At 44.9% G+C, this 57,377-nt stretch carries 57 protein-coding genes and 1 tRNA gene (2 of these 58 cut by a window edge); 27 read left to right on the top strand and 31 right to left on the bottom strand.

Annotation, left to right across the window (positions count from 1 at the left end; all coding sequences use genetic code 11):
• A protein-coding gene (locus tag H9630_RS14340) for an NUDIX hydrolase (protein WP_191716175.1) crosses the window boundary here: on the top strand, positions 1-251 show its 3' portion. It extends 223 nt beyond the left edge of the window; only the last 251 of its 474 coding nucleotides appear in the window; its start codon lies off the left edge, out of view; it ends in the stop codon at positions 249-251.
• Between the two features lie 57 nt (positions 252-308).
• Here H9630_RS14340 and H9630_RS14335 read toward each other — a convergent pair whose 3' ends face one another.
• Positions 309-1,214: an oxidoreductase gene (locus H9630_RS14335; protein ID WP_191716174.1), complete on the bottom strand. Its 906-nt coding sequence runs from the start codon at positions 1,212-1,214 to the stop codon at positions 309-311.
• Between the two features lie 156 nt (positions 1,215-1,370).
• Here H9630_RS14335 and H9630_RS14330 point away from each other — a divergent pair, with 156 nt between their 5' ends.
• Both H9630_RS14330 and H9630_RS14325 read left to right on the top strand, forming a co-directional pair.
• Positions 1,371-2,117, top strand: coding sequence for a phosphatase PAP2 family protein (locus H9630_RS14330; RefSeq protein ID WP_191716173.1), 747 nt, complete (start codon positions 1,371-1,373; stop codon positions 2,115-2,117).
• A gap of 40 nt (positions 2,118-2,157) precedes the next feature.
• On the top strand, positions 2,158-3,057 hold the full coding sequence (locus H9630_RS14325; protein WP_191716172.1) for a 3-hydroxyacyl-CoA dehydrogenase: 900 nt from the start codon (positions 2,158-2,160) through the stop codon (positions 3,055-3,057).
• A 96-nt stretch (positions 3,058-3,153) separates the two neighbouring features.
• Here H9630_RS14325 and H9630_RS14320 read toward each other — a convergent pair whose 3' ends face one another.
• The 3 genes from H9630_RS14320 to H9630_RS14310 all read right to left on the bottom strand — a co-directional run bounded on the left by H9630_RS14320 (position 3,154) and on the right by H9630_RS14310 (position 6,329).
• A complete protein-coding gene (locus H9630_RS14320; RefSeq protein WP_191716171.1) occupies positions 3,154-3,699 on the bottom strand; it encodes a hypothetical protein in 546 nt (181 codons plus the stop codon).
• Positions 3,700-3,849: 150 nt separating this feature from the next.
• Positions 3,850-4,365 (bottom strand): TlpA family protein disulfide reductase, encoded by a 516-nt coding sequence (locus H9630_RS14315; protein WP_191716170.1) that lies wholly within the window; start codon positions 4,363-4,365, stop codon positions 3,850-3,852.
• Positions 4,366-4,502: 137 nt separating this feature from the next.
• A complete protein-coding gene (locus H9630_RS14310) occupies positions 4,503-6,329 on the bottom strand; it encodes an LTA synthase family protein (RefSeq protein ID WP_191716169.1) in 1,827 nt (608 codons plus the stop codon).
• Positions 6,330-6,628: 299 nt separating this feature from the next.
• Between H9630_RS14310 and H9630_RS14305 the strand changes: the two genes are divergently transcribed.
• Both H9630_RS14305 and nhaC read left to right on the top strand, forming a co-directional pair.
• The gene (locus H9630_RS14305) at positions 6,629-6,901 is read left to right on the top strand and encodes a hypothetical protein (RefSeq protein WP_318248002.1); all 273 of its coding nucleotides are present in this window, start codon (positions 6,629-6,631) and stop codon (positions 6,899-6,901) included.
• A gap of 184 nt (positions 6,902-7,085) precedes the next feature.
• Entirely contained in the window at positions 7,086-8,543 is a 1,458-nt protein-coding gene (gene nhaC, locus H9630_RS14300) for a Na+/H+ antiporter NhaC (protein ID WP_191716168.1), read from the top strand.
• Positions 8,544-8,650: 107 nt separating this feature from the next.
• On the opposite strand, the gene H9630_RS14295 is transcribed toward nhaC, so the two are convergent.
• Complete coding sequence (locus H9630_RS14295; RefSeq protein ID WP_191716167.1) at positions 8,651-9,514, bottom strand: GNAT family N-acetyltransferase; 864 nt, start codon at positions 9,512-9,514, stop codon at positions 8,651-8,653.
• 178 nt (positions 9,515-9,692) lie between these two features.
• On the opposite strand from H9630_RS14295, the gene H9630_RS14290 reads away from it, so the two are divergent.
• The 8 genes from H9630_RS14290 to H9630_RS14255 all read left to right on the top strand — a co-directional run bounded on the left by H9630_RS14290 (position 9,693) and on the right by H9630_RS14255 (position 17,276).
• On the top strand, positions 9,693-10,493 hold the full coding sequence (locus H9630_RS14290) for an SDR family NAD(P)-dependent oxidoreductase (RefSeq protein ID WP_191716166.1): 801 nt from the start codon (positions 9,693-9,695) through the stop codon (positions 10,491-10,493).
• 132 nt (positions 10,494-10,625) lie between these two features.
• Positions 10,626-11,192, top strand: a complete 567-nt coding sequence (locus H9630_RS14285) for an MEDS domain-containing protein (protein WP_191716165.1) — start codon at positions 10,626-10,628, stop codon at positions 11,190-11,192.
• A 189-nt stretch (positions 11,193-11,381) separates the two neighbouring features.
• Positions 11,382-12,836, top strand: a complete 1,455-nt coding sequence (locus H9630_RS14280) for an aldehyde dehydrogenase family protein (RefSeq protein WP_191716164.1) — start codon at positions 11,382-11,384, stop codon at positions 12,834-12,836.
• A gap of 34 nt (positions 12,837-12,870) precedes the next feature.
• A complete protein-coding gene (locus H9630_RS14275; RefSeq protein WP_191716163.1) occupies positions 12,871-13,995 on the top strand; it encodes a zinc-dependent alcohol dehydrogenase family protein in 1,125 nt (374 codons plus the stop codon).
• A 135-nt stretch (positions 13,996-14,130) separates the two neighbouring features.
• Positions 14,131-14,631, top strand: a complete 501-nt coding sequence (locus H9630_RS14270) for an SRPBCC domain-containing protein (RefSeq protein ID WP_191716162.1) — start codon at positions 14,131-14,133, stop codon at positions 14,629-14,631.
• Positions 14,632-14,659: 28 nt separating this feature from the next.
• Entirely contained in the window at positions 14,660-15,097 is a 438-nt protein-coding gene (locus H9630_RS14265; protein WP_191716161.1) for a VOC family protein, read from the top strand.
• A gap of 193 nt (positions 15,098-15,290) precedes the next feature.
• Positions 15,291-16,154, top strand: a complete 864-nt coding sequence (locus H9630_RS14260; protein WP_191716160.1) for a PPK2 family polyphosphate kinase — start codon at positions 15,291-15,293, stop codon at positions 16,152-16,154.
• A gap of 279 nt (positions 16,155-16,433) precedes the next feature.
• Positions 16,434-17,276 carry a YitT family protein gene (locus H9630_RS14255; RefSeq protein ID WP_191716159.1) on the top strand — a complete coding sequence of 281 codons (843 nt, stop codon included), beginning with the start codon at positions 16,434-16,436 and terminating at the stop codon, positions 17,274-17,276.
• A 77-nt stretch (positions 17,277-17,353) separates the two neighbouring features.
• Here H9630_RS14255 and H9630_RS14250 read toward each other — a convergent pair whose 3' ends face one another.
• The 3 genes from H9630_RS14250 to H9630_RS14240 all read right to left on the bottom strand — a co-directional run bounded on the left by H9630_RS14250 (position 17,354) and on the right by H9630_RS14240 (position 19,889).
• Positions 17,354-18,178: an STAS domain-containing protein gene (locus tag H9630_RS14250; RefSeq protein ID WP_191716158.1), complete on the bottom strand. Its 825-nt coding sequence runs from the start codon at positions 18,176-18,178 to the stop codon at positions 17,354-17,356.
• A gap of 69 nt (positions 18,179-18,247) precedes the next feature.
• The gene (locus H9630_RS14245; RefSeq protein WP_191716157.1) at positions 18,248-19,465 is read right to left on the bottom strand and encodes an EAL domain-containing protein; all 1,218 of its coding nucleotides are present in this window, start codon (positions 19,463-19,465) and stop codon (positions 18,248-18,250) included.
• Between the two features lie 46 nt (positions 19,466-19,511).
• Entirely contained in the window at positions 19,512-19,889 is a 378-nt protein-coding gene (locus tag H9630_RS14240; RefSeq protein ID WP_191716156.1) for a YidH family protein, read from the bottom strand.
• Between the two features lie 248 nt (positions 19,890-20,137).
• On the opposite strand from H9630_RS14240, the gene H9630_RS14235 reads away from it, so the two are divergent.
• From H9630_RS14235 to H9630_RS14225, 3 genes are read left to right on the top strand one after another with little or no spacing between them, the layout of a single operon-like run.
• A complete protein-coding gene (locus tag H9630_RS14235) occupies positions 20,138-20,908 on the top strand; it encodes an ABC transporter ATP-binding protein (RefSeq protein ID WP_225218574.1) in 771 nt (256 codons plus the stop codon).
• 15 nt (positions 20,909-20,923) lie between these two features.
• Entirely contained in the window at positions 20,924-21,883 is a 960-nt protein-coding gene (locus H9630_RS14230; protein ID WP_318248001.1) for an ABC transporter substrate-binding protein, read from the top strand.
• 6 nt (positions 21,884-21,889) lie between these two features.
• Complete coding sequence (locus H9630_RS14225) at positions 21,890-22,651, top strand: ABC transporter permease (protein ID WP_191716155.1); 762 nt, start codon at positions 21,890-21,892, stop codon at positions 22,649-22,651.
• 65 nt (positions 22,652-22,716) lie between these two features.
• On the opposite strand, the gene H9630_RS14220 is transcribed toward H9630_RS14225, so the two are convergent.
• Positions 22,717-23,166 (bottom strand): winged helix-turn-helix transcriptional regulator, encoded by a 450-nt coding sequence (locus H9630_RS14220; protein WP_191716154.1) that lies wholly within the window; start codon positions 23,164-23,166, stop codon positions 22,717-22,719.
• 132 nt (positions 23,167-23,298) lie between these two features.
• Between H9630_RS14220 and H9630_RS14215 the strand changes: the two genes are divergently transcribed.
• Complete coding sequence (locus tag H9630_RS14215) at positions 23,299-23,829, top strand: DUF4242 domain-containing protein (RefSeq protein ID WP_191716153.1); 531 nt, start codon at positions 23,299-23,301, stop codon at positions 23,827-23,829.
• A gap of 29 nt (positions 23,830-23,858) precedes the next feature.
• Positions 23,859-24,917: an acyl-CoA dehydrogenase family protein gene (locus H9630_RS14210; RefSeq protein WP_191716152.1), complete on the top strand. Its 1,059-nt coding sequence runs from the start codon at positions 23,859-23,861 to the stop codon at positions 24,915-24,917.
• Positions 24,918-25,019: 102 nt separating this feature from the next.
• On the opposite strand, the gene H9630_RS14205 is transcribed toward H9630_RS14210, so the two are convergent.
• Both H9630_RS14205 and H9630_RS14200 read right to left on the bottom strand, forming a co-directional pair.
• On the bottom strand, positions 25,020-25,862 hold the full coding sequence (locus tag H9630_RS14205) for a DUF4097 family beta strand repeat-containing protein (RefSeq protein WP_191716151.1): 843 nt from the start codon (positions 25,860-25,862) through the stop codon (positions 25,020-25,022).
• Between the two features lie 49 nt (positions 25,863-25,911).
• Positions 25,912-26,124, bottom strand: a complete 213-nt coding sequence (locus H9630_RS14200) for a helix-hairpin-helix domain-containing protein (RefSeq protein ID WP_191716455.1) — start codon at positions 26,122-26,124, stop codon at positions 25,912-25,914.
• Between the two features lie 315 nt (positions 26,125-26,439).
• Here H9630_RS14200 and H9630_RS14195 point away from each other — a divergent pair, with 315 nt between their 5' ends.
• On the top strand, positions 26,440-26,991 hold the full coding sequence (locus tag H9630_RS14195; protein ID WP_191716150.1) for an alpha/beta hydrolase: 552 nt from the start codon (positions 26,440-26,442) through the stop codon (positions 26,989-26,991).
• A 240-nt stretch (positions 26,992-27,231) separates the two neighbouring features.
• Here the strand turns inward: H9630_RS14195 and H9630_RS14190 are convergent, their stop codons facing one another.
• The 5 genes from H9630_RS14190 to H9630_RS14170 all read right to left on the bottom strand — a co-directional run bounded on the left by H9630_RS14190 (position 27,232) and on the right by H9630_RS14170 (position 32,339).
• The gene (locus H9630_RS14190; protein WP_191716149.1) at positions 27,232-28,377 is read right to left on the bottom strand and encodes a CapA family protein; all 1,146 of its coding nucleotides are present in this window, start codon (positions 28,375-28,377) and stop codon (positions 27,232-27,234) included.
• Between the two features lie 262 nt (positions 28,378-28,639).
• Positions 28,640-29,095, bottom strand: coding sequence for a GtrA family protein (locus H9630_RS14185; protein WP_191716148.1), 456 nt, complete (start codon positions 29,093-29,095; stop codon positions 28,640-28,642).
• A gap of 34 nt (positions 29,096-29,129) precedes the next feature.
• A complete protein-coding gene (locus H9630_RS14180; RefSeq protein ID WP_191716147.1) occupies positions 29,130-30,269 on the bottom strand; it encodes a glycosyltransferase family 4 protein in 1,140 nt (379 codons plus the stop codon).
• A 43-nt stretch (positions 30,270-30,312) separates the two neighbouring features.
• Positions 30,313-31,461 carry an NAD-dependent epimerase/dehydratase family protein gene (locus H9630_RS14175; RefSeq protein WP_191716146.1) on the bottom strand — a complete coding sequence of 383 codons (1,149 nt, stop codon included), beginning with the start codon at positions 31,459-31,461 and terminating at the stop codon, positions 30,313-30,315.
• 140 nt (positions 31,462-31,601) lie between these two features.
• A complete protein-coding gene (locus tag H9630_RS14170; protein ID WP_191716145.1) occupies positions 31,602-32,339 on the bottom strand; it encodes a hypothetical protein in 738 nt (245 codons plus the stop codon).
• A 212-nt stretch (positions 32,340-32,551) separates the two neighbouring features.
• Between H9630_RS14170 and H9630_RS14165 the strand changes: the two genes are divergently transcribed.
• Entirely contained in the window at positions 32,552-34,585 is a 2,034-nt protein-coding gene (locus H9630_RS14165; protein WP_191716144.1) for a Na+/H+ antiporter, read from the top strand.
• 147 nt (positions 34,586-34,732) lie between these two features.
• Positions 34,733-35,206 carry a DinB family protein gene (locus H9630_RS14160; protein ID WP_191716143.1) on the top strand — a complete coding sequence of 158 codons (474 nt, stop codon included), beginning with the start codon at positions 34,733-34,735 and terminating at the stop codon, positions 35,204-35,206.
• 48 nt (positions 35,207-35,254) lie between these two features.
• Here H9630_RS14160 and H9630_RS14155 read toward each other — a convergent pair whose 3' ends face one another.
• The 7 genes from H9630_RS14155 to H9630_RS14125 all read right to left on the bottom strand — a co-directional run bounded on the left by H9630_RS14155 (position 35,255) and on the right by H9630_RS14125 (position 40,897).
• Entirely contained in the window at positions 35,255-35,851 is a 597-nt protein-coding gene (locus H9630_RS14155; RefSeq protein ID WP_318248000.1) for a polysaccharide deacetylase family protein, read from the bottom strand.
• Between the two features lie 60 nt (positions 35,852-35,911).
• Positions 35,912-36,682 carry a phosphonate ABC transporter ATP-binding protein gene (phnC, locus tag H9630_RS14150; RefSeq protein WP_191716142.1) on the bottom strand — a complete coding sequence of 257 codons (771 nt, stop codon included), beginning with the start codon at positions 36,680-36,682 and terminating at the stop codon, positions 35,912-35,914.
• 12 nt (positions 36,683-36,694) lie between these two features.
• Entirely contained in the window at positions 36,695-37,450 is a 756-nt protein-coding gene (gene phnE / locus H9630_RS14145) for a phosphonate ABC transporter, permease protein PhnE (RefSeq protein ID WP_191716141.1), read from the bottom strand.
• A gap of 11 nt (positions 37,451-37,461) precedes the next feature.
• A complete protein-coding gene (gene phnD / locus H9630_RS14140) occupies positions 37,462-38,364 on the bottom strand; it encodes a phosphate/phosphite/phosphonate ABC transporter substrate-binding protein (protein WP_191716140.1) in 903 nt (300 codons plus the stop codon).
• A 116-nt stretch (positions 38,365-38,480) separates the two neighbouring features.
• Positions 38,481-39,530: a selenide, water dikinase SelD gene (selD, locus tag H9630_RS14135; RefSeq protein ID WP_191716139.1), complete on the bottom strand. Its 1,050-nt coding sequence runs from the start codon at positions 39,528-39,530 to the stop codon at positions 38,481-38,483.
• Between the two features lie 50 nt (positions 39,531-39,580).
• Positions 39,581-40,576, bottom strand: coding sequence for a glycosyltransferase (locus H9630_RS14130; protein ID WP_191716138.1), 996 nt, complete (start codon positions 40,574-40,576; stop codon positions 39,581-39,583).
• A 224-nt stretch (positions 40,577-40,800) separates the two neighbouring features.
• Positions 40,801-40,897: transfer RNA gene (locus H9630_RS14125), tRNA-Sec, on the bottom strand.
• A gap of 158 nt (positions 40,898-41,055) precedes the next feature.
• Between H9630_RS14125 and selB the strand changes: the two genes are divergently transcribed.
• Together selB and selA are read left to right on the top strand one after the other, a co-directional pair.
• Positions 41,056-42,957 carry a selenocysteine-specific translation elongation factor gene (selB, locus tag H9630_RS14120; protein WP_191716453.1) on the top strand — a complete coding sequence of 634 codons (1,902 nt, stop codon included), beginning with the start codon at positions 41,056-41,058 and terminating at the stop codon, positions 42,955-42,957.
• Complete coding sequence (selA, locus tag H9630_RS14115) at positions 42,957-44,360, top strand: L-seryl-tRNA(Sec) selenium transferase (RefSeq protein WP_191716137.1); 1,404 nt, start codon at positions 42,957-42,959, stop codon at positions 44,358-44,360. Before selB ends, selA begins: the two co-directional genes overlap by 1 nt.
• Positions 44,361-44,417: 57 nt before the next feature.
• Here the strand turns inward: selA and H9630_RS14110 are convergent, their stop codons facing one another.
• On the bottom strand, positions 44,418-44,951 hold the full coding sequence (locus H9630_RS14110; RefSeq protein WP_191716136.1) for a hypothetical protein: 534 nt from the start codon (positions 44,949-44,951) through the stop codon (positions 44,418-44,420).
• Positions 44,952-45,107: 156 nt separating this feature from the next.
• On the opposite strand from H9630_RS14110, the gene H9630_RS14105 reads away from it, so the two are divergent.
• Together H9630_RS14105 and H9630_RS14100 are read left to right on the top strand one after the other, a co-directional pair.
• The gene (locus H9630_RS14105; RefSeq protein ID WP_191716135.1) at positions 45,108-45,482 is read left to right on the top strand and encodes a hypothetical protein; all 375 of its coding nucleotides are present in this window, start codon (positions 45,108-45,110) and stop codon (positions 45,480-45,482) included.
• 177 nt (positions 45,483-45,659) lie between these two features.
• Positions 45,660-46,949 carry an MFS transporter gene (locus tag H9630_RS14100; RefSeq protein ID WP_191716134.1) on the top strand — a complete coding sequence of 430 codons (1,290 nt, stop codon included), beginning with the start codon at positions 45,660-45,662 and terminating at the stop codon, positions 46,947-46,949.
• 150 nt (positions 46,950-47,099) lie between these two features.
• On the opposite strand, the gene H9630_RS14095 is transcribed toward H9630_RS14100, so the two are convergent.
• From H9630_RS14095 to cysK, 5 genes are all read right to left on the bottom strand, one after another.
• On the bottom strand, positions 47,100-47,816 hold the full coding sequence (locus tag H9630_RS14095; protein ID WP_191716133.1) for a 3-ketoacyl-ACP reductase: 717 nt from the start codon (positions 47,814-47,816) through the stop codon (positions 47,100-47,102).
• A gap of 148 nt (positions 47,817-47,964) precedes the next feature.
• Positions 47,965-48,951, bottom strand: coding sequence for an ABC transporter substrate-binding protein (locus tag H9630_RS14090; RefSeq protein WP_191716132.1), 987 nt, complete (start codon positions 48,949-48,951; stop codon positions 47,965-47,967).
• Positions 48,952-49,065: 114 nt separating this feature from the next.
• On the bottom strand, positions 49,066-49,821 hold the full coding sequence (locus H9630_RS14085) for an ABC transporter permease (RefSeq protein ID WP_191716131.1): 756 nt from the start codon (positions 49,819-49,821) through the stop codon (positions 49,066-49,068).
• A complete protein-coding gene (locus H9630_RS14080) occupies positions 49,805-50,593 on the bottom strand; it encodes an ABC transporter ATP-binding protein (RefSeq protein ID WP_191716130.1) in 789 nt (262 codons plus the stop codon). Before H9630_RS14080 ends, H9630_RS14085 begins: the two co-directional genes overlap by 17 nt.
• A 259-nt stretch (positions 50,594-50,852) precedes the next feature.
• Positions 50,853-51,773: a cysteine synthase A gene (gene cysK, locus H9630_RS14075; protein ID WP_191716129.1), complete on the bottom strand. Its 921-nt coding sequence runs from the start codon at positions 51,771-51,773 to the stop codon at positions 50,853-50,855.
• 188 nt (positions 51,774-51,961) lie between these two features.
• Between cysK and H9630_RS14070 the strand changes: the two genes are divergently transcribed.
• A complete protein-coding gene (locus H9630_RS14070; RefSeq protein ID WP_191716128.1) occupies positions 51,962-52,855 on the top strand; it encodes a sulfurtransferase in 894 nt (297 codons plus the stop codon).
• Positions 52,856-52,919: 64 nt separating this feature from the next.
• Here H9630_RS14070 and ade read toward each other — a convergent pair whose 3' ends face one another.
• Positions 52,920-54,647: an adenine deaminase gene (gene ade / locus H9630_RS14065; RefSeq protein WP_191716127.1), complete on the bottom strand. Its 1,728-nt coding sequence runs from the start codon at positions 54,645-54,647 to the stop codon at positions 52,920-52,922.
• Positions 54,648-54,932: 285 nt separating this feature from the next.
• Here ade and H9630_RS14060 point away from each other — a divergent pair, with 285 nt between their 5' ends.
• Positions 54,933-55,991, top strand: a complete 1,059-nt coding sequence (locus H9630_RS14060) for an AbrB family transcriptional regulator (RefSeq protein WP_225218573.1) — start codon at positions 54,933-54,935, stop codon at positions 55,989-55,991.
• Positions 55,992-56,041: 50 nt separating this feature from the next.
• Here the strand turns inward: H9630_RS14060 and H9630_RS14055 are convergent, their stop codons facing one another.
• A protein-coding gene (locus H9630_RS14055) for a glycoside hydrolase family 43 protein (RefSeq protein ID WP_191716126.1) crosses the window boundary here: on the bottom strand, positions 56,042-57,377 show its 3' portion. Its footprint extends 278 nt past the window's final position; 1,336 of the gene's 1,614 nt are visible here — the last part of the coding sequence; its start codon lies beyond the right edge, outside the window; the stop codon is at positions 56,042-56,044.

The following is a 57,377-nucleotide window of genomic DNA, read 5'->3' as shown; positions in this document are numbered from 1 at the left end:
AGCTGAATTTGATCAATGTCTATTCAGGGCCGCAGCATTTTGTGGTTGCTGAAAACGGAGACGAGTTCTACGTTGTAACGCTTGCCTATTACTCGAATAAATACCAGGGTGAATTGATTGTCGATCGTAAAGAATCGTTGAGCTTCCGATTCTTTTCACCGAATGAACTTCCGGATAAGATGGTCGGCAGCCACCGCGTTGTGATTAAGGAATTTCTCCACAAGCATTATTCATCTGTATTTGCAGAGTGACAAGACAATAATGAACAGAAAAAGCCACTTTCATGAATGAACATGAAAGTGGCTCTTTTACTGTGCAGAGGCATTACTGAAATCAAACGTTACGCCGGTCAGTTTTTCTGAGACTTCCCAAAGTTTCCGGGAAACGGCTTCATCACCGGCTGATGCATGGGGCGTATCCAGCGCCGGATAACCTTTGCGCTGGCCTTTGCCGTCAGGGCCGATGTATTCACCGCCTTTCAAATTCGGATCTGTAGCTGCATAAATGGTCGGCAAAGCCCCCATGTCAGGCGGCTGCAGAAAGTTATGCATTAAGGTTTTCAAGAATTTGGGCGCATCCCGCTTGCCGAACTTAAAAAGGTTGGTTGCGGAAATGCCGGGATGGCAGGACAGACTCATCGATTGCAGCCCATACTGCTTAAAGCGCTTATCCAGTTCCTGTGCAAACAACAGATTGGCCAATTTGCTTTGGCTGTAGAACTTCATTGGCTTATAGCCTTTTGTGCCGTCAAGGTTATCGAAATCGATACTAGCTCCTTTATGGGCAAGACTGCTAAGAGAGACGACGCGTGAACCAGGCGTATTCTTTAGCAAGAGCAGCAACAGTCCGGTTAATGCGAAATGGCCAAGGTGGTTGCTGCCGAACTGCAATTCAAATCCATCTTTCGTTTTGGAGTAAGGAGGAGTCATGACGCCGGCGTTATTGATCAGCAGGTCGAGTGAATTATGTTGGCGCTTAAAACTGTCCGCAAACCCATTGACGCTCGCCAGGTCCGATAAATCCAATTTCATTACAGATATCGATGCTTCTTTATTGTCGTTAAGGATTAACTGGCGCGCAGCTTCACCTTTCTCCGTATCGCGCACGGCCATGACGATGGTTGCACCGCGTTCTGCCAATACTTTAGCGGCTTCCAATCCAATTCCACTGTTGGCGCCAGTGATGATGGCGGTCTTTCCGGTTAACTGTTCCAAACAATCAGCTCCTGAGTAATTTACTTATTCTGCTGATAAAAATACCATGGAGTCCTTCCTACAACAAATTATTGGATCCATAAAATTGATTTTTTTACATATTCGGCTGAAGAGAAGGGTAAAGAGAAAGTATCTGCAAGAAATGGGAGCGATAAGATGGAGAAAAATGAGAAGTTGGCGGGCTTGGCTTTTTTGTTGCTGCTGGGCGGACTTGGTCTGGCTGCCTTGTTTATTGTGTTGTTTGCAGAACTTGCTGAAGAAGTGATGGAAAAGGAACTTGGCCAATTTGACAGTTCGATCATTGACAGCTTTGGGGCCATAGCGGGCGGAACAATGGATAATGTGATGTTCATTATCACAGAAACGGGATCGGCTTGGTTTTTGACTATGTTGTCCATACTTGTCCTGATCGTACTAGGAGTTAAAATGAAAGACAAATGGGGCATGTTGTTTTTTGCTATTGCAGTAGGAGGCGGTTCGCTCTTAACGCTGTTGCTGAAAAATGTATATGACAGACAGCGTCCGAGCATCAATGCTGAAATTGATGCTGTCGGATACAGCTTTCCAAGCGGACATTCGATGGGTTCACTGATTTTTTATGGTTTTGTGATTTACCTGGTTGTCCGGACGCACCAACGGCGGTGGATCCAATGGCTGACTGTCACTTTGTTGGGGATGCTCGTCTTGTTGATCGGCAGCAGTAGAATCTACCTCGGCGCCCATTTTCCCAGTGACGTACTCGCCGGCTATGCAGCAGGTCTTATCTGGTTGATTTTAAGCTTGATCGCTTTAGAGTGGATTCAATGGCATAGCAGAAGTCCGGTGCCACCAGTCCAGGCATTGCGAAAATTATTAGGTCCTCTCTACAGAACAGTGCGGACAAAAATACCTTTCTTCAGGTAAAGAAGAAGTAGTTGGGTGAATCGATAAGGAGGAAAAGAGGATGGATTACAAAAAGATTACAGTGGCAGGAAGCGGCGTGTTGGGAAGCCAAATCGCCTATCAAACAGCGTTTAAAGGATTCGATGTAGTGATCTATGACATCAATGAAGAAGCGATCGAGAAGTCGAAACAACGATTGGCCAAGCTGATGAAAAACTACCGCAAAGATTTTGGCTCAAGTGAAGCGGAAGTGGAGGCTGCATATGGCCGATTGTCTTTCAAAACCAATTTGGCTGAAGCGGTATCCGATGCGGATTTGGTGATTGAGGCGATTCCTGAAGTAACAGACATCAAGATGGCTTTCTATAAGGAACTGGGCAATGCAGCTCCTGAAAAGACAGTGTTTGCGACCAACTCATCGACGTTGCTGCCAAGCCAGTTTGCAGAAGCGACAGGGCGGCCGGAAAAGTTCCTCGCCTTGCATTTTGCTAATACCATCCGTATCAACAACACGGCTGAAATCATGAAGCACCCGGGAACGGCTGACGCCGTGTTTGAAGATATGATTGAATTTGCTGAAGCGATTGGCATGGTGCCATTGCCTTTACATAAAGAACAGCCGGGCTATATTTTGAATTCCCTATTGGTTCCGTTCCTTGAAGCAGCCGAATTGCTGCTGGTTAAAGAAGTGGCAGACATTGAAACGGTGGATAAAACCTGGATGATCGCAACAGGCGCGCCGCTTGGGCCTTTTGCTATTTTGGATGTGGTCGGCATCAATACGGCCCATAATATTGTCCAAGCGAAAGCTGCGGCCACAGGCAAAGCGGAATTCGTAAAACTCGCCGATATGCTGAAGACCGAATACCTGGATAAAGGCAAACTTGGAAGAGAAACAGGTGAAGGGTTTTACAGCTACCCCAATCCAGCTTTTATGAAAGATGATTTTCTGAAAACCTGATGAATGACCGCGAGATTGATCCAATGAATCTTTAAATAAAACAAGCAAAAAAAACAAGCCGTAATTGAAGGGAATCCTTCAATTACGGCTTGTTTTTCATTTCCAGATAGCTGTGTATTTTTTCTTGTATTTCGGCTCATCCACGTTTTCAATCAAGTTCAAGGCAGTTTGTTTAATCTGCTGATCAAGCGTTTCATCATACAACTGCCGAAGCCCCTGCAGAATATCGGAACGGATGAGTGTAAAGTTTTTTTCGTCTTCACAAGTGCGGAAGCGTTCCATTAAATAGTTGAGAACCATTTTTTTTTGAGCGGACCCGGCGAGCGCCACTTTCCAGATTGCCTGCAGGCTATGACGGGCTGTAACGAACTTTTCATCTTTAGTAACTTGCCAAAGGAGAGGAAAGTCTGTGAGGATGCGGTTCTCCGGATCGCTCTTGGCCAGATTAGCCAAGTATTGCGCAGCCCTGGAACGCTGATGATTGTTCGGATGCTTCAAATCTTCAAGCAATTGCTCCCACACTTCATATGCCCAATCGACTTTTTCTTCGGTCAAGATTAGAATTTGTTGATAGGCTTGGTAATTCACGTCTTTATCCGCCGATTTTGAATCCAGAAATAGTTGTTCAATTGCTTCATTCATATCGGTCACCTCCTCCCTTCAGTTAGACAGAATAACGTCCGGGAGTAAAGTGAGTTTTTGCCAAACGTTTATAAATCTCCTTAAATGCTGACAAATTTCCAGCAACAAAAATGTTTCCTGCTGCCATCAGGCTATCAGAAACAAATTGGATCAATTGATGGCGTCAAAGCTTTCTTTAATTTCAGCATTGCCGACATGGCCGGTCAGGCTTTTGACAAGTGTACCGTCTGAGCCGATATAGACAGATGTCGGATAGCCGATGACGCCGTATTCATCGAAAAAGGTTCCGCCTTCGTCCAATAACACGGTAACATTTTCAGCATTCGGGAGCCCTTCAAACCATTTGGCGAAGGACTCGGCGCTTTTTTCTGCATTGGAGCTGGGGGACACAATCGTCAACACAGCAAAATCATTTTCTTCAGCAGCTAAGGTATTCAGTTCTTCCATGCCTCCGAGGCAAATTGAACACCAGGATGCCCAAAATTTCACGTAGACTTTTTGGCCGGCATAATCGGCAAGGTTATGCTGGTTGCCATCCAAATCGATCAGTTCAAAGGAAGGGGCAGGATTGCCATCGTTCAATTCTCCAGCACCTTGGGAACTGCTGCAGGCGCTCAATACGATAAGAAGAAAGAGCAGCAAGATGGATTTTATCGATGCGTTCATTGCAATCATCCTTTACTGTGGAATTGCGGCTCATCTTTTTATACCCCCATCATATAGCGGAACTCCGATAAAAGAAATTAGAGCGCCTCAGGAAGTTTAGAAAACCCCTCTTCTTCTTTATACGAAGAGGGGGGTGGTCAGTCTCCATCGGTATTCAATTGGTCAAGGGCATTTTTCTGGATAATTAAATCCGAAATCCGAAGCTGTTCTGCTGCTGTTTTGACATGAGGTTCACATTCTGCAAATTCAACTTTCTCGCCGGATGACGTGTCGTAACATGTGCCGCTTCCGCTTGGAGAAGTCAGGTCAGGCTTGAAATAAAATTCCTCGACGCGGAACGAACCATCACGGAAAACGGTCAAATTATTGTCTTCGTCGAGCAGAGATTGTCCAAGCATATAAGGAGGGTCGATGTTTACGATATCCAAAATGGTTGGGGCAATATCAATTTGGCCGCCGCTGTTTTCAATGACGCGACCCTCTTCCATGCGAGGTTCTTTAATGAAGAGAGGGACCTGTTGATCCAGTTCGAATAACTCGACTTCGGTTTCAGCCCCCAGTTCTTGGGCCATTTCACTATCGGCTTGTGTTAATCCACTGTCATGGTCACCATAAAACAAGATAAGAGAATCATCCCACATATCCTTTTCTTTCAGCTCTTCAATCATCACTCCAACAGCTCCATCCACGTAATGGATGGTTTCGTAATAACCTCTCAGCAACGGATCTTCATAACCGGTCAAATCCAATTGTTTCAAATCCTCTGGAATCTCATAAGGGGTATGGCTCGACAATGCCACCAGGAAAGCGAAATAAGGTTCTTTCAACTGTGCTGCATGGTCGATGGATGTTGTGAAGAAGTCCTCATCATTCACAGCCATGCCGATTTTCTGGTTATCCGGGAAATCAGGTTGGCTGAAGAATTGATTAAAACCGATGTTTTGATAGAAATCATCACGATTCCAGAAATCCTTCTCGAAAGCATGCATGGCCGCAGTATCGTAGCCGGCATCTTTCAACAATTCTGGCAGCCCGTCAAATTCATTTTCCGCATATTGCGTATAAACGGATCCAGATTTTAATGGTTGCAACGAAGCCAATGTAATGAATTCAGCATCTGACGTTCGGCCTTCGTGCGTCTGATGGTAAAACGATGGGAAGAACAAAGTTTCTTCTTTCAAGGCATTTAAATGGGGAGTCAGTTCCTGCCCATTCACTTGTTGTCCAATCACTGAAGTCTGGAAAGATTCCAGTTGCACAAGGATGATGTTGGGTTTTTCAGAGTCGGATACAGCTGAAGGTGTCTCGGGATCCAGGTCTTTGATCCATGAGGCTTCCTGTGCTGTGATGCTGTCATTAGTGAACAGTCCACTGACACCTTTTGCAAAATCCAATCCATGGTAACCCCAAAATCCAAGCTGGTAATACTCACGCATATTTGAAATCGGTTCATCGACCAGCCACTTTTCTTCGTTGATGTAGCTATTTGCCAACGGAATGGCAAACAAGAGAAAACCAAGGGCAAAGCCAGCTCCCGCAAGAAGTCTTTTTGTCTTACGGGTTGAGGTTTCCTGATTTTTACGGCCAGCAAAAAGGACCAGGGAAAAGAGGAGCAAATCAGCAAAAAAGAATAGATCTTCGGCTTGGATCAAAGTCATAAAGCCGCCCCCGACATCACTCATCTGCGTGACATCAGAAAGCAGACTGATGGACAACAGATCATCAAAATAACGGTAGTACCAAAGGTCGGAAACAAGCAGTGTACTGTGTAAAAACAATAAAAGCATTAAAATCCACCGGCGTTTCCGATAGCTTAGTAAAAGCGTCCAGCTGGACAAAACGACGATGGAAGCAAGGTTTAGGATAAAGAAACTGAATTGGAACTCAGTTCCGGAATAAACACTGAAGAGGACAATTTTTGATATGGACAATACCAGGTAGATCCAGTATTCAAGGAATTTCATGGCGCACCTCCGAACAAGTTAAGCCGCTTTGCCTATGTAAATGAAGCACTTGCCAGTGAACCATTTTTTCTTCCTGCAAAACGAGTCTGTTCTTTTTCATTACCACTTAGCGGGCAAGCAGAAACCTGTAGAGATGTCTGTATTGTGTCAACTAGAGTAGGTTCCTGTTTAGTTTGAATGGAAGGGGGTTTCGGGTATTTAGAAAGAGAGGATAATATCAGATTTAAAGGGATGTTCAGCCAGTGGGATTGCCATTATCAACAGTTGAATTACAGCAGTTAAATGAAGGAGTGTTTAATGTGGATCTATATAGGAACATGCACAACGGCCCGCCGCCAGCCCGCGCAGAATGCCAGTATCCCGTGTTGCCTGTCGGGCAGAACTTTGTAGTGGACTTTGGTAGGCAAAAAGCGCTTCATGGCAAATGGCAAGTCGTAGTGAACGACGAAGCCCCCTTTTACTTGTGCCAGCGTGTTTTTGAAAATGGTACATTGTCAAGGCGGAAATCAGCAGACCATCGACGCAAATTTTTCGAAAGGGAAATTTATCTGGCATTGGAAAAGGAAGAATGAGGAAGAAGAACAGACCGATGAAACCGTCCTGTAACCAGTGGACGGTTTTTTTGTGAGGTTTGGTTTCCGGCAGCTGCAGGGATTTACATCAAGGACTGAAGGAACTCTTTAAAATATAGATAGATTATTTCAAATTTTGCTGTAATATAAAAACATACAACATACAGTAAGGGGAATACATAAAATGAAGAAAAAACACCAAGAGATCGAAACACCTTTTTTATTGGCACTTATTCCGTTAGTGGCCATGATTGCATTAATGGCCGTCACCATTATCGTATTCGAAGGCAGTCCGCATATTCCGTTGGCTGTTGGAACAGTGATTGCAGGGCTCATCGCCTGGCGCATCGGTTATAAATGGGAAACCATCGAAGAAGGCGCATATAAAGGAATCCGTCTTGCTTTGCCCGCAGTGCTCATCATCATCGTGGTGGGCATGATCATCGCATCTTGGATTGGCGGTGGGATTATCGCTACCATGATTTATTATGGTCTGCAGATCATCACGCCTTCATTATTTTTAATGACGATTTGCATCATTTGCGCCATCGTGGCACTTGCCATCGGAAGTTCCTGGTCCACAATGGGAACTATCGGTGTTGCCGGCATGGGGATTGGCGCAAGTATGGGGATCCCGGTTGCCATGGTAGCGGGAGCCGTGATATCCGGTTCTTACTTTGGAGACAAAATGTCACCTTTATCGGATACCACAAATCTGGCGGCGGGCATTACCGACACCAATCTATTCGAACACATCAAACATATGATGTATACGACAATTCCAGGATTGGTTATTGCATTGGTGGTGTACTTTTTCCTTGGCCGCCAATTTGCAGGAGCGGCTATTGATGAAGGCAATATCCAGAACATCTTGTCGGCATTGAACAGCAATTTTGTTATATCCCCCTGGCTATTGCTGGTTCCTGCGGCGATTGTTGTATTAGTGGCGTTGAAAGTACCGGCTTTGCCAGCATTGGTGGTCGGAGTATTCCTAGGTTTCATTTGCCAGATTTTTGTGCAAGGCGGAAATATCGGAGAGGCTGTCAATACACTTCACGACGGTTTTGCCATTGCTTCGGGCAATGAAATGGTTGACGAGTTGTTTAACCGCGGCGGCATCGCTTCTATGATGTTCACGGTTTCGCTGACGATTTTTGCCATGGTCTTTGGCGGTGTGCTGGAACATACCGGCATGCTGAAAGCCATTGTTAAACAAATTCTGAAAGTAGCCAAATCAGCCGGCAGTCTGATTGCAGCGACAATCGTTTCCGCATTCTTCACAAACGCTACTGCTTCCGAGCAGTACATTTCCATCCTGTTGCCGGGAAGAATGTATGCTACAGCTTTCCAGGACAAAGGCCTGCATTCGAAAAACCTTTCACGGGCCCTTGAAGACGGAGGAACATTGACTTCACCATTTATCCCCTGGAATACTTGCGGGGTCTTCATACTTGCCACTTTATCGGTCAGTCCATTTGCGTATGCTCCCTATGCGGTGCTGAATTACGCAGTACCGATCATCGGCATCGTCATGGCTATAATCGGCTATAAAGTTCAATTTTTAACAGAAGATGAAATGCAGCAGTTGAAAATAAAACAGCAACGAATCGATCGCGAAAACGAATTGACAGAAGGCGTTTAGTTTTTCCTTTCCTGCTCTTATGCAAATAAAGCGAGCCACCCTCTTTTGACATTGAAGAGGGTATGGCTCGCTTTTATTTTTATTCTATCCTCGAGCAGGCTCCAAGCCTACAGCCGATTGCTGCGGTTAGTTCCATACAATATCCAGGGAGATGGGAGGTCAAAGGGATGATGTGCCGGCAAACTGCTGGCTTGATCAGGGGTTAGATCCATCCAGATCAATGTTTCGGATTTCACTTTTTCGCTTAAGCGATGCTGCGCTGTTGAAATGGTTTCCCAAAGCCCAGGCTGTTCCATGAGGTCATCCCATGGATAGACGGCATGCAGGTAATAATTCCGTTTATAATCCTTTTTGGCAATCAACACACGGCTCTTATCCCGATTTTCAAAAAATGCCCATTGGGACAAATCGGCATCAGCAAACAAGGCTTGAGAAGCTGGGAACGTGTAGTAGCACTCATAAGGGAATACTTCCCCAGTTTGAATATATAGCTGATTGATCCACTCTTGCTTCTGTGTGAGGTCTGAGAGTTCCTGCCAAACAGCATCACAGGCAAGTGAAGCAACATCCGAGGAAACAGCACTGTAGAGCGTAGACACTTCTGTGAGCCCCAATTTGTCCATGACGCGACGGGCAGAGCCGTTTTCCACTTGTGTATTCGCACCCACCCATTGCACAGCAGGCAGGGACAAAACCTCTTCCATGATATGGGCCATCAATTGTGTGGATAGATTGTTGCCGCGGTAGCGCAGATCACTCCGCATTCGGCCGAGCATAGCATATTGATTGGCGAAAATTGTGTATCCCCCAATGCTGGCAAGCTGGCCATCTTGGAACAGGCCGAATAAGCGGCTGGAGCCTCCGGCTATGCGGTTGTATACCCGAAGAATGTAGTCATCTTCTATTCCAGTCTTCATCTTTTCCAGGTAATGCAGATCTTCCAGGTCCAGCTGGCGAATTAATTTTTCCATGTATGGGCACCCCTTGCTCATGTTGAAAATACTACTTGTATTATATACGGAAAAAACCGTAGCGTGCATGCGTGAGGCCTGCCGAGTTCAGGAAATGAGAAGCTTGCAGAGGGCCGTATGTTTGAGGAACGCGAGCGAGCGGGAAAAGAAAAGACATATTTTAAAGGAGGTTGCCGGCATGACTGTTTTTTCAACGGAAGCATTAGCGCATAAACACGTATTGATTACCGGGGCCACTGGAGGCATCGGCATGGAAACAGCTCGCATATTGGCCGGGATGGGTGCGCGCATCACCATTACGGGCCGGAATAGAGATAAGCTGAAAGAGTTAGAGATGGAGCTTCTCGATCAGGTGTCAGCTGATCGGATTTGTGTGGTGGAAGCGGATTTGACCAAACCGGAAGACCGGTTGCGCCTGATTGAACGAGCAGAAAGTGAACTTGGCTTCATCAATGGGCTGGTGAATTCAGCCGGCGTTTCGGGAGGAAGAGTCGTGGAAGACATTGATGAGGCATTTCTTGCCGATATGATCAACTTGAACTTCGTATCGACGTTCCTTCTGACGCAAGAGGTATACCGGAAGATGATGGAACGTAAAGAAGGGGACATCGTCAATTTGGCTTCCTTATCGGGACTGAGGGGGACCTACGCCAACACGGCTTATTCAGCCAGCAAATTTGCGGTTGTCGGCTGGACCCAATCGATGGCGGTAGGAGCCATTGAATACGGCATTCGTGTCAATGCTGTCTGCCCAGGGTATGTGGATACTGAAATGGCGCGAAATAGCCTGCGCAGAAAAGCGGAAAGAAATCAAACCAGCTTTACGGAAGAATTGGAGCTGGCTGAAAAGTCGATTCCCTCTGGGCGCTTGTCGACTGCTTTGGAAGTCGCTAATACCACCGCTTTTTTACTGACGGATGCTGCTCGGAATATCGTGGGTGAATCGGTTAAAATCTCAGGTGGAAGCGTCTTGAGATGAAGCAGCAGCAGTACTGCTTAGTGGCAAGTACAGCGTTGTATTATCTTTTGCCCTTATACTTGTGTATAGTTAATAGAGTAAAAAAGGAATTTGGACCATTAATGACTTGTTGATTAAAAGGAGACCAGCCATTTGAAAAAAGAAATTGCAGATATTCAGGACATTTTAAAAAAGTCTGAAGGTGTCCATATTTTTTATTATGTGGAAGAACTGGAGCGGTATATTGATAATGCTGTTTCTTATATCGTTTCAGGAATTGAACATGGAGATCAGGTTCTATTCGTCGAAAGCGAACGTTTGTATCCGATCATCTTTAAGCGTGTGAAGGACCTCGTTTCAGAAGAACAGCTAAAGAATATTCATTTCGTCAATAATTTCACCTTTTATTGGCGGAAGGGGAACTTTCATCCTCCTACTATTCTTGCTTATTTTTCAGATTTGGTCAGCCCTTTTATGGAAGAAAATTTGAGCTTCCGTACATGGGGGCACGTCGAGTGGCGGGATGAAACGGAGATTAAACAGAAGATCAAGGAATATGAAAGTGCTGTGGATCAGCTTGTTCCTCAAATCAAGGCCGTTTCGGTATGTGCCTACGATGCGCCAAGGGTTTCAGATTCACTCAAGGAAATTTTGATGAACTCCCATAAATTTCTTATGACAGACGATGACTTTTCATCGATTTCTATAAATGCGATTTAGCATCAATACAAACAGAAAAACCTTTCCTTATTTTATTATCAGGAAAGGTTTTTTGTCGCAAAAAATATTGACAGAATATTGACAATTATACAAAAGGGCATACTATATTAAGTAACAAGACCTTAAAAATGAAAATTGTTCTTGGGAATAAAGGCGAAGTTTGGTGGAACGAAGAAAGGAGGAGCCACAATGGCTGAAACTGGAAATAACCGTCTTTCTTCCATCATAAACGGTATGGAATTGCCTGAAGATGGCCGCAGTAAATTGATGGGCGTTAATCCGTTCACCCATGAAATCATTTCCAAGATTATCTGTGCTACACCTGAGGATGCAAGGAATGCAGTGGCAGGCGCTCATCGTGCATACAGTATGAATATAAAGAAAGTGCCTGCTCATCTGCGGGCTGAAATATTGAAGAAAACAGCCGAATATCTGCAGGCTGAAAGTGATGAATTTATACATCTCCTGTCAAACGAAACTGGCAAGACCGTTAAAGAAAGCCGTCAGGAAGTGGAACGTGCCATTCAAGTGCTGCTTTTTTCTTCGACAGGAGCACAGTCAATCTACAGAGAATTGATTCCTTTGGGAAGTTCGGGAGGTGCAGAAAGCCGACTCGGCATGTCGAAGCGGGTTTCAATCGGAACAGTGGTCATTGTCATGCCGTTTAATCTTCCGCTCAACCTTGTGCTTTATCATATAGCGCCAGCAATAGCAGCAGGAAATACAGTAGTCTTTAGGCCTTCATTAAAAACGGCACGTTCTTCCATATATCTGTACAGGTTATTCGAAAAGGCCGGATTGCCGAAGGGAGCTTTTACCATCGTTCTGGGAGTGGGAGAGGACCTAACTCAAGCATTGGTGACTCATCCGAAAGTAAAAAAAGTGTTTTTTACCGGGAAAGATGAGACGGGTTGGAAAGTGAAGGAAATGGTGAAACGGAAAAAGTTGAAACTGGAGACGGAATCGAAAGTCGTGAATGTCATCTTTGATGATGCTGATTTGGATACGGCGGTCAATGCAGTCGTCATTGGCGGATTTAGGTTTGCCGGACAATCCTTTGTATCCACTCAACGGGTTTACGTACAGGAGATTGTCTATATGGAATTTTTGGATAAGCTGTCTTCCAAAGTGAAAACGCTTAAAATTGGTGATCCACTGGATGAATTAACCGATATAGGCCCGATGATCACCAAAGAGTCCGCTGAAAAAGCGATGGCTTGGGTGAGGGAAGCTATTGAACAAGGTGCGACTCTTTTAACCGGGGGGAACCGGCGTGAAGCTGTGATGGAACCGACCCTTATCAGTCATGCGACAATCCGTATGAAAGTCGTCAGTAAACAGATGCTGGCGCCGGTTGTCAGTGTCATGCCTTTCGATAAAGAAGAACAAGCCCTGACTGGTATCACGGAGTTGAACTTAGACAGATATGCAGCCGTATTCACAGCAGACATCAGAAAGGCGGTGCGTGTGGCTGATGTTCTGGGGAGGGAGGCAGTCTGGATCAACGAAGTGGCAGTCAACCGTTATGATCAAATGCCATATGGTGGTGTAAACAATAGTGGCATGAGACGAAAAGAGACGTATCGTGCTATTGAAGACATGACAGAATTGAAATTAGTCAGTATGCAATTGAAACAGCAATGAGTTTGGAAAATTTGGCGGAGGAGAGGGTGGCAATATGCAAGTGAAATCAGCGGTACTGCGTGAAATTGGGGCATCTGTCCCTTATGAGGAGAGCCAGCCAATAAAGATTGAAACATTGGAATTGGATTCACCGGAAAAAGACGAAGTATTGATTCAAATAAAGGCGGCCAGCTTGTGCCATTCCGATTTATCGGTGATGAATGGCAGCCGGCCACGGCCGGTACCGATGGCGCTGGGCCATGAAGCGGCAGGAGTGGTCGTTGACATAGGGCAAGAAGTTACGGATTTGGAGCCGGGAGATCATGTTGTCTGCGTCTTTGTTCCAAGCTGCGGACAATGCGGACCATGCCGGGAAGGACGCCCAGCTTTATGTGAGCGAGGGGCCGCTGCCAATACAGCTGGGACATTGCTGGGTGGCGGGCAGCGTCTTCATAAGGAATCCGAAACCATCAACCACCATCTAGGCGTCTCTGCATTTTCGGAATACGCAGTGGTTTCAAGAAATTCCATCATTAAAATAAGCAAAGACATCCCTTTTGAAAAAGCGGCATTGTTTGGTTGTGCTGTCATAACAGGAGTTGGTGCAGTAGTGAATACTGCAAGTATTAAATTGGGCAGCACAGTCGCAGTGGTCGGACTTGGTGGGGTAGGGCTGAGCGCACTGCTGGGGGCCATCGCTGCTGGGGCGAGCCGGATTGTCGCCGTGGATATCAACGAAACCAAGTTGAAGCAAGCAAAAGAATTGGGGGCTGCCGATGTCTTCAATTCCAAAGACCCAAATGTCATTGAACAGATACGTCAAGCGACAGGCGGGGGCTTGGATTATGCTTTTGAAACAGCAGGTGCCGTACCGGCAATGGAAGTCGCATATGGGATAACCAAACGAGGGGGAACTACTGTAACAACCGGTTTGCCTCATCCGGAACATCAATTTTCATTTCCATATGTGTCGCTGACCGCTGAAGAGCGCACATTGAAGGGATCCTATCTGGGAAGCTGTGTGCCGAGCCGGGATATTCCGCGTTATATGAATCTGTTTCAGGAAGACCGGCTGCCTGTCGATAAATTAATCACGGACTTTATCACTTTGGATGAAGTGAATAAAGGATTCGATATTTTGGCAAAAGGCGAATCTTCACGGATCATCATTAAGTTTTAACTGATTCGATTACCGGCAGTATTTTTCGCCTGTTCAAATGAAATTCGCAACGGGGATAGAAAATAAGAAAGGAGGCAGCCCGAGTTTCTGCTGCCGCAGAGCCAAGGGAGCAAGTACAAACAAGGAGGATTTACCATGTCTGCAAATAAGGTTTCTTCAAGAGTTGAGGGGTTGGCACTTTTGATGGAAAGATCGTTTGACGCGCCAAAAGATCTGGTGTTTTCAATGTTTACAGAACCTGATCATCTTGTTCGTTGGTGGGGACCGTTTGATTGGGAAACAGCTGTTTATAAAATGGATGTCAAACCAGGCGGCATCTGGCATTATTGTATGCGCTCGCCGGATGGACAGGAAGCCTGGGGGAAATCCATTTACCAAGAAGTCGACCCGCCGAACAAATTGGTTTATACCGATGCTTTTTCCGATGAGCAGGGAAACGAAGTTGATGGTATGCCGAAAATGCTGATTACGATGGTTTTTTCTTCCGATGGACCTGGATGCACAGTTAGTTCCAGCACGAAGTTCGATTCAAAAGAAGAATTGCAAAAGGTAATCGATATGCAGGCTGTAGAGGGCATGTCCCAAACTTATGACCGACTTGAAGCCTATCTGGCTAAGCTTCAGCCATCCGAATAAAATCTGATTTTTGGAGAGTGGAACTCTAATGATTACAAAAGTTTTTCCCTATCTGAACTTTGAAGGCGAGGGACAGGAAGCTACTCATTTTTATGCGGAGGTCCTTGGTGGAGAATTGGCTGGAATATCCACATACGGCGAAGCCCCTGATATGGGTGGTGGTGAGGTGCCGGAAGAAGCAAAAGACATGGTCATGAATGCGCAGATCAATTTTAATGACGGCAATACCTTAATGATTTCAGATGTGCCTCCCGGAATGGGCATGCCATTCAAAAAAGGAAACAATGTATCAATTACTATCCTTTATGACGACATAGAGGAAGCAAGAACCGTATTCGGCAAGTTGGCTGAGGGCGGCACTGTCATCATGGAATTGCAGGAAACGTTTTGGAGTCCATTGTATGGGAATTTGACAGATCGTTTCGGAATCGACTGGCAGATTTCCGTGGAAGGGGAGATGGAATAGATTTTTGTAAACCGCACTCCTTTCAAGGGTTGCGGTTTTTTGTCAGTTTTTTTTGGATAGCAGGAGGTGAAGAAACTTTTTTCTGTTTTAAGGATCCTCTGTATCAGTGTGTTAGAGTCTTCACATATGAGGGTATGGAAGAAAGGGACAGCCAATCAAGCTAAAGCTACAAAAAGCACGAAGGAGGATGACCATGGATACCGATAAATACTTAGTAAAAAAAGACAAGAAGATCAAACTCTCTGATTATCCCACGACAGAAAAAGATAAATACAGTGAAGAAGAACTGAAAGAAAAATTAATTCCGGAAAGTCTTGAAAAGCTCAAGGAATTGCATATGAAACTGCATGCTCAAGAAGAGAAAGGAATTGTAGTGGTGCTACAGGCGATGGATGCTGCTGGGAAAGATGAAGCCATTACATACATCTTTTCGAACTTGACGGCACAGGGACTGAAAGTGACGTCATTTAAAAAACCATCAGACACTGAACTTGCCCATGACTACTTATGGCGTTTCAAGGAAGGCATGCCATCTAGAGGGCAAATCGGTGTCTTGAACCGATCCTATTACGAAGAAGTAATTGCACCAAGGGTTCATGACCTGCTCGGAGAGACACCGCTTCCGGACGAACTGATTGACGAGAATATTTGGGCAGTCCGTTATCGCCAAATTACGGATTTTGAACGCTATATGGGGGAGAACGGTTTCCCCGTAGTGAAGTTCTTTTTTAATATGTCTTTTGAAGAACAGCGGAACCGCTTGCTTGAACGCATGAAAAACCCGGAGAAAAACTGGGAGTTTTCGTTCAATGATGTAAAAGAACGTGAGCATTGGGACGGCTATCAAGAAATATTCGAAGATCTGTTGAACCATACGTCGACTGAGTATGCGCCGTGGTATGCCCTTCCTGCCGACGATGAATGGTTTTCACGCTATATCATATCAGAAGTGATGGTCAAAACCTTGGAGCAAATCGATCCGCAGTACCCCGAAATTACGGGTGAGGAAAAAGAAGAACTGGAAAAAGCGATACGCAAGCTGGAAGAAGAGGATTAACTAAGAGGGTTCGGAATTGTCATTCCGAGTCCTTTTTTAATATGTGAAAAGAACGTGTCCAAAAGAAGAAAGGCTTGCATTTGTATCCATAAAGCTACTATAATATGAAACGTTGGTTCACTATAAAAAGAACAATTTATCTTTTTCACGTAGTTTTTATTGCAAAGTAAGATTACATAAAAATAAATGCTCTTAAGGTGACGTGCCTCTGCACGGCCTTTTTTTGTGGCTTGAACAAAATAGAATGATTAAGAATATCCTTAAGAATGGAGTATGGACATGAATAAATGGACGAGATTAATGATTATTTTTATTTCTTCAATAGTGCTTGGATTTGCGTTTAATATGTTTTTGCTGCCCCACGAAATACTGGCGGGCGGAGTAACGGGAATTGCGATGATGCTGGGCTTAGTGACGCCTTTGAATGCCGGGATTTGGATGATTATTTTGAATATCCCGATTCTGATTGTGGGCTGGATGAAACTGGGCAAGACGTTCATCGCCAATAGCCTGTTTTCTGTAGTCGTGACATCCGTTTCAATGCTGTACATTCCAGTAGTCAAGTTGACGGAAGATGCATTGCTGTCATCCGTTTTTGGAGGAGTAGTGGCAGGAGTGGCCATTGGGCTTATCATCCGTTTCTACAGCTCGACCGGCGGTTTTGATGTGATTGGATTGTTGTTGTCGATGAAGCGCGATATTCCGCTTGGAACCTTGGTATTTATCTTGAACAGTGCTGTGGTTTTTGTATCTGGATTTATCTTTTCATGGGAATTGGCGATGTATACGATGGCTTCCATCTACATCACCGGTTTGGTGATCGACCGAGTCCATACCCGCCACATTAAGCTAAGCTTGATGGTAGTGACCAATCAAGGCGAAGCAGTCAAAAAAGAGTTGCTTGATAACCTTTACCGCGGCATCACCGTAGTTGATGGTGAGGGGGCTTATTCATCGGCAAAAGTAAAAGTGCTTTATAGCGTAATCAGCCGCCATGAATTGGCTTTTGTACGGCCATTGATTAAAAACATTGACCCGAAAGCATTTGTCAGCATCAGCGAAACGATGGAAGTCATGGGGAACTTCAGAAAAGACGATAACTTCATGAAACTTCCGATGTAACGAAAAACCACCTTTTCTGTAAGCCGAGCTTACAGAAAAGGTGGTTTTTATTTTAATGAAACCGAGCTTAACCAGTGCTAGAAAATCAAGTATTCTTTCAGTGCTTGCTGCAGGGTACCAGCAGTTTTCGTTTTTTCGTCGAATTTCATCCCTGAATGAATCATTTGGCGGACTACTTCTGCACGCAATCCTGTGATGATTGTGCTGCACCCCATTAAGCTTGTCCCATCGATAAGTTTCATCAAGTGGTGGATGACCTGCGCTTCCATTTCAGCAATCCCGGACAAATCGATGATCAATGTCTGGATCTGCAGTTTTCCTATTTCAGTCAACACTTTTTCTTCGATAATCGAGGCCCGTTGAGCATCGACTGCACCGATAACCGGCAGGATACAGACCGTACTGTTAATCGGGATGATGGGAACTGAAAGGTTTTCAACCAATTGGCGATGTGCCTTCAACAAAGTGTCTTTGTATGTAGAATAGTTCAGGAAAAAAGAATTCAAAAATGAGTCGATTCGCGTGTTAACATCTTTTTCCATGCGGAAAAAATCCATGTCTTTTCCTGCTGGAACATCCTGATTGAACTTTTCAATGAATTTCCATAAAGTACGGCGAATGGCTTGCACCCATTCGAGCTTGAATGAAAGTTCAATCGAATGAGTTGCCCATGCAATTCCTTCTTGTTTTGCGAATAATTCCAGTTCTGCTTCCTGTCCATCAATAATATAAATAACCAGTTTATGGGCGTTCGTCACCAAATCAATGTTGCCAATCGATAAAATTTCCTCAATTTTATCTTTGACGTTCACAGCCTCTATTAAGAGGCTATCTTCAAATTCTTGATTATGGGTATCAAAAAAAATTTGCAGCTCTAAAGAATTCTGCAGAGAGTGTGCCATTTCTTTTCTCCTTCTTTCTTTCAAATCTAACAAACTGCTATGATGATTTTCTAATTAATATCAAATCGTTTATTGAAACAGCAGGTAGTCTGATTCGGACAAAAAATCATTGCTGATATCAACGAATAAATAACAGTCCTCTGATAAAGGATAACTGAATGTACGAATTATTTCACCTGTTTCAATATCCGAATAGATGTCCGATAATATCCCTTTATGCCAGGTTTTCATCTGCATCGTGTTTTCCAGGAAGAAAGGGCGGAATGCCCAATGAGACCCAATTTGATCCCGTTCAAATCCCCACTGCTTATTGTGTTTTCTGAAGTTGGATGACACTTGTTGCCCATCGCTGTTGCAGATATACAAACGGAAACTTTCTTCATCGAAAGCCTCGGAGACCAATTCAATAAAATCATCAGCTTTTTCAGGTCCGTGCCAGTTGGAAATCAATTTTTTTACTTTTTCTTCACGGCTCACTACAAAAGCATAGCGCCCTTCCACCATCGATTTTTCCCGTTGGACAAAAGCCTTAATCTTATCTCCCACATCAAGTGACATGGCACCGTTTATCGGCAAGTCAAAATCAGGTTTAGCCAAATAGAACCCCTGGTAATAATGGCCGCCGTGTTTCCAAGCAAAATACAATTGGTAATCGTCTTCAATATTTTCATAAGACAGCTTAGCTCCGATGCGGCGTGCCAGTACTGACAATGTCTGAATGACGTCTTGGAACACGTCTGAATTAACATTTCGGACAAAACTGGTATCAATTTTTAAGATGTGGGGTCTGAGTTGGCGGATCCGGTCAATATTGGAGCTTTTTGCTCCTACATGATCAACGGCAATTTGTATGCCGTAGGTTTTATAGTAAATCAATAAATGCGCCAGTTGATCAAAGTCTTCATCAAAGTCATGTTCAGTGATTTCAAGAACGATCCGGTCCATGGCAAAACCCTTCTCCACAAACGCTTGCAGCGTTTTCAAAAAATCTTCCCCATTGTTGATCATCAATTGCCGGGCGTTGCGATTGATGAATAGCAGTCCTTCATTGCCGGAATCGAGCATACGGCTAATCGCCAACTTCAATAAATGTTGATCGACTTCTACTTTGTATTCATCCGGAACATCATTGTCTTGAAAAAAATCACCCAAGCTGCTCCAGTCGTTCTCAACTTGGAACCGTCCCAAAACTTCATAGCCAATAACAGTATGCTTAACTGCACTGACAATCGGTTGGAAAGCAGGTTTTACTTTATCTAAGTTCTCGAGTATATCTAATGGGTCCATAATTTGTTCTCCTTTGCTGCCAATCTGTAAAGCATCAATGGACAGCCTACATGATCATAAAGAAATAAATGATGACCATGATGATCATGACTGCCAACATTGATGAAATCAATGTGATGTGCATATTTGATGGTGTAAAGGTCTCGTTGATGATTTGCTGGCGTTTCTTTTTATAATTTTGTGTTGCTGAAAAAATAACAGTGAGCCCGAAAATACAGGCAAAAATGCCGAGAGCGATGGTAAAGACATCGACAAATTGATTGCGCGTCACGCCCATCGTGAAATGCAGGCTTGTAGCCAGAAAACCGACGCCGACAATTGAAATAACAGTCCGGATCCATGCCAGATAAGTGCGTTCATTGGCAAGGTGCTGTTGAGTGTACATCAGCTGATTTTTTTCTTTTCGATATGATTGTCGCGACATTTCATTTCTCCTCCCGAAAATAAGTGGTTTCAGAAATTCGGCAATCCGAAATCGGAAAAACTGATGATCTTTTAAGTATAAAGGAATGAGGAATAAAAAGAAATTTCGAATAATGGGGTGATTAATTTTCTGGCAAATCATAAAAGTGGGTTGTTTTTTTATATTCAGTATATTAAGATGACTTAAAGCATACTAAGTTGATAGGGTTTATTTGCATTGAGAAAGAGGTGTTGAAAATAGCTATTCCTATGATGGAAGTAATAAATGTTGATAAGTCGTTCGGTTCCGGAGAAAAACAGGTGAAGGTCCTTTCACAGGCAACATTCCATGTGAAGAAAGGAGAAATCGTCACTTTATTCGGGAAAAGCGGATGCGGAAAAAGTACATTGTTGAATATCCTCGGAGGCTTTGAAAAAGCAGACAAAGGATCAATCCGGCATAATGGTGAACCGGTTTTAAAACCGACCAAGACGTGTGTAATGCTTTTCCAACAAATTAATTTATTGCCTTGGCGTTCGGTGCTGAAGAATGTAGAACTTGGACTTGAAGGTGAGAAATTGAAGCCAAAGGAAAAGTGGGCACGCGTCATGGATGCCTTAAAACTAGTCGGCCTTGAGAATTCGTTGGATAAGTTCCCGCATGAATTGTCAGGCGGAATGCAGCAGCGGGTGGCAATTGCAAGAGCTTTAGCGATTCAACCTGATGTGATTTTAATGGACGAGCCGTTTGCTGCACTAGATTCGTTTAATCGCTATAACCTTCAGCAAGAGTTGCTGCGTATCCAAAAGAAGAAGAATACAACTATTGTTCTTGTCACTCATGATATTGATGAAGCGGTGTATCTATCAGATCGCGTAATCATAATGAGTTCACATCCTGGCAGAATTCAAAAGGAAATTACAATTACTCAGATGAAACCAAGAAGCCGAACGCATGCTGATTTTCAGTATTTCAGAAGAAAAATTCTGGACGAATTCCAATTGAGTACGGAATTAATAGCTCCTGAATACAACATTTAGGGAAGAGGTGGATGCGTGAAGAAAAGAAAAATCATCTTGTCTTTATTAATGGTTACTTTATTGTTTTTTTTATCGGCTTGTGGGCAAGCAAGGATGCAGGCAGCAGTAGAGAAGCCAGTTATCAAAATCGGCTACTTGCCCATTACGCACGCCGGGCCTCTTTATATGGATGAACATATGGAAGAAGGGAAGTACGGGGAGTATGAAATTGAAATGGTCAAATTCAATTCCTGGCCAGATCTTATGGATGCTTTAAATACAGGTCGGATAGACGGGGCATCGGTATTGGTTGAACTGGCGATGAAAGCTAAAGAAAAAGGCATTGATTTGAAAGCTGTTGCACTCGGCCATAAAGACGGGAATGTCGTGATTGCAGCTGAGGAAATTGAAAGTGCAAAAGATCTGAAAGGGGAGACATTTGCAATTCCCCACACATACTCGAGCCATAATATTCTTTTGTATGAGATGTTGAAAAAAGAAGGTCTTTCACTCGAGGATGTCAATATAGTGGAGATGGCCCCCGCCGAAATGCCGGCTGCATTATCGGAAAAGCGGATAGCCGGTTATGCAGTTGCTGAACCTTTCGGCGCCTTGGCCGTAGAAAATGAAATCGGTAAAGTGCTTCACCATTCTGATGAGATATGGGCCGATTCTTATTGCTGTGTCTTAGTGTTAAGGCAGGAGTTTATGGAACGTCAGCCGAAAGCTACGCAATCGCTGGTTAGCCAATATGTAGAGTCCGGGGAGCATGCGGAGAAGAAGGATGAAGCGGTTTATGGCGCGTTTAGCCAATACATGAAGATGGAAAGAGAAGTGCTTGAACTTTCCCTTGGCTGGATATCATTTGAAAATCTGCGGATTGAAGAAGATGAATATAATACATTGCGTGATTTTGTTCTTGAAATGGAATTGATGGAAAATCCTCCTGTTTTCGAAGACTTTGTAGACAATACTTATATTGATGAAGCGATGTGACAGCAGATGAATGTGATGAAGAAGCTTATGAATTTCGCCATTGGAATGGCAATCCTTGTATTCATTTGGCAAGCGGTGATTTGGATAGGGGATTATCAGGAAGCGTTGCTTCCTTCCCCATTGAGTGTTGGCAATGCAATTATTGACTTGATCGTTGATGGCATCATTTTTGTCCACCTGCAGGTAAGCCTGGGTAGATTTGCAGCAGGCTACTTAATGGCTGCGATTCCCGCAATTCTACTAGGGATGTTTTTGGGGAGATCTCCAAAAATTTGGCAGCTTATCGACCCGATTGTCCAAGTGCTTCGCCCGGTAGCTCCGGTCGCTTGGTCTCCGTTTATTGTGTTATGGTTCGGAATCGGAAATATGCCGGCAATCGCCATTATTTTTATTGCTGCATTCTTTCCAGTCCTGCTCTCAACGGTAGCAGGAGTGAAAAAAATCAACCCTTCGTATTTGAAAATTGCAGAGAACTTGGAAATCCGCAATTGGGAGCTGATGTATAAATTTATTTTTCCTGCCGCTTTTCCGGCTGTGGTGAGTGGTTTGCGTCTTGCACTAGGCACGGCCTGGATATTCCTTGTTGCCGGCGAAATGATTGGTGCACAATCCGGGCTTGGTTTTCTGATAGTGGATTCTCGGAATACGCTGAACCTTGACTATGTGCTGGCAGGTATTATTTTTATAGGAGTCTGTGGGTTCTTGCTGGATCGCTTAATCAGCTTGCTGGAGCGGTGGGTGGGTAAACAATATGGAATTACCGCATAAGTAAATTTAATTCGTCTGATTGATTCCTAGTTTTGGCATGGAAAATAAAAACAGAATGGAGAGGATCATTCTCCATTCTGTTGCAATTCGTATTCAACTGACTTGACCTGAATTGTTTCTACCCGTTCACCTGTTTTTTTCGAGTAATAGCCGATTTCAAGCTCTTCACCAGTCGCAGGATCTACCAATGTCTTATAGCATTTCTCCAGATTACTGCTTCCCCAGACGACTAGCGCATTAAAAACAGGCTCCAGTTCTTTGCCTTTTTCGGTTAGGGAGTATTGATAGCGAGGCGGATGTGCAGAATAGAGTTCGGAAACGACTATTCCTTCTTCTTCCAACTCTCTCAGCCGTTCAGATAAAAGATTGGATGATATGCCATCCAAGGATTTCTTAATGTTATTGAAGGTCTGTTGACCAATTAAAATTTCATGGATAATCAATAAAGTCCAGCGATCGCCGATGATATTTAATGATTGGGCGATATTGCAAGGCAAATTGTATCTTGTTTTCATATTCAGCACCCCTTTAATTTATATAGTAACATAAGCTAAATAAAAGTGAACAAGGTTGATTTAATTAACTAAGTATAATAATATTACTTAATAGAAGAGAGAATCTTCCAAAAAAAGAAAAGAGGGATTAGCATGACATTATATCTTATTGAATCATCATTAAAAGAAGTCGTTTCGAATAAAGAAGAATTGGAGCAGAAGGTGACTGCTTTACAGGGACAATTGAAACAAAATTCTGCTGAATTGATTGAAGTTCAAGTATCAAAAGATTTCGCGCGTTCATTCTTCATCATTGAAGGCACTGACCAGTCGACAGCGGTTAACGTATTGAAAAATGAAGGAATCGCTGCAGAACTAGTAAAGGATGTACGTTTGGTCGGTAAAGAATTGGACGATGTAAAATCCGGCAACGATGTCATCAACTATCTAGTGGAATGGAATTTGCCTGAAGATTTGACAATGGATCAATATTTAGCAAGAAAGAAAAAGAATTCAGTCCACTATGAAGAGGTACCGGAAGTGGCATTCTCCAGAACCTATGTCTGTGAAGATATGTCCAAATGCCTTTGCTTCTACGATGCTCCGGATGAAGCTGCCGTTAAACGCGCTCGTGAAGCAGTAAAAACACCGATTGATTCTATTACTGAAATTCAGTCAAACTAAGAAAAAACAAACAGCAGGAGTTGGTTGAGATGGTAAAAAGCGGATTGGAAAACACTTTAACGCTTGAACAGATAATTGAGCAGGAGTTAAAGCCTTATGTGAAGAAAATCGATACGGAAGCTTTTTATGCTGAAGGTTTTCTGAAGAAAATCGGACAGGCTGGCTTGTTGTCATCTGATGGGAAATCACAGAAGGATCTCTTGTTTGATGAAATGGAATTGGTGGAACGTGTTGCACGAGTATGTATGACAACCGCTTTTTGTCTTTGGTGCCATCTTGCTGCTCTAACATATCTTCGGAATACGGAAAATATACAACTGAAAGAAAGGCTTTTATTTTCATTGGAAAGTGGCCAAGTGCTTGGAGCGACAGGACTGTCCAATCCGATGAAGCATTTTGCAGGACTTGAAAAACTTCATCTGAAAGCAGAATCGACAGATGGAGGTTATACCGTTTCGGGAATTCTTCCTTCTGTTTCAAACCTTGGTGAAGGCCATTGGATGGGTTTTGTAGCAAAAGTGAACGACAACAAGAAAATTATGGGTCTAGTCCAATGTGGAACTGATGGGTTGAGCATGAAGGAAAAAGTGAATTACTTGGCAGTGAATGGCAGTGCAACCTATGCCTGTTCATTCAAAGATGTCTTTATTCCAAACACGTGGATTGTTTCTGAAGATGCGGGAAGCTATGTCGAAAAAATACGTCCCGCATTTATCTCGTATCAGATTCCACTTGGCCTTGGAGTCACTCAAGCATCCATCGAATCGATTGATAAAGTCAGCAAAAAGCAGAATGGCTGCAACAGCTTTTTGCAGACACAATCGAATGAACTGCAGCAAAAAGAAATGCTTTTGAAAGGGAAAATAAGCGAGTTACTGAATCAAAAAGACATACACTGGAAAGACATTGCGGGCCTTCGGCTTGAAACCGCGTATCTAACATTGGAAGCGGTCCAAGCAAGCATGCTGCACAATGGCAGCGCAGGTTATATCCAGGACAGTGCACCGTCTCGACGGATGCGGGAAGCCTATTTCTTTGCGAACCTGACCCCGACTATTAAGCATTTGGAGAAGCTGCGCCAACTATAGATTGTGCAGAAAACCGCCGATGAAATCGATACTGATTTCATCGGCGGTTTTCATCTGGTTTCTGATTTGAATTTGGCATCATCCAAAGGACTATAAGATTCTTTACTCCATGACAATATCACCATTCACAACATCCACTTTTAGCTTAGGGAACTCCCCGCCAAATGACACATTCCCGGAATCATCCCCGAAAATGTCGATCATGCCATTTGAAGCTTTCGCTTGAACATAACCTTGCGTGGGTTTGTTTTTTGTATGAATAGTGACATCTCCATTATCTGTTGTAAACTCGATAGGAGAATTCAGCATTTCAGTTTTCATTTCGATGCTGCCATTGGAGGAGTGGGCGATTAAATTTACGTCTGAAGTTATATTCTCCAGTTGGATATCGCCATTTGAAGAGTTTGCCGAAATCCCTTGCGCTGCACTGTCTTTCATGAAAATCGAGCCATTCGCTGTTTCTGCTGAGAAATATTTGGCATAGACATTTTGTATGGCAATATCTCCATTGGCTGTGTATGCTTCGAATTCATAGGGACCGATATCAGCCAGATTCAAATTGCCGTCGCCGCTATTGACTTTGAGAATCGTGGTGTTGGCTAAAGGAATATGGACCGTTAAGACGGGGGGATTGGAAGAGCCAAAATCAAAAAAACTTGAGTTGCTTCTGGCTTCAACAGTAAGCTGCGTTCCCTTAAGTTGGGTCAATAATTTGGAGTCATTGTTGCTGTCGGACAATTCGATCGTGGTGCTTTCGTTTTCAGAAGAGAGCATGATGACATTCGCATTTTCAACCTTGATGGTGATGTCACGGATTTCTTCATCGAAAAAAACTTCCTGTGAACTGCCGCTTGCAGTAAAGGTGTTGAATAAGAAGATGATTAATCCGATGGCCAAGAGTAAAAAGAAGACAATCAATAAAATGATTCTTCCAGATTTCCTCATAAATGACCTCTCCTTTATTCAAATCTTAAGAGCGAGGGGGAACTGGCATTCACGATTTGAAGCTCTTTCCTTGGGCAGCAAGAGTCTCGCGCAAAATCCGCAACGCCTTTGGTCCGAAGCCATGCAGTTTCAGTAAATCCTGTTCAGTAGCAGAGGTCAAATCCTGCAAGTGTAGATAGCCCGCTGCCAGTAAAGCCCGCTTTGCCGGCTTGCCGATGGTGCTTGGGAAGTCGTGCACTGTGTCAGATGATTTTCCTTTCATCACAATTCCACCTCCTATTTAATGAGTGCTGCACATAGGTTGACGCCATATTCGAGACAAGCGTTGAGGAAGGCAATGGATAAATCTTTCCTTCCCTATGATCGATCAGTTCAGAGATGAACTCTATAGCGGCTTCGTCGAATACTTCTTCTATGACTTTGTATTTCCAGCACCATTCGTTACCGCTATTTTATCAGGAATGGTGCAAGAAAGGTATGTTTGAAAAAACGGGTAACGGAGAAACAAGTAGTGAAATGATCTTTTGGGTGAGCAGTTTGATGTACTGACAGGAGAAAAGATAAGGAGGTGGCTGCGATGGTGCAGCAGGTTTTGTTCATTCACAGCGCCGGCCCTCAAGGTGAGCAGGAGGGGAGTTGGGGCTTAGTGCACTATTTGCGAAACGAATTAGGAACAGCTTATGAAGTACGTGCTCCAGCCATGCCAAACCCGGAAGACCCAAAGTACGAAAACTGGAAGAAAAGATTAAAGGAAGAGATTGCTTCTTTGGGTGATGGAGCCGTTTTGGTCGGGCATTCCATCGGTGGGTCGGCTTTATTGAAATTCTTATCTGAAGAAGAAATGGGCAAGTCATTCGCAAAGCTCATTTCGGTGGCCGCACCATTTTGGGGAAAGGATGAAGATTGGCAATTAGAAGATTTTACTTTGGCGGAAGATTTTGTTTCCCGAAATTCACTTTTGCCGGATGTTGTTCTTTTCCACAGTATTGGAGATGACACGGTCCCTTTCAAACACTTGGAAAAATACATGGAAAATCTGCCAAGCGCAACCATCAAGCAAATCCCCGGTAATGATCATGTTTTTCAGGAAGGCCTTCAGGAGCTGGTGGACGAAATTCGAAGGAACTGATCAGCAAACCCGCTCTCATGACTAAGAGGGCGGGTTTGTTTTTTTGTCTAAAAAAACAGCAGGTTCAATAAAATCGTCAAAATAATCGAGAGAATAATTGAAATGAGCAGGCTGCCCATACAGGAAATTCGCATAACCATCCCACCTTTTTAATGATAATATCAAATACCCGAACTATAAAGGAGTTCAAACCCCGTTTGTTTTTATAAAAAAACACATAGAGCTATTGGCTCTATGTGTTTATTCAATAAACTGAAGATCGCTGATCCAAGTGGAGAGATGATTTTTGGTGACTGTGTTTAAAGCGGGATCAACGTTTTTCAATAAATCCACGTGATAGCCTTTTTCATTTGAGCTTCGGACAAATGTTGGTGTAAAAGCTGGATTCTGAATGGTGATGGCAGTTGAATCAGCCGTCACTTTTTTTTCAATATCAAGATGGAGAATCGCGCCGATTTGACGGTCCGGTTCATCTTGGCCAGACAGAAAATTCCCCAGAGAATAAACCACGAACACTTTGCGGCCATCTGCAGTGTCAATCCATTCAGGGGGCTGCAGCACATGCGGATGATGCCCGAGTATAATATCGGCTCCATTTTCAGCGGCAAACTGTGCCAGTTCAATCTGTTCGGCATTTGGCATTTTTTGATATTCTACTCCAAAGTGAAGGTTTAAAACGACTACATCTGATTTCTCTCGTGCGCGTTTCAAATCTTGCTGAATGATAGCCGGATCAATCCGGTTAACCAAATAGTCCCTGCCAGCGGGTGTCTCGATTCCATTCGTTCCATAGGTATAGGATAAGAAAGAAAACGTGATATCATTTCGCGTCATCAAAGCGATTGCCGAGCGGTCATCAGCGGATAAATAAGAGCCAGCATGGACCATTCCGATTTGGTCCCAATAACGGACAGCATTTTCAATGGCTGGAACTCCACGATCGAGTGTATGGTTATTGGCGAGAGTCACGACATCAACGCCTGCCTGCTTTAAAGCATCTCCCACTTCGTAAGGGCTGTTGAAAGCAGGATAGGTGGAGAGGCCGATTTCGCTTCCTCCAATTATACTTTCCGAATTGGCGACGGTAATATCCGCTTGTTCCATGAAAGGTTTCACTGTTTCGAGCATAGGATTGAAATCATAGCCTTCTTCGGTTAAGGCATCTTTATAGACGCGTTCGTGTATGAGTATGTCTCCGACTGCTGACAATGTCGCAGACGCAGTCAAGCCCACTTCCGAAGGAGAGGTGGCAATTGGTAGCTTGCGGCCTTCAAAAACAAGCTCGTGGTTTTCATCGGCAACGGAGGTCTGCTCGGTGGCACACCCAGTTAGAAAAAGCGCTGCGGCAATTATGGATGGAATAATATATTTTCTGCGGGAATTCACTGATTTCACTCCTTGAAGTTAATAAGATGGCGAGCGGAATGTCCCTGAGTAAAAGTCAAATAAATTCCATCTGTTTATCTTTACCAATAATAAAATTATTAGATAATCGTTACATACAGAATACTACGAAATTGAAGTTTTAACCATATGTGTGAAGCGGATTATTTTATGCGAGCATTGCTTGAAAACCGATTGTCTCTCCTATTTCTGAGAATTGCGCTAAACGCCTATCTAATGTCGATAGGCGTTTGGGTGTAGCTTCTTATGGACGATGGTTTCTTCTTGGCTGTTCTTCAAAAACAAAGTACTTCATCATAAAGAAACTGGCTGTAAAGGAAGCGAACATTGCCAAAGCTTTTGCTGAATTATGGCGAATCCATGTTGGCATGCCAATGAATTGGAAAAAGAAATTAAATACCAAGAAAACGCTGTTATTAATCAATAGACTGAACAAGCCCTGCAGGATAAAGCCGAAGCGCTGCTTGGAACTTCCACGTGCGGCATAACGAAATGTAATCATGGAATTCCAGATATAGCTATTGCCCACCGCTAAGCAATAGGCAACAGTATTGAAAATCGTCAAAGTAAGGTTATGGTTAGTTGGGTGCAGCAGCAGCAATAGATTGAGCGAACCGATATCCACCGCCGCATTCGATAAACCGATAATCGTAAACTGCAAAGTTTGGATAGAAGTTTTTGATTTTTCGTTGTTTCCCATGAGGCTCCTCAGTTCTGGCGGAATGCTGAATCCCTTATTCAGCTGCTTCCAAGGAATTCGCGGTCTTCGCATCGGCTACCTGTCTGTACAAATCCCGAATTTGTTCTGCGGCGGCAGCCCAGCCTAACTCTGACACATCAGCCACAGCTTGTTGTGCCAGCTGTTTTCGAAAGGAGCTATTTTCCAATAGGCGAACGGTTTTCTTGAAACTGTCGGGATCTTTTGAATTGTAGAGCAGTCCGTTTCTCCGATGGGTAACTTGTTCTTTTGTAGGTCCACTTTCAGCTGCCACTACCGGAAGACCCGAAGCCATTGCTTCCATGATGACCAGCCCCAAGGTTTCGGTAGTGGAAGGGAAGATGAACGCATCAGATGAAGCAAAGGCTGAAGCCAGTTCCTGTCCATGAATAAAGCCGGTAAATACGGTGGGTGTACCAGCAAAATGTTTTTCGAGTTGCTTTCGGTGCGGGCCATCTCCGACAAGTGCCATACAAAACTGGCTTGATGCAGTTAAGACATCCCGGATTTTTTCGATTTCTTTTTCAGCTGCCAGGCGGCCAACGTGGAGAAGGAGGATTTTATCTGGTTGTCCCCCGGATAACCTGTTACGCATAGCTGTACTGGAATGCTTTGGATGGAATTGTTGGGTATCAACGCCGCGCTTCCAGACCTGCATCCGTTCAAAGCCCTTTTGATTCAACTCCTCCAAAACAGTGTGAGAAGTACATAAATTGAGGTCAGCCTGATTGTGCATCTTTTTCATAAACCACCACATCAGCCAATCTAATTTGCCCAATTTGTAATAGGACATATACTGAGGGATATGGGTATGGTAGGAAGCAATCAATGGAATGTCCAGTTTTTTCGCGTAAGTGACTCCGGAATAACCGACAACTGCAGGATTGACGACGTGAACGATATCCGGATTAAACGCTGCCATATATTTTTTGACTACAGGATTGGGAAAAGCGAATTTTTTGGAACGATAAAATGGGAATGCAAAAGCTGGGACTCCTTTTATGAAAGCCCCGTCAAATTCACGAACACCCAAATCTGGTGCAATGATTTGGACTTCGTGGCCATCACGGTGAAGCCAACGGATACAGGCTGTCAATCGCGTAACGATTCCGTCCGTAGAAGGCAGAAAAGTTTCGGTGACGATCATGATCTTCATAGAAACAGCTCCCTCCGGAAATATTCGTTTCGGCGACGACTACTTACTTCCAGGTAACAGTCGGCAGGACGTTTTCTTTGATGACACGATCTTTATGATCAATAGCGGTCTTTAAAATACTTCCAATAACATCCTCAGTCAATAGATGCGGTTTTAATCCCAGATCTAGCAAGCTCGTATTGGCAGCTTCATAGAAATGCTCTTCCTTTTCAACCCGAGGATTTTCCAGGTGAGCAATGTTCACGGACAATCCTACTTTTGCTGCTGCTTTTTTGACCATCTGAGCCAGTTCCATAACCGAGAATTCTTCTGTAAACTGATTGAAAACACGGAACTCCCCGGCGTCAGCTGGGTTTTCGGCTGCAATTTCAATGCAGCGCACGGTGTCTTCGATATTCAAAAAGCCGCGTGTCTGTCCGCCTTTTCCGTAGACAGTCAGGTCATGGCCAATGGCAGCCTGAATGATAAAGCGGTTCAGCGCAGTACCGAATACAGAATCGTAATCGAGGCGGTTGGCAAGAATCGGGTCCAAACTGGTTTCGTTTGTAGATAGCCCGTATACGACCCCTTGGTTCAAATCAGTTGCACGAATTCCCCAAATACGACAGGCGAACATGATATTGTGGCTGTCATGGACTTTGGACAAGTGATAGTAGGAACCTGGTTGCTTTGGGAAAGGCAACCGGTCTTTTCGGCCTTTGTGCTCGATATCCAAATAACCTTCTTCAATCGGAATATTCGGTGTCCCGTATTCACCCATGGTCCCCAGCTTGATCAAATGGCAATTCGGTACAATGTCTTTTATCCCGTAAAGCACATTGAGTGTTCCGACCACATTGTTGACCTGGGTATAAATCGCGTGTTTCCTGTCAATCATCGAGTACGGTGCAGACCGCTGCTCCGCATAATGGACAAATGCTTCGGGCTGCTCTTTTTCAAGGACCATCTTCAAGAAATCAAAATCCTGCAGATCGCCTTCATATGTACGTATTTCTTTTCCGGTTAACTCCTTCCATTTAGCTACCCGTTCTTCGAGGGCGGCAATCGGTGTGAGTGAATTGGATCCTAATTCTTCATCAATATGCCTTCTCACCTTACTATCCACAATTGATATGTCGTGTCCTTTTTGAGATAAATACAAAGCAGTGGGCCATCCGCAAAATCCGTCTCCGCCTGCTACAATAATCTTCATCTGAAATTCCCCCATTCCGACAATTTGTCTGACGGTCCTGATGTTACTCTTTTATTAATATCAGATTTTTCAGATTAATACATATATCTTTTGTACCACTTTAAGGTGAAAAGTAAACATTCAAACCGAAAAGCCATCCCTTACAGGATGACTTGCAATAATACAGTGATAATAACTAGGCCAGCGACGAATGAAGGATAGCTGCTGTTTTTCTCGACTGGAAGTTCATCGTTTAAGATATTCAAAATGACGCCTCCAGTAAGGAAGGCAGAGAAAAACGCAATATTCAACTCGGTAGTTTCCGTGAAATTATAAAGTACCCATCCAGCTAATACGGACAAAGCAAGGGTCCAGCGGCCAATTCGGGTATAAAGTTCTTCATGGGTCAAATGCAGGACCCGATTATTGGCGATAAAATGAAAGGAAAAAACAATAAAGTAAATGAAGTAATCGATGAGCTTATCGCCGCTCAAATCAATAAGCAGATAGCCGATCAGCACGTTATAAAGGGAGAACGAAAGAATATCCAATGCGAAAACCGGTTTGCTCGGTCGTGTGAGGTCTTTTTGTCTTTTGTTTTTTTCTTGGGATTTGTCATTCAATTGACTGATCCCGTAGAAAAAAGCGATGCCGGCAAGAGTCGCAAGGTAAGTCACATAATCAAGGTTTTCCAACCAAGTCGGCAAATGAGCCTCTTCGGCTACTTCTTGATAATGGGTCAACTCAGGGACCAGGTGCAGGAAGACGTAAGCAATCGAGCCGCCGGATACAAAAGACATTAACCTGTTTTTCGGTTTGCGATCCAGGAACTTAATGTAATTCGTAAAGATATGAATTAACATGAAACCGATAATAAACGCCAGGCTCAGATAGAACATCGAAGCACCTCCTGAGTATTTTAACTACCTATACCCGAATTCACATAACAAGATCTTTGAGTTGAAGAAAATAGTTTAACGGAAACAAAGGGCTGCAAGATCAAAACTCTGAACGAAATACTCCGAATCTGCGTATGCAGCAACAGATTTTGGGTATACATAAAATACTCATATTGAGAAGGCTCAAAATTAGAGCGGAATGGAGAACAGTTATGGACTTATTGCTTACCATCTTTCTTTTGCTGATTTGTCTGCTTATTTCAAATGTCGTGAGCCATTATATTCCTTTTATCCCTACGGCATTAATCCAAGTGGCTCTTGGAATTATTTTGGTTTTGGTTTATCAGGACATTTCCTTTGAAATCGAAACGGAATGGTTTTTGCTGCTGTTTATCGCACCGTTGTTATTTAATGACGGCCGCCATTTTCCGCGGGAAGAACTCTGGCAAATGAAAGGTCCTATCTTAGGCAATGCCATTATTTTGGTGTTGCTGACAACTATCGTCGGCGGTTATTTTATTCACTGGCTGATTGATGAGATTCCGCTTGCTGCTGCATTTGCCTTAGCGGCTATCCTGTCGCCTACAGATCCGGTGGCAGTGAACGGCATTGCACAGCGAATTCGGATTCCGCAGAAAGTGCTGAGTCTGGTGAGAGGCGAGTCACTGATTAATGACGCCTCAGGTCTTGTGGCATTTAACTATGCGGTGACGGCTGTTGTCACAGGGTATTTTTCGTTGTCGGAAGCTGTCTTGGACTTTTCTTATAAATTTTTTGCTGGCGGGTTGTTGGGTCTCCTACTCGGATTGCTGATTATTGGAATCCGTTTGGTTCTCCGTAAGCAAGGCATCAATGATGTAACGTTTCATACCCTGTTGCAGATCATGACTCCGTTTTTGATTTTCATTGTCACAGAAGATATTCTCCATGCTTCCGGTGTCATCGCGGTGGTGGTTGCGGGAATTGTGCATTCCCTGGTTAGGGAGCAGACTGAAACCTTTATAGCCGAAGAACAAGTGGCGACTGAGAATATTTGGACAATCATTCTCTTTGTTTTGAACGGTATTGTGTTCCTGTTGCTTGGCTTGAATATCCCCACCTCAATGAGCGGTGTTCTGGAAAATCCGAATTCCAGCTTATGGCTGATTTTTTCATATGTGGTTGCTATCGGTTTAATGATTCTTGGAATCCGTTTTATTTGGGCTTATCTGTTTTCCGTTTATGAATACCGCTTCGGTAAAATGGAAGAAGCCGCTAAACCCAGTTTGAAATTAACGTTATACGTCAGTTTAACGGGAGTACGCGGAACAGTAACGATGGTCGGGGTCTTGTCATTGCCTTTTCTATTGGATACCGGAGAGGCCTTCCCCAATCGTTCACTCATTCTCTTTTTAGCTGCAGGGACGATTTTATTCACGTTGATCGTTGCGACGATTCTGCTGCCGCTGCTGAGCAAGGGGCAGCTGTCCGACGGGAAAGAAGAATTGAAAATGGATTTGGAGGAAGCACGGCGCCGCATTTTGCTTGATTCGATCAAAAAAATCAAATCTGAAATAACAGAAGAAAATGAAGCCGCCGCTTACGAATTGATGGATGAATACAAATTGCGGTTCCAACAGATTCAGCCCGAAGAAGATGCCGCAGAGCAAGCGAATAAAAAGTACCAGCGGAAAATGCGGGAAGTCCGCCTACAGGCATTGAAGCTTGAACGAAAATACATTCAGGAGCTCCATCGCAAAAAAGAGCTGACTGGTGAAGTGTACGAAGCCTTTGAAAGTTCTTTGGACCGCCGGGAAGAAGTGATTGCTGATACTACGCGTTCAACGTTCTTGTATTTGCAAGGTAAGCTGATTCGGGCATGGCGGCGCTTTAGAGGACAGAATCTCAAAGAAGAAGAGACGCGTTTGGTTGAATTCCAGGAAGGGCGCGAAATTCAGTTGCACGCATTGCAGGCAGCGTTGCAAGGGCTTGAAAAAACAGCAGGAAAATACAAACCTAAAAAAATTATGGATGCAGTCATCTCTGATTACAAGCAGATGATCAGCCGTTTGAAAAAGCCGGAAGCTTTGTATGATGAGAAATACGAGCTGCAGAAAGAAGAATTGCGGGTCATTGTCATGGACATGGGCCGCTCAGAGATTTACCAGATGTATGCTGCAGGCGACATCACAAGAGAGCAATCCAAAGAATTGAGGCGCTTCATCAATTACATTGAAAGTGTCACGTTGCACGAGCACGGAGAATGATTGGTGTCTGTCTAAGAGATTTTGCTAGTAGAGCTATCTGATCTATCCACAGTTCTCGGCCTAACTGAATAGGGTTCAACGCTTTTGAAAGGGATTTAGACTTTTTCGTTGAATCTTTATTAATAATATGCGAAGGAGGAATGTTGGATGATCAATCGTTATTTACAGAACGGGCTGCAAGGAAAGTATGCACATTATCAGACGGACATGCTATTTGATGGTTTGAGTTGGGAACAGGCTGGCGAAAAACCGGAAGGCAGTCCCCATTCTGTCTGGGAACTGTTGTTTCATATGAATTACTGGCAGGATTTTATATTGGTGGAGTTGAATGAAGAAAAAACGGAAAGTCCTGAAGATTTAAAATCATGGCCCAGTTCTCCGTCTCCTTCAAACGAAAAAGAATATACAGACGCGGTAACCCGATTTTTGAAAGGCTTGGGAAGAGCGACGCAGCAAGCTTCCAAAGATTCATTGGAAGAAGGAATCGGGGGAAGAAAAAGAACGCCTGCAGATTTGTTGATGGTTCTCATCAATCACAATAGCTACCATGGTGGACAGGTGGTCTTTGCCCGCCGTTTGATCGGTGCCTGGCCACCGCCTTCTACTCAAGACGACAATTAAAACGAGTGTCAATAAAAAAACAGCGCCGGAAATCGGCGCTGTTTTTTACTATTCATGAAGCAAAGAGAAGCTGTAGCCCTGTTTTTTGATGGCTTGGATCAGTTGAGGCAGGATAGCTACGGTTTGCTCTAATTCATGCAAGAGAATGATGGCGCCATCCTCCAGGTTTTCTGCCACATAGCGAATGATTTGATCGGGATTGTCTTTCAGTTCCCAATCCATCGAGGCAATTCGCCACAAGACGGTTGTTAAGCCTAATGCCTTTGCTGCTTTTAAGGTATTGGAATCAAAACGTCCATAGGGCGGACGGAAATAATTAACCCGTGTGCCGGTGATGCTTTCAATATGGGTTACGCTGTTCTTGAGATCCAGGTATTGTTCCTCGTAGGACAGCTGCACCAAATTGCGGTGTTTCATGGAATGTGTGCCGACAACATGTCCCTCGTCCAGCAGCCGTTGCCATGGCCTTGCCGGATATAACAGGCGAGACTGCCAAAAGAACAGGGCAGGCACGGCTTCCTGTTTCAGGATGTCTAAAATCTGCGGCAGCACTTTGCTTGGGCCATCGTCAAAACTGAGGACCACAGACTTGTTGCTGCCGTCTTGATTGAGCGTTACGATTTGCGGGTGAGTAGAGTCGTACACGACCCTGGATTGGTCAACTGCTCATGGACTTTTAATCACGAAGATCATCTCCTTTTGCTGTCAAATTCCAGCATCGAAATAAGCCGTTTGCGGTTCGGATGTATAAGTTTCCCGGTATTGGGAATCAGAGAATTTTTCAGGTGGCCCGTCGAAGATCAACTTGCCGTCTTTTAAAGCCAGGATGCGGGTAGCATAGCGTTTCGCCAATTCAATGTCATGAACATTGATGATGGTCAGCAGGTTCAAACGCTCATGCATTTCCGTCAGCAGCGTGAAGATATGATTGGAAGTGCCGGGGTCCAAGCTTGCAACCGGTTCATCTCCAAGCAAAATTTTTGGTTGTTGGGCCAAGGCACGGGCAATGCCCACACGCTGTTTCTGTCCGCCGCTCAGGTGCTCGACTTTCCGATATGCCATTTCCGACAAGCCGACATCTTCAATGACTTTTTTAGCTAAAGCCAACTCCTCAGCTGTGAACCAACCAATCAGGTTTTTGAAAGAAGAACGGTAGCCGAACATGCCGGTCAGGACATTTTGCATGACGCTTAAGCGGGGAATCAGGCTGAAATGTTGAAAGATCATCCCGGTCTGGCGGCGTACTTTGCGCAGCTGTTCTTCGTTATGAAAAGAAATGTCTTGCCCATCAAAATGGATTTCCCCGCCAGTGGGCTTTTGGAGGCCGTTCAAGCAACGGATGAATGTTGACTTTCCTGCACCACTTTTGCCTAGTACACAGACAAAATCGTCTTTTTCGAGAGACAGGCTGACATCAGCAAGCGCTTCGGTTTTCATATTTGGGTAACGTACAGTTAAATTTTTCACTTGAATCATATAGCCACTCCTTTAAATGACGCGATTTCGAATGGTGCTGGCCAAAAAGTCGATGGCAATAACCATGATCATAATGATCAAGACATCCAGCGATACGGAAGAGTATTGAAACGTTTTAAAGTCATTGAACAAGCGCTGGCCAATACCGCCGCCGCCGATAAACCCTAAAATAAGCGAGGTGCGGATGGCGACTTCAAAACGATAGAAAAACTGGGACAGCACATTCGGCCAAATTTGTGGAAGGATGCTGAACAGGTTGGCCAGCCAGTTTTTGGCGCCGACTGCACGCATCGCTTCCTGTGGACCCGGATCGGCGGCTTCGATCAACTCGGAAACAAGCTTCCCAAAAACGCCGATATTATGGAACATAATGGCGATGACAGCGGGAAATGGTCCGAGACCGAGTGTTGTCAGCAAAATCAAGCCGAATACAATTTCAGGGATGGAACGTACAAAGCTGAGTGTGACACGTGTAAATTGGAAAAGGGCCTTTGAAGGCGCGGTATTGCGTGCCGCAAGGAAGCTGATCGGCAAAGCGATCAATAAACCGAAGACACTTCCCAGAAAGGCCATTGCCAAAGTTTCGAATGTATCTTCCAGCATACCCGGCAACTTGGAAAAATCCATCGGCCACCATTGGGCCAGGAAGTCGATCATGTTGCGGAAATCCTTGAACTTAGTGAGGTCGAACTCCGTAATCCTCATGCTGAAATAAATCAGCACCAGAACGATTAATACTGTAATAAAATTGCTTTTCTTAAACCACAAGCTAATCAACTCTATTCTTCAATGATTCCTTGCTTTATCGCGGCTTGTTTGATGCTTTCGTAATCTGCATTGTCAGCTTCCGTAAAACCGGTTGCGCCGAATGCATCAAGGATTTCGGGATCTTCTATCGCCAAAAATGCTTCCCGCAGTTTTGCGACAGTTTCATCATCAGTGCTTTCAAGCACAGCCCATGGGTATTGGAACAAAGGCTCAGACTCCCAGATGATTTTTAATTGGTCTTCATCGATTTTACCTGATTCCAATAATTGATTATAAATGGCGCTGTCGATAGCACCTGCATCAACTTGTTTGTTTTGAACAGCCAATGCCGTTGCATCGTGTGATCCGGTAAAACGAACAGTTTCAAATTCATTTTCCTGCTCAGACTCATAGACACCGCGGTCCTGCAGTTCAATAGATGGAATCAAGGAACCGGAAGTTGAATTTGGATCGCCGAAAGCGAACTGCACTTCACCGGGATTTTCCAATAACTCGTCTAAAGAAGCAACTGGATTGTCTGTATGGGTGATGACATAGGCATTGTAGAAAGGTTCGCCATCAACCAATTGGGTAATGATGGCTTTGGCGTTGCTGTTTGCTTCAGCGATTACATAGGTTAACGGACCAAGGTAAGCCATATCAATTTGATCGTAATTCATGGATTCAACGACGCCATTGTAGTCGGGATATACTTCAATTTCGACTTCGCGATCCAATTCTTCAGCAAGGATAGTTTGCAGTTTATCCATTGCCGTCTGCATTTCACCTTCTGTTTGGGCTGGAATTACACCGATAGTGAAGGGTTCCTGGGTGTCGCCTGTTGTTGAACTTTCTTCTTCAGCTGAATCGTTTCCGCAGGCTGACAGGAACAAGGCCAGCAAAAGTATAGAAACGGTTAAAATCCATTTTTTCAATACAAGCACCTCTTTATCGTTTTGGGTATAGAGCATATATCAAAACAAGGACTCCTGCAGAGTCCTTGCACAAAGCTTAATTTTAAGCTTTTCATTCTTTTGAACAGCCGGTGATCTTAAACTACTTGGATCCGTCCGGCATTGTCACTGCTTACATTGCCGATAATGGCTGATTGGACGTGGTTTTCCAACAGCTCCTGCTGCAAAGCCTCGGCTTCTGATTCAGGGACTGATATCAGCAGTCCTCCAGAAGTGACAGCATCACATAAGATCAATTGATCGATTTCACTGATGTTATCGGCATAATCGATGTCATCTGCAAGCCATTGACGGTTTTTTCTCGTGCCGCCTGGAATGACATTTTGTTCGGCGAGCTCTTTTGCACGCTTCAGGACAGGGACATCCTGGTTTGTCACGGTTACGCCGACATTGCCGCCTTTGGCGATTTCCATCGTATGGCCAAGCAAGCCAAATCCGGTCACGTCCGTACAGGCATTGACGGTGTATTTTTCCATCACTTCTGCTGCGGTTTTATTCAATGTGGCCATGACATTCATGACTTCATCCAAATCCTCTTTTTCCAAAATACCCTGTTTGATGGCAGTCGTTAAGATGCCAACACCAATCGGTTTGGTCAAAATCAGCCGGTCTCCCGGTTTTGCACCGGCGTTGGAACGGATCCGGTCGGGGTGGATTGTGCCGGTTACGGAAAGTCCGAATTTCGGTTCCTGATCATCGATTGAATGGCCGCCGACCAAAGTGGCGCCTGATTCCTTGACCTTGTCAGAAGCACCAGCCAGGATATCAGCTAAAATGCTTTTATCCAATGTGTTGATTGGGAAAGCGACAATATTCATGACAGTCAGCGGCTTGCCACCCATCGCATAAACATCGCTTAAGGCATTGGCTGCACCAATTTGGCCGAACATATAGGCATCGTCCACAATCGGGGTAAAGAAATCCAAAGTCTGTACTAATGCTGTTTCATCATTGATTTTATAAACACCTGCATCGTCAGCTGTTTCCAGGCCGACCAAAAGGTTGGGATCATCTACATTTTTCGGTAAGTGACGCAGAACCTGCGCCAGGTCCTCAGGACCAATTTTGCAGCCTCAACCGCCTTTTGTAGATAAAGAAGTTAGTTTTACAGTTTCTTTTTCAACCATGTCAATCTCTCCTTTTCAAAATCATATTCTATTATACAATGTAAATTTTTTTATTTTACAATACGCTTGTAAATTTCCAGCAAAGTTTCGGCTTCGCGTTCACTTGAATGATGTTTTCTCACATAAGCTTCAGCGGCATGGCCAATACTTTCCCTTATTTTGTTATTATTCATGAGCTTTTCAGCATAATCAAGGAATTCGTTTCGGCTTTTGTATAAAAGCCCTGTTTCCCCATTGGAAAGGATGCTGCTGTTGCCGGGAATATCCGAAGCAAGCACAGGCACAGCATAGCCCATCGCTTCAAGTATCGTTGCAGGTTGCCCTTCTGACAGGGAAGTGTTCAAGACCACGTCTGCCTGTTGATAAATAGCCGCCATGTCTTCATGCGGCACTTGACCAAGATAACGAATCCATTCTTGGTGGCGGTTAACAAGGCCGAGAACGGTTTGCCCTTCCGCTTCTTCCAGAACGGGTCCCACCAGCCAGAGCCGAAGCTGTGGATAGCGCAAATGCAAATCATGGAGCATTGAAATTGCAGCAGGTATGTTTTTGACTTTTCGAATGCCTGCAGGCAAGAAAAACAAAAAACTGCCCGGTTCTTTTTTGACAGGAGAAGTTCCTTCGGGAGCAGGGAGATTGCCTTGGGGCATAATAAACACTTTATCAGCCACTCCCGGAACTTCTTTCAACAACAGATTTTTGGCTTTTTCATCGAATACATGAATGGCTTCTGCTCCGTGCAAAGAAGCGAGGACATCTTTTCGTTTCTCCGGATCAAAAAGGTCATGGTTGAGATCAGTGCCTGTGATCGTGACAATGTAATGGTCGGGCATTCGATCCAGCTTTTGCAGAAATTTATAGAAATTATAAGCATGAAATCCATGGACGATATCAGCTGGCGGAAACGAATGAATGGTATTGTCGTCTGTTGTCGAGACAATTTCCGTATCTAGACCCAGTTTTTTTAGATTATCTGCGATTCGTTGTACTGTTATTGTGTTGCCGCGCAGCTGCGGGTAATTCGGTGAAGCTAAAACAATTTTCATTTTCTTCATCCTTTTATTCCGTGATTAGAAGTTATAAACACTTCTGGTCTATTAGATTATCCGGAAGCCTGTGGGGCTTGTCACTTAACTTGTCTTTCATCAAGAAAAAAAGACTGCCTAAGAGGCAATCTTTTGGTGGCTATGCGGCTGAAAAGATGCCGCTTCGCCAGTGCGTCTTATGCCCGTCGAATCTACACGGGCGCTTCAGCATTTCAGTATGTATTTGGCGGGATTGTGTGGGAATCGAACCCACCGAGCCTGGCACGCAGGCCCCTCAGGGTTTTGAAGACCCAGGAAGACACCAGTCACCCATCCAACCCCATATAGTAGTAGCGGACTTGTACAAGTTTATACTGAAAAAAAGTTCTGTGCAAGACAGGTGCTTAAATATGCGTTTGGATGTGAGGCTCAGGCTTGAAACCGCCTTTAGTGAAGACTAAAGTAAAGGGAGAAGCAATAAGAGAAGGCGTGTGAAGAAAATGGAAGAACGGTATTTTACCATCGGCATGGCTGGGCATATCGATCATGGCAAAACGAGTTTGACGAAAGCTTTGACGAATGTTGATACGGACCGATTAAAAGAAGAGAAAGAACGGGGCATTTCCATTGAATTGGGCTATGCGCCTTTGCAGTTGGAAAACGGTGTCTTCGCGTCGATTGTGGATGTGCCGGGTCATGAGCGGTTTATCCGCCAGATGATTGCGGGCGTTGCGGGAATTGATTTGGTGATTTTGGTGGTGGCAGCGGACGAAGGCATTATGCCGCAGACAGAAGAACATCTGGAAATTCTGCAGTTTTTGGGAGTGAAACGCTGCATTGTGGCCATTTCAAAAATCGATCGGGTTGATGAAGTGATGCTCGAATTGGTGATGGATGATATCAAAGAACGGTTGTCGGGAACTGTTTTTCACGGAGCGCCTTATGTCACGCTCGATAGCCTTTCAGGTACAGGGATAGATGAATTGAAGCAGACGATTCTAACAGAATTGAATACTGCCGAATTCCGCGACGCTTACGGTTCTTTCCGGTTGCCGATTGATCAGGTTTTTTCGGTTCAAGGACAAGGGACAGTAGTCAGAGGGACCGTGTATGAAGGAGTGGTCCGGAAAGCGGCGCAGCTGCTGATCTTGCCGGGAGAAATTCCCGTGAAAGCGAGACAAATTCAAGTGCATCACGAAGAACGCGAACAGGCACGGGCAGGCCAGCGGACAGCCATCAATCTTGGCGGCATCGATCGGACAGCTGTAAAACGTGGAGATGTATTGGTGGATTCCGAGAATTTCCTGGTGACGGATACTCTCGATGTTGCATTGCAGGTGATTGGCCGTAAATTCACTCCTTTAAAACAACGCACAGCTGTCAAAGTTCATATCGGCACATCTGAAGTGATGGGGAAGATTGTCTTTTTTGACCGCAAGGAACTGGAGCAGACACCGGACGAAGTACTATGCCAAATTCGCTTGGATGAAAAAATTGTAGTCCGCCGGGGCGACCGGTTTATTTTGCGCCGGCCAAGTCCAATGGAGACGATTGGAGGCGGTTGGGTGATCCAGCCAACTGGCGGCAAGTACCGCTTTGGCACAGAAACCATTGAAATGCTTCGCCAATACCAACAAGGGACGCCGCAGGATTTGGTGGCGGATGCACTGAACAAATATCAGCTGCTTGATGAACAGCAGCTGATGCAACAGACTTCACTGGATGCCGGCGTCTTGAAAGCTGCTTTAGCAGATGGGGTGGCTTCGGGATTGTGGATGGAAATTCCGCGACAAGGCTATAGCTTAAGCAAAACCTTCATTAAAATAAAAGATGAGTTTCTGGAAAGGCTGCGGAAATTTCATGAGGAGTTTCCAATGCGCACCGGCATGGGCAAAGCGGAAATGATTCAGTCGGCGAGTGGGGCCTATCCGAAGCCGCTTCTTGAATACAGTTTGAACTTATTGGGTGAACAACAGGAAATCAAGCGAACTGGTCAATTTGTAGCGATTGCACATTTCCAGCCGCATTTACCGAAAAAGTGGCGTGCGCGAATGGAACAGGTAATTGTTGCGTTAGAGAAGGACGGTTTCCAAGTGAAGAAATGGGAAGAGTATTTCCTTGGATCACCGTTGCCTAAAATGGAAATCGCTGAATTGACAGTTTATTTGCTCGAAACTTCTCAAGCTTATCGATTAAAGGAAGATACGTTGATCCACCGGACTGCGTTTCAAGAAGCGTTTCAGCTGTTGAAAAATAACACGGGATCTTCATTTGATTTGAAACAGGCAAAGGATATCCTTAATTTATCGAGAAAATACATGATCCCGTTTTTGGAATTGCTGGATGAGCAAAACTATACGAGACGGGCAGAAGACCAGCGTTACTGGATGGAGGAGAAGTGATGAAACAGTATTTGCGGCAGCTTCCGGCGATTCATGAATTACAGAAAGATCCTCGCTTTAAAGAATTGAAAATGCTGTTCCAGCTGAGCGATGTGCAGCTGACTGAATTCCTGCAAAAAGAAATAGGCAAACTGCGGCAGAGTTTGCTGGCGGAAGAGACGCTGGTTAAAGAAAAAGTTCCGGATTTTGCCGGGCAGCTTTTCAACTTGGTTGAAGACCGGATCAGTGAGTGGCAGAAAGACCGTTTGGAACGGGTAATCAATGCGACGGGTACGGTTCTGCACACCAATTTAGGGCGTTCCCGTTTAAGTGCCGCGTCTATCGCCCATGTTGTAAAAACAGCAGAAAATTATTCGAACCTGGAATATCGCTTAACGGAAGGAAAGCGTGGATCGCGCCACGATATTATTGAAGATTTATTAGTGGAAGCAACCGGTGCTGAAGCTGCAATGGTCGTAAATAATAATGCAGCAGCTGTGTTTCTTGTTCTAAGTGCATTGGCCAAAGAGCAGGAAGTTATTGTCTCTCGCGGCCAATTGGTGGAGATCGGCGGTTCTTTCCGTGTCTCTTCTATTATGGAAGAAAGCGGCGCACGGCTTGTTGAAGTCGGAACGACCAACAAGACCCATCTCTATGATTACGAGCAGGCGATAAATGAAGAAACCGCCATGATCATGAAAGTCCATACCAGCAATTTCAAGATGATCGGTTTCACAGAAACTGTGGAAACGTCTCAATTAGCCGCATTGGCGAAAAATCATCATGACGTCATTTTCTATGAAGACTTAGGCAGTGGCGCGCTATATGACTTTAAAAAGCACGGAATCGGAGATGAACCGGTTGTCCGTGAAGTGATCGAAAGCGGTGCAGACCTCGTTTCCTTCAGTGGTGACAAGCTGTTGGGCGGTCCACAGGCAGGGTTGATTGCCGGTAAAAAGGAATGGATCGACCGATTGAAAAAGCATCAATTGGCACGTGTCCTGCGTGTCGATAAAATGACGTTGGCGGCATTGGAAGAAACCTTGAAACAGTATTTGGGCGATCCTGAAAAAATCAATGAACTGCCCACGGTCCGGGACATAATCCGCCCGGCGGCAGCTATTCAAGTGCAGGCACAGTCATTTGTGGATAGGTTGCAGTCACAGTCTTCGAAGTATCATAGTGAGCTCAAGGCAAGCACTTCCCAAATAGGCGGCGGCACAATGCCAGGAGTGGAAATCCCCACCTATGTGGCAGCAGTGAAACATCAGACATTGAGTGCTGAACAAGTAGCGGCTCGCTTAAGGCAGTCCAAGCCGGCCATCATAACCCGCATTCAAGATGACGGGGTATGTCTGGATTTTCGGACTGTCGAAAATTCAGAGATGGTCGCTTTGGTCGCGGGATTTGTGGCTTGTGAATAATCGTGCAGGATGGAAAAGGTGAACCGGGAATAATCCGGTTCACCTTTTTGATTGCTGTTATTCATTCAAAACGGAATGTTCTTTGTAATCAAATGCAATATCAGGGAGGAGAGAGGGCTCGACATTTTCCCAAATCAATTGATTGCGTGTAGTCTTGTCCAACCTGAAGGACATGACACTTTGGTCAGTTACTTTATCGTTTGGCCCAGCCACTGGGTAAACCCAGGAAATAGAGATATCCTTCAGTTCCCCGAATTCTGATAAAGGCGCCAGGATGGCGATTGCCTGCTGCCACATGAGCTGTTTGGTTGAAATAGTGGTGAATCCTTTATCCGCATTTAAGATAAACTCTGCATCCCACCCCGATGACACCTGATAAACTGAGATATCTACGATACGTTCTTTATCCATATTGCTCTTTTCTCCAAGTTCTTCAATGACGGTTATCTGCAGTCTGGCTGTTAAGTTTTTTGCTTCCTCGGATTCGGGCTTTAGCATCCAGCCACCGACAACAAGAAGAATAAGGACCAGCCCCAATACCCATGGCCAGGCAAAAGAGAGGCCTGACTTCTTTTTTTGCATATTCGCCATTGGCTCACAACTCCATTTCAGTCTATTCATCTTATATTATATAGAAGATTTCTAAAGATCTTTGTTTATTAGGACCAAAGAAGGGTATTTTTTAATACATACAGAACAAAAAGAATCAATGAAAACTCTCGCGCGGCTGAAAAGGAGGAAGAACAGATGAGTGAATTGCATGCTGACGAAATGTCGCCAGTGAAACTGGAGGAATTGAACGGTCTTTATGGAGATATGAAAAAATTTTATTATAAATACAGACCAGATTTGGAACAGCTCAAAGACCAAGAGGAAGCGGCACGGATGATCGGCAATTTGAATATGCTGGCACCGTACAATCAAGAAGAGCATATTGAAGCTATCCAGTTTCTGTATTATTTCTTAACCAAGTATTGCTGGCCAGAAAATCTGCAGGCGGAAGCAGAGATGGAATCTTTATTGCAGCGTGCTAAAAAAGTTATGCCGAGAGAAAAGCGGCAACGCCAAAAGATGAGAAAATGGCTGCGCCCGATAGATGCAGGAGAACAGCCGCTTGCCTAAAAGACAAGCACAATAGAATGGGAAGCCAAGAAGGGCCTGCAAAGGTCCTTTTTATTTTGGAAAGGCAATGATTGACATTAAGGAAACCGTTATACTGAGAATAGAATTGGATTTTTTAGATGCAAAGCTTTAATGACAAAATCCTTTAAGAAAATTGGCATAGAAACGAGGGAAAACATGAACAGAAAAACCAATCAACAGATGCTGCAGGGCTATATCGAATCTCCGGAAAAAATCAAGGAGCTGTATCGGCGAACCTTATGGATTGTTGTGCTGTCGCAGATTTTTGGAGGAGCCGGCCTGGCAGCTGGGGTGACAGTGGGCGCACTTCTTGCGCAGGATATGCTGGGGACGGATCGCTTTGCAGGGTTGCCGGTGGCACTGTTTACGCTGGGATCGGCTGCAGCGGCGCTCGTGATCGGCAGAGTATCCCAACGTTTCAGCCGAAGAACCGGTTTGGCTTCCGGATTTTTAGCTGGCGGAATCGGTGCAATTGGAGTAATTTTGGCAGCCCTCTCAACTAATGTCTGGTTGCTGTTTGCCGCTTTGCTGATTTATGGTGCCGGAACAGCCGCTAATTTGCAGGCGCGCTATGCAGGGACAGATTTGGCGAGTGCCAAACAGCGCGGTACAGCTATCAGCATTGCATTAGTGTCGACAACGTTTGGTGCATTTGCCGGCCCTAATTTGGTGGGAGTGATGGGTCGTTTTGCCGAATCCATCGGCATTCCGGCTCTAGCCGGACCTTTTATTTTGGCGGCGATTGCCTATCTTCTGGCTGGGATTGTTCTGCTGATTTTCTTGCGGCCGGATCCGTTGCTGGTGTCACTGGCAATCCAGGAGCATCGGCAAGTTCGCCAAGAGAGTAAAGCGGATATGGAACCTGTAGATTCAACCATCAATAAGAAAGGCGTGTATCTGGGAGCTACAGTTATGGTGCTGACGCAATTGATCATGTTTGCCATTATGACTATGACGCCGATCCATATGGGGCATCATGGCCACGATTTGGGAGCCGTTGGGCTGGTCATCAGCATCCATATTGCTGCGATGTATCTGCCATCCATCGTCACGGGAATCCTTGTCGACAAATTAGGAAGGGTAGTCATGGCAACAGCAGCTGGTGTGACATTTATGGCAGCTGGAGTTGTAGCCGCATTGGCGCCGGCTGATTCTTTAGCCGTTCTGATTGTTGCGCTTGCGTTGTTGGGACTGGGTTGGAATTTCGGATTGATCAGCGGCACTACGCTTATTGTCGATTCAACCCATCCATCTACGCGCGCCAAAACACAAGGAACCGTTGATGTGCTGGTTGCTTTAGCAGGCGCTGCAGGCGGCGGGTTTTCGGGAATGGTCATGGCCCAGTCAAGCTACGCAGTGATGTCTTTGGGCGGCGGGTTTCTTGCGCTTCTCTTGATTCCGGTTGTTGTTTGGTCTATGAAAAAGACGGCACAGGTGGATACTTGAAATGAAAAAAATTCAGGCGGCAGTCCCAGCCGGTTTATCGCGAGTCTGCTGAAGCGAATGAAACGGCATGGATATTATACAAAAAAAGAGGCTGTCCTTTTGTCAATTATAAATGACATTTGGGACAGTCTCTTTTATAGGATTTAGGTTTTAAGGGTTGGTCGACCAAAGTCCAGCCGATTTCAATAAAACACGGGGATGCAGCTTCAATTGAGCAACCATCATTTCAGCGAGATCTTCCGGCTGAATAACTTTGTCGGGGTTGCCATCGGTCAGATTTGCTTCAACTGCCAAGTCAGTGGCAACGGTACTCGGGGTTAAAGCACTGACACGGATATTGTGTTTTCTGACTTCCAGCATCAATGATTCCGTCAATCCCATGACACCGAATTTCGATGCACTATAAGCACTTGTCACCGGCGCTCCTTTTTGTCCGGCTGTTGATGAAATATTGATGATATCCCCTGATTGGCGCTCGATCATTTGCGGCAGGACGGCACGTGTCACATAGTAGACACCCATCAAGTTGGTATCGATAATCCCTTTGAATTCTTCAGCCGACAGTTCCAGGAATTTGCCGAATTTGCCGATCCCGGCATTGTTGATCAGAATGTCAATTGATCCCAGCTCGCTTGCAATATGCTCGACTGCTGCATTGACCGCTTCAGGGTCAGCTACATCAGCAACAGCAAATACAGTTTTCACACCGTACTGCTCCAGCTCTGCTGCAACTTTCTCCAAATTGCTTGCAGTGCGTCCCACAAGTCCGACGTTGATTCCTTCTGCAGCAAAAGCAATCGCGGTTGCTCTTCCAATCCCTCTCCCAGCTCCTGTAATCAACGCATTTTTTCCTGTTAAGTTTTGCATATAGACAGCTCCTTTTTTCACAAATCATTTCCATCTTCTAGTGTAGCAAAACCAACTTAGAAAACCTTCAGGAAGAGCTCAAAAAGGAGTTTTTTGTTAAAAGGATACAAAAAAGCAGCAGAAAAAATTTCTGCTGCTAATTGAAGTTTTAATCAAGGAATTGTGTATCCGTCAATAAAGCGAAATCCGGTTGCTCTTTCAGGAACTTCAAGTCGAACGATGAATCGCCGAATGCTTGAATTTCTTCAGGTGCAAGAGCAGTATCAAAAATCATGTTTTCCCATGCACCGTCAATGATAGAGGCTTCGAGCTTTTGGCCGGTGATGTCATCGATTGTGTTGATCGTGATCTCTTTTGCCTGATCCGGATTTTGTGCGATAAATTCTGTCGCTTCTTTATGTGCATCAACAATGCCTTGCACCATTTCAGGATTTTCCTCAATCAGTTTGCTTGAAGTCACCAAAACGGAAGCCGGCAAGGTCGTTCCGAATGAAATTTCATCCGGCTCAATAATCACTTTAGCGCCAGTCTTTTGCTTCAGTACAGAAGCCCAAGGTTCAGGAGCAACGGCAACATCGACTTTTTCAGTAGCGAACATCGCTTCATACTGAGCCGGGTTGCCAGTTTGGTGTAGCATTTCTCCGCCGATCCGGTTAGAAGTGATGCCATGCTCTTTCATGAAAGTTTCAAATTGCACATCGTGTGTGCAGCCGACGCGTGGCGTAATGAACGTCTTGCCTGCGAAATCTTCAACAGACTCAACGCCGCTGCCATTTCTGGCCATGACTACGGTACCGCCTGAAGCGCCGCCAGCAATCATGGTAACGTCTGCACCGTTCGTGTAGTTGTTCATCGCGGGGCCAGGTCCAACAAGGCCGGCATCAATATCTCCGGTTTTCAGTGCTGTCATAAAGTCGGCTCCATCAGCGAAAGTTACATATTCGACAGCTGTGCCGTCTTCCAGGTTCTTTTCATACATTTCCTGGTCTTTTGCAACCATTGCAGGAACGTGGTCCAGGTTAGGGAAATAGCCGATAGTGACAGAAGATGAGTCGTCGCCAGCTTCAGGTGAACCACAAGCTGCCAGCACGCCGACCATAGCGACAGGTGCAATAAGTGAAAAGATACGTTTCATAAGATGAGTTCCTCCTGTATAAAATAATTTTTTATTTAATAAAGTATTCGTGGCGAATATTCGTAAGGTCAATAGCTGAAAGTGCTTTTCCTGGTGAACATCTGTTAAATAAGTTTATGTTTCCAATCCCCAACGCTTGAGGACGTTTTTCTCGATTCGCTGGAATATCATCAGATCGACAATCGCGCCGACGACACCAATGATGATCATCACGCCGATGACCAGTGACATATTGCCGAAATCGGATGCATAGCGGAGCGTATATCCGAGTCCGGGACCGGAACTGAGAAGTTCTCCGGCCATCAATGCCCGCCAGGCGAAAGCCCAGGCAAGGCGTGCGCCTGTCACGAAATAAGGAACGGAAGCGGGAATGATCACTTTAATAAAAAGGTCCAGTCCGTTCGACCCCATTGTCCGTGCGGCTTTGATGAAAAGGGGATCGACGTTCTTGATGCCGGTTCGGACATTCAGAATCATCACGAACGTTCCGCCCAAGATGACGACGAAAATGATGGAACCTTCGCCAAGGCCGAACCACATCATTGCCAGAGGCAGCCAAACGATACTTGGTACACTTTGCAGAGCAAGCACCAATGTTCCAAGTGTTTCATCTGCTGTTTTCGAGCGTGCCAGCAGGATACCGATACCGGTTCCGATAATGACAGCTGCAGCCAAGCCGATCAACAATCTGCGGAAACTCGCAATCAGGTCGTAGACCAATGTCATATCGGCAAATCCGGCTACCAGCGAATCGTAAACGCTGATAGGGGAAGGAAGGATGGTTTCATGCCACAGTTCAAAGCGGGAACCCAGTTCCCAGAAGACAATGAGCGCGGCGAAGAAAATGATTCGTTTAACTGCCGGCTTCATATGCTTGCTCCTCATCTATGACTTTATCGATTTCTGTTTTCAAAAGACCCATAATCTGTTCTTCCAAAGCAGCGATTTCCTGCCGATGCTGTTCGCGGGGGCGGGGAATATCAACCCGAATGTCAGTCAGGATGGTGCCGGGCCGTGTGCCCATGACGATGATGCGGTCCGACAGTTTGATCGATTCGGAAATGCTATGGGTGACAAAGACGATGGTCTTTTTCGTATCAATCCAAATTTCTTCGAGCTGACCATGAAGGCGGCTTCTTGTTTGTTCATCCAAAGCGCCAAAAGGTTCGTCCATCAACAGGACAGCTGGGTCCATGGCTAACGAACGGGCAATGGATACCCGCTGCTGCATCCCTCCGGAAAGCTCGTGTGGATAGTGGGAAGGGTAATTGCTGAGCTGTACCATTTTTAAGAAATGCTGTGCGCGTTCCAAGCCTTCTTTTTTGGACATTTCCTTGCGCAAAGGAAACATGACGTTTTCAGTTACATTCATCCATGGGAAAAGGGCGGCTTGCTGAAATACCATGCCCCGGTCTTTTCCTGGCTTGACGACTTTTTTGCCATCCACGATAATATCGCCGGAAGTCGAGCTGACAAGCCCGGCAATCATCGACAACAAAGTGGACTTGCCACAGCCGGAAGGTCCGAGGATAGAGACAAATTCTCCTTTTTGGATCGATAAGTCGATATCTTTCAAAACCGTATTCGGTTTATTGTTTTTATCGTAATAAACTTTATTGATTTGCTTGGCTTCAATAAACAAAATAGATCACCGGTAATAAAACCTACCTTTCCTATCGGATAATATTATTAAAGTATAGTAGAATGATAGGAATTGTCAAGATGAAAACGCTGAAAAAACAGTTTCTTTACTTTTTCAAATAATATAGCGATAGGGATAAGGATAAGTAGTTGCATCCATTTCTTCGATAACGTAGATTCATGCCAAAATTGAGAGCAAAAAAAACAGGCAGACCCAACTTGCAGGTCTGCCTGTTTAAATAAGAAAAGAGTCTGTGTTTTTATTCGCCGAACAGATTCATGCTCAAATACCGTTCGCCTGTATCAGGAGCGATGCACAATACTTTTTTGCCTGTGCCGAGGCGTTTGGCCAATTCAATGGCAGCGTAGATGGTAGCACCGGCAGAAGGGCCAACGAAAATTCCTTCTTCACGAGCCACTCTTTTAAAGATATCAATGGCATCTTCATCGTTGATGGCCATAATCTCGTCGTATACGTCCGTGTTTAAAATATCAGGAATGAAACCGGGGCTCGTACCCACTAGCAGGTGCTTGCCGGGTTTTCCGCCTGACAATACAGGCGATCCTTTTGGTTCTACAACCGCAATATACAGCTCCGGAAGATGCTCTTTCAAGGTTTCTCCAGTGCCTGTGATGGTGCCGCCAGTTCCAGCGGATGCCACAAACGCATCCAGTTTGCCATCCATCTGCTCGAGGATTTCCATCGCTGTTGTTGTGCGGTGGATATCAGGATTGGCTTTATTTTCGAATTGCTGCGGGATAAAGCTGTTTGGAATCTCTTTTTGCAGCTCCAGTGCTTTGCTGATTGCTCCAGGCATTTTGGCATCGCTAGGGGTCAACACCACCTCAGAACCAAATGCCTTCAATAGATTGATGCGTTCTTTTGTGGCATTATCCGGCAAGACCAGAATAGAGCGGTAGCCTTTTGCAGCAGCGACCATTGCCAAGCCGATGCCTGTATTGCCGCTGGTCGGTTCGATGATGGTAGCTCCTTCTTCAATCAAGCCTTCTTTTTCAGCCATTTCAATCATGTTGAAGGCAGCACGGTCTTTGACGCTTTTTGATGGATTGAACATTTCGAGTTTTACGTATACATCAGCCGCACCTTGGGGCACAATGCGGTTTAATTTTACAACCGGCGTATCGCCGATCAGTTCAATGATATTATTGTATGGTTTCATAGAGAAAACAACCTTTCTAAAATGATGGAATCAACAGCGTTTTCATTGGATCTATTGTTGAATAGGAAGGAATGTACGCGCTGAAGTTTTTCAGTTGACGAAGTTAAACCCAAACTTTATTGTACTAGTATAACGCATTTTTGTTAATCGTATTGGATTGGTCGGTTTAAAAGTGAGGAGAATGCTAAATGGAAAGAATACCGTTAATCGTCAGTACAGATTGGTTGGAACAACGATTGGATGATCCGAAACTGCGTATTGTGGATGCAACGACGTTCATGGACATTCCTGAAAATGGCGGACCGCCATCAGTTGAGTCAGGAAGAGCTTCTTATGATGAAGGACACATTCCAGGAGCGGTGTATGCTGACTTGTTGAATGAACTGTCAGATCCTGAATCATCACTGCCATTTATGGCACCTCCACATGATCATTTTGTCAAAAAGATGACTGAACTTGGGATAGGGGACGGGACATATACAGTCATCTACGACCAGGGAGCATTGGTGGAAAATCCGGTAGTGGCCGCTTATTGGGCGTCTAGACTGGCGTGGCAGATGCAGTATGAAGGTTATGACAATATTGCGATTCTGGATGGCGGATTGCCGAAATGGAAAGAGGAAGGCCGTCCGTTGACAGCTGTTCCCGGGAATTATTCGCCTGCAGTTTTTACCGGACAGCGCCGTCCGGAATTGATTGCGACAAAAGAAGATGTACAGCAAGCGATGGATGATGACAATGTCATCTTGATCAACAGTTTGTCTCCTGAAGACTTCAGAGGCGAAACAGATACCTATCCTAGAAAAGGGCATATTCCAAGCAGCGTCAATGTATTCTTCGGTATTCATGGCGACCAGCAAACGAAAAAAGTGTATGAGGATTCGATCTTGCGGGAGCCTTTCGAAAAAGTTGGTGCTTTGGATCCGGATAAAAAAGTCATCACGTATTGCGGCGGCGGGATTGCGGCAACTTGGAATGCTTTGCTGCTGAATAAGCTTGGGCAGAAAAACGTTGCCGTCTACGACGGATCGATGAATGAATGGGCGAGCGATCCATCCTGTCCCCTGGTAACTGGAAACTGAATGAAAACCCGCGCTGGCTTTGAAGGCAGCGCGGGTTTTTTCATTTCACAAAATGTCAATCCCTTCATCCTTCGGACACAGCAACTCGGATATGCTGGAAGCTGCTGACGTCGAACAAGCCGCAATCCGTCAGTTTCAAATGTGGAATGACCGGTAAAGACAGGAACGACAAGGTTAAAAAGGCATTAAATTCTGTACTGGCGCCAATCTTCAAAAGACTGTCGTCGATGGCTTTGAGTTGTTCATACACGATTTCAAAAGATTCTTCAGACATCAAGCCCGCAATGGCAAGAGGCAGGCTTGCCAACACTTTTCCATCCTGCACGATCACCAACCCGCCTTTTAAGTTTTGCAGGGCTTCAGCTGCCGCTTTGATGTCTTGGTCAGTTGTCCCGACTGCAATAATGTTATGCGAGTCGTGTGCAACAGTAGTAGCAATGGCGCCGTTTTTTAGGCCCAGCCCGCTGACAATGCCGAGGCCGATATTGCCAGTCGCTTTATGGCGTTCTATCACGGCGACTTTCAACAGATCTTTTTCCGTATTTGAAACGAAATAGCCATCTATTACGGGTGTTTCAATTATCAAATGCTCGGTGATGAGGTTGTTGGGGTTGATGCCGATAACATGGGCCTTGGAGCTGCTGCCCATTGGAATCTGGAAACTGTCATTGGATAATTCTGCTATGCGAACGGTATCCTTTACCGCTGATACATCGGTCTTTTCTTGAACCGGCCCCACGTACTGGCCTTTCTGCGCTACTAATTGGCCGCCTTTATAGACCGAGGCAATCTCCAAATTCTCTAGGCTGTCAAGCAATAGAAAATCGGCATCGTAACCGGGAGCGATGGCGCCTTTACCGCGCACTCCGAAACATTGCGCGGCATTGATGGTGGCCATCGAAATGGCAGTGATCGGATCGATTCCCTGTTTGATGGCAACCCGGACATTGTAATCGACACTGCCTTCTTCAATCAAATCATCCAAATGTTTGTCGTCGGTGCAAAACAAGCAGCGATGAGCATTTTTTTCTGTTACACCTTCAAGCAAAGCGTGAAGGTTTTTAGCGACGGACCCTTCACGGAGCATGACATACATCCCACGCTCTAGGCGGATGATCATTTCCTCTTTTGTGACACATTCATGATCTGTGAGAATTCCTGCAGTTCCGTAGACATTGATGGCATTTTCGCTGAGTCCGGCAGCATGTCCATCGATTTGTCGGCTCAGCAGCAGTTTGTCCAGCATCGCATCATCTCCACGAAGGACAGCGGGGAAATCCATCACCTCTGCCAATCCCAATACCGACTTATGATTCAAGAAAGGCTCCAGGTCTTCAGCGGAAAGTTTGGCGCCTGCATTTTCAAAGGAAGTGGAAGGGACGCAGGAAGGCAGCATCAATTTGATGTCGAGAAGCGTCGATTCCGCATCCTTCAGCATGAAATCCAATCCCGCAGTTCCGCTGACATTGGCGATTTCGTGTGGATCGGTAATGACGGTCGTAACGCCGTGAGGCAAAACGATTTTGGAGAATTCCTGCGGTGTCACCATCGAAGATTCGATGTGGACATGCGCATCAATCAAACCAGGGGCAATGAATTTGCCGGCCGCATCGATTTCCTGAAAGCCTTCATAATCTCCGATGCCAACAATGGTATTTCCACTGATGGCAACGTTACCCGTAGTAAGGCTTTTTGTGAATACGTTAACGATGGAAGCATTGCGAATAACCAAATCAGCTTTTTGTTGTTTATTGGCAGCATCAATGCGGCTTTTCAATAATTTTTTATTCACTGGGATTCAAGCTCCTTTAAAGTGGTTTTGGAGAATGCGCAGGCGATGAAAAGGGCAAGCTGAAAATGAGTAATGAAGAGTTGAGCTTTGCTTCATTTTACATGAGATGGGTGATAAGCTCTAGCGAAAAGCGGGAAGAATATGCTCAGGCATCCAAAGCGCGGAAGGGAAAAGTGAGCTCGCATAAAGAGGGCTTTTTAGCTGGAAAAGGTACAGCGGTTTTACTTGGAGCCTGAAAAAGTTATAATAAAGAAATTAGCTAAGTTTTAGAAAGAAGATGACAAGATGATGATTTCCCCAATGGCAAAATCGTTTGTAATCGGTTTAGCCGGTGCCGGGGTGTTTGTTCTGGCAGGAGCTCCAATGCCTTGGTTACTGGGCCCTTTGTTTGCCGTTTTGTTGATGCAATTATTGACGCCGGTGAAACTGGAATGGCATTCCCGTTTCCGCAACGGCGGATTGGTAGTGGCCGGTTATGTAATCGGTTTTGCTTTCACTTTAGAAGCTTTACAGGGAATGAAAGACTATTTTGGAGCTATGGTATTAATCAATATCGCCTTTTTTCTGTTGTTTCTATTCATCAGTGCATTGATGGCTTCGCGGGCAAAAGTTGATCAGGCAACAGCAATGACTTGCTGTGTACCCGGTGGTTTATCGCAGATCATCACTTTTGCTGAAGAGCAGAAAGACATCGATTTGACGGCCGTCACGTTTTATCATATTCTTCGTGTCTTGATGATCGTCGCCATCGTACCGTTTATTGTGGCTAGCGGTGAACCGGCGTATGTGGAACAGTCGGGGCAAGGCAATTATTCCCTGGCGTTGCTTGGGTTGCTTATACTGTGTTACGGCGCAGGAATCTTGGCGCAGAAAGTCAAAGTACCGACAGCTTTTTTGTTGGGTCCTGTTTTTCTGATTATGCTTTTCAATCTGGCAGGTATAGCGGTGCCAATCATGCCAAGCTCGTTGCTCCATATCGCGCAACTGTTTATCGGCATTTATATTGGGCTTTTGTTGAAAAAAGAGGACTTGAAATTGACGAAGCGCATGATTTTCTATTCGTTTTTCTCAAGCGCTGTACTGATCGCTTTTGCTTATGGCCTCAGTTTTCTTTTGCAGGACCTTTACGGCCTCAGTTTTTCAACCAGCTTCTTAAGTGTGGTACCAGGCGGCCTTGACCAGATGGGGCTCATTGCGGCATCGGTCCATGCAGATGTAACCATCGTGACGGCGTTTCAGCTGTTTCGCATTTTGTTCTTATCCGTATTGATTGTACCGTTTGTTAAAATAGTTGCAGCTCGAAACAAGAAACAGGCAAGAGTAGCGGAAGAGAATATCGGATGATACAAAAAGGCAGCCCTGGACGTATGAGTCCGGAGCTGCCTTTTATAGGGTTATTCGTTTGTTTCTTTATAAATGAAATAATCGAAATCGGCCGGTAGTTGCTGACCGGATAGATCCTGGCATTGCATGCCGACAAATGCGCCGGTGAAAAATCCTCCGCCTTGAATATAATCATCGGACAGCTTGGCGGACTCGAATTTGATCGGCAATGTCGTCCAGTTCTCGCCATCAAAAGAATAGGAGTACGTATAGGTTTTGGTTTTTGTTTCTACACGCATGTAGACTGATTCGACATGTTCAGGGATGCTGATTTCCTCACCTTGCAGCGGCTGCGCGAATGAAAAATTATCACATACCGTAAGATCCAGGATCCGCCCTTTTTCTTCGTGCCAGGAAATCTGCAATGCTGTCCAGTTTTCCGTATTGTAATAGTTCACAAGCCCAGCACCTTGCTGGAAAGTGGTTGGTTGGAAAGCGACTTTTGTTTCAGCAATGAAATTAAAATGCTGCCAGCGTCTTGCTACAAAGGACTGCGTGAATTTGGAGGTCAGTGATTCACGCCCGTACAGGCGAAGGTGTCCAGGGTTGTCCGTTAAAGAGACGATTTCTTCACCAAGCGGAATGCGCAAGGTTTGAAAATGGCTGTTCAATTCTGCAGAATCGAAGTCGTCCTTTTCAGGAAAGTCTGCAGGCCATGGGACTTCTTCGATAGCCGGGCCTTCAATTTGAGCAGCGGGTTGGTTGCCGCCGACAACGTAGGGCCAATCATTTTTCCATTCCAGACGCTGGATGGCCGTTTCTCTGCCAAGCGGACAAAAGCCTCGCGGATCCAATAAAGCCTGGCCGTCCTGCGGTAAGGGCCGTCCGGTTAAGTGGACGAGAAACCATTCATCTGTATGTGTTTGGACCATGGAGGCGTGCCCGGCTTTTTGAAGAGGATTTCTTGGATATGGCCAAGAAGTAATCAATGGATTTTCCGGATGTACCTCATAAGGGCCGTCGATTTGACGCGAGCGGGCAATGGTTGCCTGATGATCGTATTTTGTTCCGCCTTCTGCAGTCAGCAAATAATAATAGTCACCGATCTTATAAAGGTGAGGCGCTTCGGTCAGCTTGATATCCGTGCCTTTAAAGATGATTTTGGAATCGCCGACGAGCTTGCGCGTTGCAGGATCGAATTCCTGCAGGACAATGCCGTAAAAAGCATGGTGTCCAACGCGATGGTCCCAGTACATATTGACGAAATATTTTTTTCCGGATTCATCGTGGAAAAGGGAAGGATCGAATCCAGAACTGTTCAGATAAGAAGGCTCAGACCATTCGCCATCGATGGTTTCACAGGTCACCAAGTAATTATGGCAGTCTTTCCATTGCCCTTCAGTCACC

Origin of the sequence: Planococcus wigleyi, assembly GCF_014836985.1 — a bacterium.
In the GTDB taxonomy this organism is placed as follows: Bacteria; Bacillota; Bacilli; order Bacillales_A; family Planococcaceae; genus Planococcus; species Planococcus notacanthi.
This window is presented reverse-complemented; position numbering and strand designations above follow the sequence as displayed.

What these genes read in the sequence shown, in the direction of transcription:
- H9630_RS14330 (WP_191716173.1), top strand. Translation starts at nt 1,371, where the DNA reads ATGGAGAAAAATGAGAAGTTGGCGGGCTTGGCTTTTTTGTTGCTGCTG.
- H9630_RS14325 (WP_191716172.1), top strand. Translation starts at nt 2,158, where the DNA reads ATGGATTACAAAAAGATTACAGTGGCAGGAAGCGGCGTGTTGGGAAGC.
- H9630_RS14320 (WP_191716171.1), bottom strand. Translation starts at nt 3,699, where the DNA reads ATGAATGAAGCAATTGAACAACTATTTCTGGATTCAAAATCGGCGGAT.
- H9630_RS14315 (WP_191716170.1), bottom strand. Translation starts at nt 4,365, where the DNA reads ATGAACGCATCGATAAAATCCATCTTGCTGCTCTTTCTTCTTATCGTA.
- H9630_RS14310 (WP_191716169.1), bottom strand. Translation starts at nt 6,329, where the DNA reads ATGAAATTCCTTGAATACTGGATCTACCTGGTATTGTCCATATCAAAA.
- nhaC (WP_191716168.1), top strand. Translation starts at nt 7,086, where the DNA reads ATGAAGAAAAAACACCAAGAGATCGAAACACCTTTTTTATTGGCACTT.
- H9630_RS14295 (WP_191716167.1), bottom strand. Translation starts at nt 9,514, where the DNA reads ATGGAAAAATTAATTCGCCAGCTGGACCTGGAAGATCTGCATTACCTG.
- H9630_RS14290 (WP_191716166.1), top strand. Translation starts at nt 9,693, where the DNA reads ATGACTGTTTTTTCAACGGAAGCATTAGCGCATAAACACGTATTGATT.
- H9630_RS14280 (WP_191716164.1), top strand. Translation starts at nt 11,382, where the DNA reads ATGGCTGAAACTGGAAATAACCGTCTTTCTTCCATCATAAACGGTATG.
- H9630_RS14275 (WP_191716163.1), top strand. Translation starts at nt 12,871, where the DNA reads ATGCAAGTGAAATCAGCGGTACTGCGTGAAATTGGGGCATCTGTCCCT.
- H9630_RS14270 (WP_191716162.1), top strand. Translation starts at nt 14,131, where the DNA reads ATGTCTGCAAATAAGGTTTCTTCAAGAGTTGAGGGGTTGGCACTTTTG.
- H9630_RS14265 (WP_191716161.1), top strand. Translation starts at nt 14,660, where the DNA reads ATGATTACAAAAGTTTTTCCCTATCTGAACTTTGAAGGCGAGGGACAG.
- H9630_RS14260 (WP_191716160.1), top strand. Translation starts at nt 15,291, where the DNA reads ATGGATACCGATAAATACTTAGTAAAAAAAGACAAGAAGATCAAACTC.
- H9630_RS14255 (WP_191716159.1), top strand. Translation starts at nt 16,434, where the DNA reads ATGAATAAATGGACGAGATTAATGATTATTTTTATTTCTTCAATAGTG.
- H9630_RS14250 (WP_191716158.1), bottom strand. Translation starts at nt 18,178, where the DNA reads ATGGCACACTCTCTGCAGAATTCTTTAGAGCTGCAAATTTTTTTTGAT.
- H9630_RS14245 (WP_191716157.1), bottom strand. Translation starts at nt 19,465, where the DNA reads ATGGACCCATTAGATATACTCGAGAACTTAGATAAAGTAAAACCTGCT.
- H9630_RS14240 (WP_191716156.1), bottom strand. Translation starts at nt 19,889, where the DNA reads ATGTCGCGACAATCATATCGAAAAGAAAAAAATCAGCTGATGTACACT.
- H9630_RS14235 (WP_225218574.1), top strand. Translation starts at nt 20,138, where the DNA reads ATGATGGAAGTAATAAATGTTGATAAGTCGTTCGGTTCCGGAGAAAAA.
- H9630_RS14225 (WP_191716155.1), top strand. Translation starts at nt 21,890, where the DNA reads ATGAATGTGATGAAGAAGCTTATGAATTTCGCCATTGGAATGGCAATC.
- H9630_RS14220 (WP_191716154.1), bottom strand. Translation starts at nt 23,166, where the DNA reads ATGAAAACAAGATACAATTTGCCTTGCAATATCGCCCAATCATTAAAT.
- H9630_RS14215 (WP_191716153.1), top strand. Translation starts at nt 23,299, where the DNA reads ATGACATTATATCTTATTGAATCATCATTAAAAGAAGTCGTTTCGAAT.
- H9630_RS14210 (WP_191716152.1), top strand. Translation starts at nt 23,859, where the DNA reads ATGGTAAAAAGCGGATTGGAAAACACTTTAACGCTTGAACAGATAATT.
- H9630_RS14205 (WP_191716151.1), bottom strand. Translation starts at nt 25,862, where the DNA reads ATGAGGAAATCTGGAAGAATCATTTTATTGATTGTCTTCTTTTTACTC.
- H9630_RS14200 (WP_191716455.1), bottom strand. Translation starts at nt 26,124, where the DNA reads ATGAAAGGAAAATCATCTGACACAGTGCACGACTTCCCAAGCACCATC.
- H9630_RS14195 (WP_191716150.1), top strand. Translation starts at nt 26,440, where the DNA reads ATGGTGCAGCAGGTTTTGTTCATTCACAGCGCCGGCCCTCAAGGTGAG.
- H9630_RS14185 (WP_191716148.1), bottom strand. Translation starts at nt 29,095, where the DNA reads ATGGGAAACAACGAAAAATCAAAAACTTCTATCCAAACTTTGCAGTTT.
- H9630_RS14180 (WP_191716147.1), bottom strand. Translation starts at nt 30,269, where the DNA reads ATGAAGATCATGATCGTCACCGAAACTTTTCTGCCTTCTACGGACGGA.
- H9630_RS14175 (WP_191716146.1), bottom strand. Translation starts at nt 31,461, where the DNA reads ATGAAGATTATTGTAGCAGGCGGAGACGGATTTTGCGGATGGCCCACT.
- H9630_RS14170 (WP_191716145.1), bottom strand. Translation starts at nt 32,339, where the DNA reads ATGTTCTATCTGAGCCTGGCGTTTATTATCGGTTTCATGTTAATTCAT.
- H9630_RS14165 (WP_191716144.1), top strand. Translation starts at nt 32,552, where the DNA reads ATGGACTTATTGCTTACCATCTTTCTTTTGCTGATTTGTCTGCTTATT.
- H9630_RS14160 (WP_191716143.1), top strand. Translation starts at nt 34,733, where the DNA reads ATGATCAATCGTTATTTACAGAACGGGCTGCAAGGAAAGTATGCACAT.
- phnC (WP_191716142.1), bottom strand. Translation starts at nt 36,682, where the DNA reads ATGATTCAAGTGAAAAATTTAACTGTACGTTACCCAAATATGAAAACC.
- H9630_RS14130 (WP_191716138.1), bottom strand. Translation starts at nt 40,576, where the DNA reads ATGAAAATTGTTTTAGCTTCACCGAATTACCCGCAGCTGCGCGGCAAC.
- selB (WP_191716453.1), top strand. Translation starts at nt 41,056, where the DNA reads ATGGAAGAACGGTATTTTACCATCGGCATGGCTGGGCATATCGATCAT.
- selA (WP_191716137.1), top strand. Translation starts at nt 42,957, where the DNA reads ATGAAACAGTATTTGCGGCAGCTTCCGGCGATTCATGAATTACAGAAA.
- H9630_RS14110 (WP_191716136.1), bottom strand. Translation starts at nt 44,951, where the DNA reads ATGGCGAATATGCAAAAAAAGAAGTCAGGCCTCTCTTTTGCCTGGCCA.
- H9630_RS14105 (WP_191716135.1), top strand. Translation starts at nt 45,108, where the DNA reads ATGAGTGAATTGCATGCTGACGAAATGTCGCCAGTGAAACTGGAGGAA.
- H9630_RS14100 (WP_191716134.1), top strand. Translation starts at nt 45,660, where the DNA reads ATGAACAGAAAAACCAATCAACAGATGCTGCAGGGCTATATCGAATCT.
- H9630_RS14095 (WP_191716133.1), bottom strand. Translation starts at nt 47,816, where the DNA reads ATGCAAAACTTAACAGGAAAAAATGCGTTGATTACAGGAGCTGGGAGA.
- H9630_RS14090 (WP_191716132.1), bottom strand. Translation starts at nt 48,951, where the DNA reads ATGAAACGTATCTTTTCACTTATTGCACCTGTCGCTATGGTCGGCGTG.
- H9630_RS14085 (WP_191716131.1), bottom strand. Translation starts at nt 49,821, where the DNA reads ATGAAGCCGGCAGTTAAACGAATCATTTTCTTCGCCGCGCTCATTGTC.
- cysK (WP_191716129.1), bottom strand. Translation starts at nt 51,773, where the DNA reads ATGAAACCATACAATAATATCATTGAACTGATCGGCGATACGCCGGTT.
- H9630_RS14070 (WP_191716128.1), top strand. Translation starts at nt 51,962, where the DNA reads ATGGAAAGAATACCGTTAATCGTCAGTACAGATTGGTTGGAACAACGA.
- H9630_RS14060 (WP_225218573.1), top strand. Translation starts at nt 54,933, where the DNA reads ATGATGATTTCCCCAATGGCAAAATCGTTTGTAATCGGTTTAGCCGGT.